We start from the raw sequence: 54,304 nt of genomic DNA, 5'->3' as shown, positions 1-54,304 counted from the left end.
TGCCTTTTTATTTGAAGGGAATACTCCAAATATTGGTACACAAACTATTTTACTTCATCTGATTGGTGGTCATTTACCCGTCAAGTGCGTCAAAATGTTCTCTATTAGCGACCTTGGTTCTTTCCACGACGGGTAAGTGGGAACTGTAGACATTTAGGGCATTCCGCCCCTCTATTGGGGAGATAAGTCATTTTCCAATGACGGAAAAGCCTTATATTGTAAATCAGGTGATGAGTCATTTGGTCGATCAAAAAATAACATCCGATTTAATCCGGGGCATACCGACAAGGGTTTAAGGCGAATCTTCAGAACGTCAAGATTATTATTTAGTAGGATCGCCTATTTAGAGGCAAACTAGTACGGAAAAGTGAAAGTGAGGAAAAGCATGATATGTCTGCACAAAATAAAAACAAAAACTTAGGCATCGTCATCGCCGGATTACTGCTTGGCATTTTGATGGCTTCCATGGATAATACAATCGTATCCACAGCAATGGGAACCATCGTCGGCGAACTAGGCGGCCTCGACAAATTCGTTTGGGTCACATCCGCCTACATGGTGGCCGAAATGGCCGGGATGCCGATCTTCGGCAAGTTGTCCGATATGTATGGACGTAAACGGTTTTTCATTTTCGGCATTATCCTTTTTATGCTGGGCTCCATTCTCTGCGGAACTGCGAATTCCATCATCCAGCTCAGCATTTACAGGGCCGTGCAAGGAATCGGCGGCGGCGCTCTAGTCCCTATCGCGTTTACCATCATGTTCGATGCCGTCCCGCTGGAGACTCGCGGCAAACTTGGCGGATTGTTCGGCGCCGTCTTTGGGATGTCGAGCATTTTCGGCCCGCTGCTGGGCGCCTACATCACGGATTACGTGAATTGGCATTGGGTGTTCTACATCAATCTCCCGCTGGGCATTATTGCTTTTATTTTCATCGCCTTCTTCTATCAGGAATCGCATGAGCACTCGAAGCAAAAGATCGATTGGTGGGGCGCGTTCTCACTCGTCGGAGCGGTCATTTGTCTCATGTTTGCCCTGGAGCTCGGCGGTAAGAAATATGCCTGGGATTCAACCGTCATTCTCGGTTTGTTCGCAGGTTTCGCCGTATTGACCGTGATTTTCTTGTTCGTAGAAACCCGGGTGGCAGAGCCGATCATATCGTTCAGCATGTTTACGAAACGACTGTATGCCACGAGCAATGCCGTCGCCATTTTCAGCGGTGCGGCTTTCATTACCGCATCGGTATATATCCCAATTTTCATTCAAGGCGTACTCGGCGGATCGGCTACGAATTCAGGGCTCGTTTTGCTCCCGATGATGCTCGGCTCCGTTGTGACGGCAACCGGCGGCGGTTTCTTGATGACCAAAGTCAGTTATCGGGCCATCATGATACCGGCTTCCGTTATCCTGGTTGGCGGCACGGCATTGCTAACCACGTTGTCAGCAGCGTCGCCGCGATGGCTCGTCACGATTTATATGGTCATCGTCGGACTTGGCATCGGAGCCTCATTCTCCGTCCTAAGCAACGCCGCCATTCATTTGTTCGATGCGAGACAGCGCGGCTCCGCCAGTTCAACGCTGAACTTCCTTCGTTCCATGGGGATGACGCTGGGCATAACCGTATTCGGGATCATCCAAAGCCATGCGTTTACCCGAAAGCTGGCAGATGCATTTACGGGGGGTGGCCCCACACCACAAGGCATGCAAACGAGCGATCCTCACAGCCTGCTGGATCCGAGCAAACGAGCAGCAATTCCTACACCGATTTTGGATAAAATTACGGGAGCCCTCTCTTCCTCCATTGTCTACACCTTCGCCTGGACGGTCGTTCCAGCCGTAATCGCACTTGTGTGCGCCATCGCGATGAGCAAGGAAAAGCTTGATCCAGCGCAGCAGGACGGTCAAGTCCCCGCTTCGCATTAAATGATGCCTTAATCAAAAACGACTGGAATCCCTCCTGAGAGATTCCAGTCGTATTCTAATTATAATACTAGCTCAGCAGCCTCTTTGAACGAAAGCACGGCTTGATTCAACTTGTTCATTCCTTCAGTGTTTTCAGGCAGCGGATGCGCAGATTGTATGGAGCGTACGACACTTTGAAGTACTTGTTCGGGCATATCCACATCGGCTGTATGTGCCGTGAGGGCTACGATCAACTTCAATTCGGGAATGACAAAAATTCGCCGTCCCCCTGATCCAGCTGCGTAGAACGTTTCATACTTCTTAGTATCGCCGTCAAAGCGTCCACGTGATAATGTTTTGAGCCACCAGTAGTAGCCATATCCACCTTGTTCACCATTCTTATATCGATGTACGATTCGCGGAGTGAGCGTCTCCTTAATCCATCGTTTAGGGATGACCTGTCTACCGTCCCACTCGCCTTCTTTCATATATAGCAGACCGATCTTCGCCATATCGCGCGCAGTCAGTGCCAACGCCCATGATCCGATGCTGTACCCTTGAGGATCATGATTCCAATTGACACGCGTAATGCCGAGCGGCGCGAACAAACGGGATTTTGCATATTCAAATAGCGATTCTCCAGTTGCTTTTTGCACTACAGCGGATAATAGATGCGCGTCTCCATTGCTGTAATTAAATTGCGTACCCGGTTTATTCGCAGCAGGTTTATCCAAAATTGTTTGAATCCAGTCTGCTGAATACATCATCTCTTGAGAGGATTGTTCGTGCTCATCAGGCCATTCCAGTCCTGAGGCCATGTATAGCAGATGCTTGATCGCGATTTCGAATTTTAAAGGCACTTTCGCTAACTCCGGAAAAAAATCCGAGAGCCTTTGGTCGATACTTTTCAGTTTTTGCTCAGCAAGCGCAATGCCCGTCAGTGCCGACGTTATGCCTTTTGTTACCGAACGCGTATCTTGAGGTGTATCGATTTGATTATTCTCGTTATAAGCTTCAGCAACTAAGTATCCGTTACGGATGATAACCATACTGTGCACTTCGCGATTTCGAAATTCGTTCATCACATCCGCCAGCTGTGAGGAGTCCATGCCCTGCTCTTCCGGCGAAGTTGTTCGCCAACCCTCCGTCGGCCAGTAAAACGCCGCTTTGCCTTTACCGGCAGCTGCAACAGACGCAACTGGTAAAGTCATTTCCGTACCTCTTCGGACATGTTTTTTCTTTTTTTTATTCACTCCACTCATATCCTTCCGAAAGTAAAATTCGTCATTGACCATATTACTCCAGAGTTATGAATGAAATATGTCCTGAACCTTAAAATAATCTAAATTCTACCTGAAAATAAGATTAAAAACCGAGGGCGAAATTACATCACCGCCCCCCGTTGCGTTAAGGAACGCATTCACGCGATGCTTTCTTTTCCCCGGGATCGATCCCGCTTGATCGCTATATTCGTCACATAGACACCCGCCACAATAAGTGCAGCACCAAGCCAATGATACAGATGAAGCGACTCCCCGGTAAAGCCAGTTGCAAAAATAGCGCTAAACAGCGGGATGAGATTCAAAAACCCGGCACATCGCTGCGGGCCTGCCAACTCGATAGCACGATTCCATGAGAGAAAAGCAATAATAGAGGCAAATAAGCCAATGTACAGTAATCCCGTAAGTACGGCCGGACTCCATGTGATGGCAGGAGCAACTATGAACATTTCCGCAGCCGATAATGGGATTAACAGAAGCATGGCCACAACAACCTGCGCTAATAAAAAAGCACTGGACGGAAAGCGGCCCGCAACCCGCTTCATACCGACCGAATAAAGCGACCAGCATAGAATCGCCAGCAGCATCAGGAGATCCCCTTTATTAAAAGAAAGGGTAAGCAAAGCCTGCAGACTCCCCCGCCCGATGATCCAAAACACACCCGCCATAGAGAGGAGAATTCCTGGCAGTGCCGACCAGGCGAAGCGCTCTTTCATCACGAGCCATGCGAGAATGACAACCATGATGGGCGTCGCCGAATTCATTAACGAGGCATTGATCGAGCCGGTGAATTGAACCGCCGCATAGGTCAATGTGTTAAATCCGGCAACTCCTGTCACAGACAGGAAGATCAACATTTTCCAGTTACGGAGAAAGTCGCCGCGCAGCTGCCAGACCTGTTTTCCGAAGAATGGTAGGAGACATAGAAAGGCTATGCCCCAACGAATAGCTGCGAGCGTAAGCGGCGGGATGTGCGTGACTAAAACTTTGCCGGCAACAAAGTTTCCTCCCCATATGCAAGTTGCAATGACGAGCAGTACATAGGGTGAACGTCTGATCATGTAGGTTCGTGCTCCTTTATTCTTAACTTCGTCCCTTCATGATAGCATATGACGGTGTTCCTAACACCGTGGAATTTCAATGATAAAGGTAAAAAGTCCTTCCCTATGCTCAAGCCTCATCCGTCCTTCGTGCAGCTCAATAATATTTTTGGCAATGGACAGCCCTAAGCCGGATCCTTGCTCTATAGTGTCATGATGCCGCGAAGGTTCTGCTTTATAGAAACGTTCGAAGAGCCTCTGCTCTTGCTCCTGCATGATTGGCGTACCACGGTTTTCGACCTCGATGCCAATATGCTGCTCTCTTACTTTAAGTCGAACCGTGATCTTGCCAGGTTTGAGGGAAAATTTAAGCGCATTCATGAATAAATTATCGATCGCGCGGACGAATTTCTCTACATCGATATGCCCCATCGGTTTCGCTTCCCACTGTTTGACAACGGTCAACTCATACTCCTGTGCGATCGGCTCGAACTCGATGATGATTTGATCCATCAGCGCGGTCAGATCAATGGATTGGAAAGAGAGCTGAACCGCTCCGCTGGTCAATCGGGTATACTCAAATAAGTCGTCGATCAGTTTTTTTAGTTGCTCCGTCTTGTTAAAGGCGTTGTTCACATACCTTTTATGTTCCTCTAAATTTTGATAGTCATCGTTTTTCATTAAATTCAAATATCCCATCATACTTGTTAATGGAGTCCGCAAGTCATGGGAAATGTTCGAAATCAGCTCCATCTTGGACGTTTCGATTTGGCGCTCTCTTTTCATCATAATCTGCAATTGTTCCGCCATATAGTTTATGTTTTTTGCTACGTTCCCAAGCTCATCCTGTCTTGTTAGCGGGACACGGCAGTCTAGATTGCCATTCGCTATGGACATAAGACCGTCAGCCATTGTTCGCATATAACGGACAATGGGCCGGGTAAACAGGAAAAAATAAAATAAGAACAAAAACAGCAGAATTAAAAAACTGATCGTAGCCCCAGTAATGCGGATGAGTAAAAAATCAAGCAAGTACGAGGTGAAAACCGCGAGGAAAAAACTGAGCAAGGCCATCCAGAACAGTCTGCCCCGTATATTTTTGTTCCAGTTTAATATCGTTAACAGGTCCCTATTCAACTTTATACCCCACTCCCCAGACCGTTTTGATATATTGAGGTTCGCGTGGATTTACTTCGATTTTCTCACGAATATTACGAATGTGGACCATGACGGTATTATCCGATAAAAACTTATCTTCTTTCCACACGCTTTGGTATATTTTTTCTATATTAAACACTTGCCCGCGATGGCTGGCCATCAGCTCAAGGATCGAAAATTCAAGCGGAGTCAGCGATACGTTCTCCCCACGCACTGAGACGGTATGACGATTAATGTCAATAATAAGATCATCGATTTCAATGATCGTTTTATCAACCGGTTTACCGTTAGGCGTCCCTGTCAATGCCAACCTTCGGAACTGTGCTTTCACTCTGGCTATAAGCTCCAAGGGGTTAAACGGTTTGACCACATAGTCGTCCGCTCCGGTTGTCAGGCCGGTTATTTTATCAATATCCTCTCCTTTGGCCGATAGCATAATGATCGGGACGTTCGTCATTTCTCTCATTTTCATGCAAGCATGAATACCATCCATAACGGGCATCATGATATCCAGTATAATGAGATCAATCTGTTGATCTCGAACCCGCTCCAATGCTTGAATGCCGTTCTCAGCTTCATAGACCTGAAAGCCTTCATTACGCAAGTAAATCCGAATGACATCCCGAATTTCCGGATCGTCATCTGTCACTAATATCCTTTGCGTCATCATGCCTTCCTCCTTATCACCAGTTACCTCCAAAGTTACCATATTTCCCGATAAGTTTCTTAGCAAATTTAGCATTGAACAGGCTCAGGTTGTTTGCGACACACATAGACGAAAGCAGGCGGAACATTCCATGGAACGAAGTGAACCTTTTCGATGTAAAGCTGTCTGCTCAGCTGTTTTCTCATTTGCTGGGAATATTGAAAAGCGATAAATAACCCGCCCGGTTTGAGTGATGTTACAATTTGATGCATCAGCCGCTCTCGTAATGTTTGGGGAAAATTAAAAAAGGGCAGTCCGCTCAATATACAATCGATCTGCCTAAGCCCCTCGCACTGAAGCGCCGTTCCTAGCTGGCAAGCGTCCGTGTAATTAGAAAAATTGGGATATTGGGTCGCTAATTTAGCCCGTAAATCATGATCTTTCTCAAACAGGAGCACCTTCGCATCGGGTTCGATCGCTTTTTGCAAATATCTAGTTATCGCCCCGGTGCCCGCTCCAAGCTCGGCAACAGACTTAACTTGTGCCCACGGAACGGGTTCAATCATTTTTTTGGCCAAAAAGACCGAACTTGGCGTTACACTACCTATCTGCCTGGGTGCTCTTGCAAATTTGTATAAGAACACAAACTTCTCTTCAATCGCTTTTAACATAACGAAATTTTCATCCTTTCCCTATTCTGACGATGTCCTCATTTTAGCCGGACATTCTTCAGAACGAGTTAAGGAATTTCTGAAGTATTTCTGAAGTTTTCTGTAATTTAAGTGGACACTTTTTCGATATGTAAGATATATTCAATTTTAGGTGATGAACGCATATGTGGAAACCAGACCGATCAAGCAAACAACCGATCTATCAACAAATTGTCGATAACATCGAGCGTCGAATTTCATTTGGTGAATTCCCGCCAGGAAGCGCACTCCCGTCAGAAAGAAAATTAGCAGACCTGCTGGGCGTTAACCGAAGTACAGTTGTACAAGCTTATGAGGAGCTGCGCGCTTCCGGCTTAGTCGAAAGCGCAAAAGGAAGCGGAACGAGGGTGAGTAAGGACAAATGGGGGATGACGCCTAAGCTGGCTCCTAACTGGAAACATTACGTGGAAGGCAACGCCTTTCTGCCGAATCTCCCGTTTATACGCCGTATCCGGGAAGAAATCCGCACTAGGGATTCGGTGATTGATTTCGCCAGCGGCGAGCTATCGCCTGACCTATTCCCTAATGAGTTGATTCGCGAACTTCTGAGTAAGCAACCGTTCGAAGAGAGTCTTGGTTACGATGACCCTCAGGGCTTCTCGCCGCTCAGGAAAAGCTTGGTCGGCTTTCTCGAGCAGCAGCTTCATATTCCGAGTACGGACTCGTCGATTCTGATTACTTCCGGATCCCAACAATCTCTTTATTTAATTACACAGTGCTTGCTGAGTCCTGGAGACGCAGTTGCTATAGAAGACCCATCTTATAGCTATTCTTTACCGATGTTCCAATCCGCAGGGTTGCGTTTATTTGGATTACCTGTAGATGAGCGCGGCATCAATCCTGAAGATATTATTACGTTATATCGCCAGCACCGGATCCGCATGATCTTTGTTAATCCCAACTTCCATAATCCGACCGGAACCGTAATGGCGCACGATCGCAGAGTAAGATTGCTCGAAATCGCCGCCGAACTGGGAATTCCCATCGTTGAGGACGATCCTTTTACATTGACAGCGTTTGAAGGAACTCCGCCTCCTACTTTGAAATCCATCGATAAGACCGGTAATGTGCTATATGTAGGCTCTCTTTCCAAACTTGCGGCTTCAGGCCTGCGCATTGGTTGGTTAATCGCCCCACAAGCGGTGATCAGCCGCTTAACGGATGCCAGGCAGCAAATGGACTTCGGTCTGAGCATCCTCCCGCAATGGGTCGCTAATCATTTCATAGTGGATGGGCATTTTGAACATCAAATCGCCCAATTGCGCCAAGCATTGTTGGAAAGAAAGAAGATATTTACCTCAGCCTTGCATGAGATTATGGGCGATGATGTCACTTTCGTTCCCCCTCAAGGCGGACTAAACATCTGGTGCAAGATCAATCGGCAAATCGACGATTTTAAATTGTTGGATGAAGCGATAAAACGTGGCGTCTTATTCGTCCCCGGAAGCGTGTACGGCTCAAATCACGGTTGTATTCGTTTAAGCTTTGCCAGACCCAGGATTGAAGAGATAATTCCGGGACTGACACATCTGCATGAAGCTTTAAAAATACATCGAAAATGAAAAAAGACCACATCTCCTCGCATGGTTATTGCGAAAGGAATGTGGTCTTCGTTGTCGGAATCATAGCAGACTCCGGATATAAGCGACTAAAGCCAGCAGCCCTAAAGCAATGGCAATCACATAAAAGGAAGTAAGCCGAATCCATTTCACGCCTGTTCGTTGAAAATAGGTTTGATCCCCTTCCCGATTCCGCCTGGAGAAACCGACCCATAACGTGCCGACCAGGCCTAACAATAAAATAATGGAGAACACTGCGTAGTATATAGAGGTATTCATGGATTGACCCACCTTTTCCGATTGTAATGAAAACTCTTTATAAGTCTAGCATACATGAAAACGATACAGGTTTCACCATCCACTTGGATGATTTCCAGACCATCCACTTCTAAAAGAAAAAGACACACTGCGCAGCAGTATGCCTCGATGAACTCTTCATTATTTGATGATTATGGAAGTTACGACTCTATTCTTCCCATTGAGCTGAATGAGATGACCTTCTTCAAATAAAGACAAGTTGCCGCTCAGGGTGACGCTTCCAGACACATTATAAATCGTCGTTTGCTCTTTGCCGTTGACGGTCTGGACGATCGAGATCGTCGCCATCTCGCCTTGTGCATTGAGGGTCGTGCCTTTCAGCTTACCTAAAATTTCGAACGGTTGATCCGCATCGATCATTTTGGTCACTTCAATGTAGATGACCTTGTTGTCGGAAGTGCGGATATCGACCTGATCGCCCACCTTTAAGTCCGTAGCTTTAGCTTTCACGCCGTTCCGGTATACGACGACATCCGGATGAAGGGCTAAGGTCGTTGTTACGCCGGACTTTGTGAGTCTCAGTTCATTGTTGCTCACCAAAGCACTAACCGTGCCACTGTTTGTAATAGGTTGAACCATCTTGGTTACTTCAATGTAAATGACTTTGTTGTCAGAGGTGCGGATATTCACTTCATCGCCAACTTTCAGTTCGGACGCATTGACTTTCAAGCCGTTGCGATAAATGACAACATCCGGATGCAAAGTCAGCTCAAAATTAACGCCGGATTTCGTAAGTTTAAGCACATTATTGCTCACTGCCGCACTCACGGTTCCGCTATTCGTGATCGCTTGCGCCGTTTGTGTAACTTCAATGAAGATGACTTTGTTCTCAGAGGTACGGACATTGACCTCATCGCCTACTCTTAATGAAGAAGCATTCACTTTGACGCCGTTGCGGTAGATGACCACATCCGGATGCAGCGTATAATTCGTCGTGATTCCCGACTTCGTTAGTTGAAGCACATTATTACTAACGGCCGCGGTGACCGTGCCGCTGCTTGAGACAGGCACTACCGATTTGGTCACTTCAATATAAATAACCTTATTATCCGAGGTTCGAATATTCACTTCATCGCCTATTTTAAGATCATAAGCTGTTACTTTAACGCCATTGCGGTAAACGACGACATCCGGATGAAGCGGCAGCGTCGAGGTCGTTCCGGCCTTTGTCAGCGTAAGCGTATTATTAGTCACTGCCGCACTCACGGTTCCACTGTAGATAATCGCCTGCACGGCCTTCGTCACTTCAATGAATACGATTTGATTATTATACAAACGGACTTTCACTTCATCACCGGCTTGAAGAGCGGAAACGTTCACTTTGGCTCCATTTCGGTAAACGAATACATCCGGGTGCAGCGCATACGTAGACGTGGTACCTGCGCTTGTAATTCTAAGTGTATTGTTGCTAGCGACTGAATTAACGGTACCCGTAATCGTATTATTTCCTTGATCCGGCAATTGACCTCCGGTACGATCCAGCAAAGCTGCAAGTTGCGCCCGTGTTACCGGTTGATTCGGTCTAAACGTATTGTCTTCAAAGCCATCGACCAAACCTTTTTCAATGGCGACCGCTACATAGCCCACAGAGCCCGCGGGAATCTGATTGGCATCTTTAAATGATAACTTCGTATTCATTTTCGCCTTCGCTTGTGCATCCAGCTTCAATGCTTTGACCAACAGCGTAGTTGCCCACAGCCGGTCTCCGGCCTTTTGCGGCTGTACCATATCGTCATTTTCCAAGAACAAATCGTTCTCCAAGGCGACGGCTACATAACCGACCGCCCATGCAGGAATTTGATTGGCGTCTTTAAAATTCAATTTAGTGCTCATTTTCGCTGCAGATTCAGCTTGTGAACGAAGTCCCATCAAGCGTACCGCCGCCGTAATCGCTTCGATTCGCGATACCGTATTATGCGGTTTAAAGGTACCGTCTTCATAGCCTTCGAATACGCGCTTGGATGCTAAGCTTGCAATGTAGCGGATCGCCCATTCCGCGCTTTGTAAATCATCGAAGGTCAGATGAATATCAACTTTGGCATCGAGATTATTACTTTGACCTTTGTTATTCCCCTGAGCCAAAGCCGCCGTACCGCCTCCCATCATCATAGCAACCACGAGACCTGTTGCAACTGCCTTTTTCACAAACAACATCCAGTTCCCTCTCCCTTATTCATAAATTTATCCATGATGACTTTTATACGATAACAATTCGATCCATTGGTTAATTTTGGGAGGGTATGACTATAATTCCCATAAAAATCGTCTCCACAAAACAAAAAAAACGGATCTATCGTTATCAACGATAAATCCGCGTCTTTTGTTTCACACAAAAAACTTTATTTAATTCGGGGCAAGCCCAATCGATTCGTAGGAATAGCAACAGTGTTAGGAAGTTTTCCAACTTTCTCCTTACCTTTGGATATCGCTAGCAATTGCTCGGAAAGCTCCATAAACCATGCCTCATCTCGCGCTGCTAATGCAAGATCAATAAGTATTCTAAGCCGCGAGTCTTCTTTTATTGATATCATGGGCGTTTTTTTAAGTCTGTTAGTAGCCACTTTTACCATAGTACCAACAATTTCTTCGTTATCGGATCTAAGCACATTGACACTAGCGAGATTCTGTATTTCGTGAATCGATTCAATGTATCCCTGGACTAGTTCCCCAGCTTCTGTTCGACCATGCACCCAATCGCCTGTTTCAAAAGTCATCTTCCTACACCACCTGTCAAAAGAAATGAAAAGCTATACTGTAATAATAATATTTACAGTTGTTTTTGTCAAATGTTCGACATTACAATTTCCTGATTTGACTGAGCGACCTCCTATTAAAGCCGTTCGTTTGGGACGAACTTGTCGTGGTTAATCCTCGATCTTAGAGTTACGACTTCAATACCCTCTCGCCACTGCAACGATGATATACATCTTTCCAGCTGTGCAATTGCTGTAAAGGATTTAAACATTCTGAACTGAAAAGAAAAGCCCTTGCTTTCGCAAGGGCGGTAAGAGGGGGATTAGACAGCTCATTCCACAATGGTAAAACTTCGCTGAAAATACGGGTGAATGAAGGAGCTTGTCCCTCAGCTGAAGGCGTTACTGTTTATTAAATCCCTTTTTCGTTACAAAATCTTTCATATGCATTCGCGTCGGCTTGGACAGCATTTTTGCCATTTGACCTGTCCACGTATCCGTTCGTTTACCATTTGTTCGTTCATGGTAGTAAGAGCTAGTTTGTTCGTTGTATTTTACTAATTGTTGTTTGAATACAGCCTCATCTTGTTGATATGTCTCCGAATGGTATACATTATCTAGCGGCAATCGAGGTTTTTTATCCGATTGATTCAATGGATATCCTACAGTTAATCCAAATAAAGGTACGACACGATTCGGCAGTTTTAATAATTGGCTTACTTCTTCTATTTCATTGCGAAGACCACCGATATAACAAATGCCAAGTCCCATTGACTCTGCGGCGATGGCAGCATTTTGGGCAGCAAGCGCGGCATCAATCAATGCGACCATAAATTTTTCAGTACTTTCAAGCGACGTTGTCAAATCCGCTTCTTCCATTTCCCCTGCTACATCATGACGGTGCAAGTCGGCGCAAAAAATAAAGAAATGTCCATTCGCCTCTACGTAGGGCTGATTCCCCGCGAGCTCAGCTAAACGGCGTTTTGTTTCTTTATTTTTCACGCCAATAATCGAGTATGCCTGGATATGGCTGGATGTAGATGCTGCTTGCGCGCATTCCACTATGTAACGAATTTGCTCATCGGTTAATGCCTTATCTTCATATTGACGAATAGAACGATGATTTAAAATGGTTTCAATAACGGTATTCATTTCAATTCTCCTTTCAAATATGTCCATCCCCTGTATCATCCGATACGTCAATCATACTTATTTATACTTGACTGAGCAAATAATTGCTTGATTTTGGAAGGGACAAGACCTGCAAAAATTCACTTCGTGGTAAGCAGCAATTGCGAAACGGCGGTTGCCGCCTTCAACCCGGCAGGGTCTTTGCTGCTGCTCATTGCCGCTAGAATACCGGCTCTCGTACCGGCATCGAGACTAGCCATGATGCTAACCGCTTCCTTGGCGTCCGTATTCATCAGTTCAGTTATTAAGGAAGCTGCGCTCGCCGCAGGCATTTGACTATATGTTTTCGCCAGCTCGTCCACCGGCTGTGGATTGCCGGGTAAGCTGTCCAGTTTCTTTTGAACATCTGCTGCATTGTCAGAACTCACAGGCTGGAAATCCTTAAGCGCCAAGGAGACAGCCGCAGCTTTTTTCGGGTCCATCTTAGCCAAAATGTTCGCGCGCTGTGGCGGCTTCATACCGAGCATATTGAAGACTTCATCTTTGAGTGTCATATTGTCGAGAATCCCCGCAGCCTGGGCTGCCGTCATTGCGGCATATTGACTTGCCGCCGCGTCGGTTTGCTGTTTTAAATCCTCCGCAGGCGCTGAAGCTGGAATACCGTTGAAAGCAGGAGCAGTTGAGCCGGGCTGAGCGCTTGCAGTATTGGTTCCACCGGGAGTTGCGGCAGTTGTTCCTGCGGCAGTTGCGTTGGCTGGACCTGCAGAGCCCGCTCCAGTACTTGTACTTCCGCTTGAGGCAGTTCCTGCCGCAGCTGGAGCTGGAGTCGCCGGCTTCTTAGTAATTACACTTTTTCCTGCCTTCAGGACACTTTCTCCCGCATGGGTGAGTAAACCCGCAAACGTCTCCCCTTTGCCATGATTAATCATATACACACCTGTGCCGACCATCAGCGTTGTAAACAATAATGGAATCAGCCCGAAATATAACAACCTGGCTGTACCGCTTAATTGCATCGACTCTTCTTTTATCTCCATATGTATCATCTCCTACAATTCTATTAATATATGTTCCCAGAAAATAGAAAACAAAAAATCCATCAACAATAAAGATGATGGATGCTTGACGTATCCAACAATTTCGGCAACTCAGCCGCCATAGAAACAAAAGTCCCTTAGGCCTGTAGCTTTGCGCCCTTATCTTTCGATAAGTTTGCCTTTTTCGTTTGTGGGCATGCTGCCTAAATAATTGTACTAATTTTGTTCCTTCTTTTTAATAGCCAACTTAATGCTAGCAGAGCAATAAAAACTGCAATACCAACAACTCCCCATAGCAGCGAACCATGACGAGCACCTGCGTAGATCCCGCTCATCGCAATGGAATATGGTAATATGCCTAAGGCTGTAGTCCAAATGAAATTCCATATTTTAACGTTTATAAGCCCCGCTGCGTAATTAACAAAGTGGTACGGGACAAAAGGAACAAACCGGATCATTAAGAGTCCCAACGTTTCATGTTTCCGCGTATATGCTTCAACTTTCTGCAAAAAAGGCTGAGCCATGTTCCCAAACAATGGCTTCGCAATCCATTTTGTAAGATACAGAGCCCCAACTGCTCCGGCAACGCCACCAATCCAGGCATAAATGCCACCCATGACAGGACCGTAGACTTCCATGAGAATGACAGAAATGAATTCCCCCGGTACAGGAATAATATTGGCAAACGATTGAACAATAATACCGATGATAATGCCAAAAGGACCTATATTTACGATGGTTTCGATTAATCTCTGTGCTTCTCCGGTATGCACAAGGTAAATGTAATAACTGATCAAAGCTGCAATTATGGCTATACTGATTATACTAATGAGCCGGGTACCAGAAAAAGATTTTGGTATTATCAAGTTCGTTGATTCACATCCAGTTTTTTGGAATTTACCTAAAGTATCCGTAGAATCGTTGGTCCTATCACACGGAAAGCGAGACAGATTGATCAATACTGTCCATAACGCTATTTGCAATGGCGGAAGCAGCTTGAGTACGCTGTAGAGTTAACATCCGCCGCTTAACTTCCTCATGAAGAGGTGGAGCGTCAAGAAGCTTTTGAACTTGAGCCGCTAGCTCTCCCACGTTATTGGCGATCGATGCAACTCCTCTTTCGGACAGGAATACGGCGTTTTCTCGCTCTTGACCTGCATACGGTTTAAAGATAAACATTGGAATGCGCATCGAGATCGCTTCGGTCAAGGTGAGCCCTCCTGCTTTCGTAACCATACAAGTTGCTTCTGACATGACTTCTTGCATATTATTTACATACCCGAGAACGTTCAGATTGGGGTACAGCGGAGTAAGGGCATCTAATTTATGCTTAACTTTCTCATTCCTGCCGCATACGACGGTAACTTGAGATTCGTTAATCGCCAATAAAGAAAGTACGATTTCTTCCATATAGCCTGAGATTCCACTGTCACCGGCCATGACTAAAATCGACCTTTTCTTCATATTCGCAGACTTGACCGAACTTATTTCATTAAATTGTTTACGAATGGGAATGCCCGTCACTTCAATGCGGTCTTTCGATAAACCTTTATGGATAAGTTGTTGTTGTAACTCCTCCGTTGCAACATAATACTTGTCGACTTTGGGGTGAAACCAGCGGGAATGCAGCGCATAGTCAGTCAGTACAGTAACGTTATGAATGCCAAAAATCTTGCACACCTCCGGGGTTGCACCAAAAGGGAACGTATTAACAACAGCATCAGGACGCTCATGTTGAATGATTTGCACTAATTTTTTTCTTCCTAAAATGTTTAAGGAACGATTAATGAACGCATCGTGTTCGGCTTCACGGGTAAAATAATAGCTCCAGCCATAATAGTCCAGACCCATTCTGGCCACTTGTGTACTTTTATTATATAAAGAAACGGTGATTGTATTTAACAGAGGATGCCCCTCTTTCATAAGATCAAGCGTAATCACTTCTTTGGCGCCTTGCTTTTCGAATTGTTCCTGCAAAGCATGTGAAGCCTGTAAGTGACCATTTCCATAACTAGCCGTTAAAATTAAAATTTTACGATTCTTGTTCATGAAAGCAACCCTCCTATTCCCTTAATCATAGGCATTAAAGATGAAAGCATTGTGAACCAATTCTTAAATATTTATTAATTCAAATATCGAAAGCCATATTTAAACATTTTTCTTCTCGCCAATTTATGACTTGACTATAGTAGCTTCTTATACTATAGTAAACCCATCGGAATTAACTTAACTGACTCGTCAGTTAATGGAAAGGGGTTTAGGATCTGGCATCATTACTCAATGAAGAACAGCAGCGAGAGCAGATTTTGATGAAAACAGCTTTAGAACTTTTTGCACGCAAAGGGTATCACAATACGAAGATTTCGGACGTGGTCAAAGGCGCAGGCGTGTCGCAAGGAACGTTTTACTGGTATTTTGAAAGTAAAGAGCAGCTCGCGGTCCGCCTGATTGAGAACGGCAAAGAGAAACTGACGCGAGTCATTGAACAAGGCTATCGCAAACATGCAGGCACTGTAGACGATATGGTTCTTTCATCTGCAAGATTGTTGACCGATTTGTTTGAATTCGCTGATCATAACCGGAATTTGATGGCCTTTTTACTTATTAAAGGTCAGGGTGCAGACCCTCCGGTCCGTGAAGCTGTTTCACAAACATGGGTGGCATTCGAGGAAGCCTTCAAGAACAATGTAAACCGGGCCATAGAGTTGGAGATGCTTCCACATTTTGCAGACGTTTCTCTTCGTGTCAATATACTCGTCTCCTTAATTTCAGGCGTCCTTACGAAATGGCTGTTCGGACCTATGCACGATGTCGATTACGCGTCCCCGTACACGCCTTCGCAAATCGCTGAAGAAACGGCCCGATTCGAATTTCGAGGATTATTAGGTTAGCACATTAAATCACATATAGGGGTGTATGAAAGATGAAAATCAAGGTTAAACCATTATTTAAAGCTGCTTCATTGCTCACAATCGTAGGTCTGGCGTTAGTCGGCTGCGGAAAAGCAACCGAAAAACCTGCTGCAAGTCCTGCTGCAGATACGAAAAGCACACCGGCCGTCTCTCCGGCTTCAGCCAACCTGCTCGAGCAGATCAAGAAAAACGGCAAAATTAGAGTAGGTTTGATGGGAACCTACGCACCCTATAACTTTTTGAATGATAAGAAAGAAGTAGACGGCTACGATGCCGACATCGCAAAGAGTGTAGCGAAGAAGCTTGGCGTACAGGCTGAATTCATTACCGGTGAATTTTCCGGCTTGATTGAAGGCTTGCAAAAAGACAAATACGATGTATTGATCAGCCAAGTAACCATTACCGATGATCGTAAGAAAACAATGGATTTCTCCATTCCATATATCAAGAACTCGGTTAATGTCATTGTAAAAGGCGACAACAACACGATCAAAGCGATTGAGGATTTCAAAGGCAAGAAAATCGGTGTCGGTCTTGGTACAAACGATGAGAAATATTTGCGTGAAGTCGCAATGCCGAAGGTCGGCAACTTTGAAATCGCAACGTACAACGATGTCATTACATCCTTGTCGGACCTGAATGTCGGAAGAATTGATGCGACGATTAACAATATCTTTGCCCTGAAGCCGCTTATGGAGAAAAACAAATTAAATATTAAAGCGGTCGGAGCGCCGATCAAGGAAGATTTCGCAGGTGTCGCTATGCGCAAAAATAATCCGGAGCTGGTGGATGCCATCAACAAAGCCTTGAACGAGATGAAAACCGATGGAACGCTTAAAGACATTCACCAAAAATGGTTTGGTGTCGATCCGAATTTTTAAGAGTCTCACATTTTCAGGAGGCCGCATGCATGGAACTCGTTTTAGATAACTTAGGCTTTCTTTTCAAAGGCGCTTATTATACCCTGCTCATTACCATCGTCTCGATGTTCTTTGGATTTATTGTCGCCCTGATCGTAGCTATCGCCCGGTTAAAAGGGAATAGGCTGGTCAGCAATTTGGCCAGAGGGTATGTTTCCATCATTCGCGGAACCCCGATCATTGTGCAAATCTTCATTATTTATTATGGATTACCGGATTACGGTATTACCTTTGGGCCGCTCACAGCGGCCTATATTTCACTTAGCATCAATATCGGCGCTTATTTATCCGAGACATTCCGGGGTGCGATCCTTTCTGTGCCTAAAGGACAGACGGAAGCCGCACTATCCCTGGGCATGTCCCCTTGGCAAACGATGCGCAAAATTGTTCTACCGCAGGCAGCCCGGGTGGCGATTCCTCCAATGGGCAATACATTTATCGGCATGTTGAAAGAAACATCGCTTGTTTCCATCGTGACTGTAACCGAACTTTTGCGATCAGCCCAACTTCTCATCGCGCAATATTATGTAGCCATGCCATTTTACATTTCCATTGCTCTCATGTATTGGATCATGAGCATGTTGTTCTCCAACATTCTTAACCGCATCGAGAAAAAATTATCAAAGGCTTATTAAGGGTGTGTGCGGATTGATTGAAATTAACAATCTTAGTAAACAATTTGATGCTTTGACCGTGCTGCAGGATATTAACCTTAAGATACATTCTAAAGAAATCGTAGTCCTCTTGGGTCCTAGCGGTTCAGGTAAAAGCACACTGCTCCGATGCCTGAACGGTCTTGAAGAGCCCAGTACGGGTTCAATTCGCGTGGGCAACGTTTTATGGGATGCTTCCATGAATGCTGCGGAGAAGAAAAAAGCCATCCGGGAAATTCGTAATTTAACCGGTATGGTTTTTCAATCCTTTCATTTATTCCCGCACTTGACTGTTCTGGAAAATGTGATCACGGCTCCGATGACCGTGAAAAATATGCCCAGGGAGCAGGCGATCCAACTTGCCGAGTCTTTATTGAAAAAAGTAGGCCTGTCAGAGAAGATTTATGAATACCCCTCCCGGCTTTCAGGCGGTCAGCAGCAGCGTGTTGCAATTGCCAGGGCACTAGCGATGCAGCCGCAGATTATGCTGTTCGACGAGCCGACATCGGCACTCGACCCGGAATTGACAGGCGAAGTGTTATCAGTTATGCGGCAGTTAGCCGGCGAGGGCATGACGATGATTGTGGTTACGCATGAAATGAAATTTGCGCAAGAAGTGGCGAATCGGGTCATCTTTATGAGCGAAAGCGTCATTCAGGAAGAAGGAGCTCCAGAGCAATTTTTTGCCCAGCCGCAAACCGAGAGGGCGCGCAAATTTTTGCGGCAGATGGCTCAGGAGCCTGTTTAACATACGGAGATAGGATAGCCTAATCCGAAGGAGCTGAGACCGATGGTTCATATCGATCAGGATCATTTATTAACCATTACAGAACGAGCCAGACAACTCATGGAGAAGGAACAGATCGACGCGCTAGTTGCCTCAAGCTGTGAAAACTTTTACTACCTTTCCGGTCACCAAAGCGCATTCATGTATACATTGCGCATGAGTGAAGTTGCCCTCGCTGTCCTTTTTCGCGATCCTAGCCGGAAGACGGTCTTGATCATGAATGATTTCGAAGCGGCAGGTGTCGCGAATGATCGATCTCAATTCGAAATACATACCTACCCCACGTGGGTGGATGTGGATGACCCACTGGGCCTGATCGGCGACAAATTTCAAGGAAAGCGACCGGTTTCGCCCCAAGCGGAGGAAATGTTCGGAGTGCTGAATCAGGTGCTCGCCGAGTACGGGGTCTCCCGCGGAAAAATTGCTGTCGAGCTGAGCTCAATGCGATACCCGTCCGTCATGGCGCTGCGGCAAACCTGCCAGGAAATCGCCGAACTGGCGGAGGCAGGCCCTATCTTTCTCGAGCTGCGTGCGATCAAAACCCCTTGGGAGATCGACCAGCTTCGCAAGGCTTGCGCTTATGCGGAAGCCGGCATCGTTTCTACCGTACGTGACATTAAGGCAGGCATGTCCGCCGCGGAAATCGTTGAAACCTTCCGCAAAGCCTTGATGAGATATCCGGGCGGTTCGACAGCCCGGTTTCATATGGTTTCCGTAGGAGCTAATTTTGCTCCTGCGCATGTATTTGACACCCGCCCAAGTGAAATGGGCGATTTGATTAAATTTGATGTAGGCGTCGAAGTGGCCGGATACGGCTCGGACATTGCCCGTACGTTTGTGCTTGGTCCTCCCTCGGATATGGTGAAGCGTATTTACAACGCACTAAGGGCAGGACACGATCGTCTTCTGCAGATCATCGGGCCAGGCGTGCCCATGAAAAATGCTTTTAGTGAGGTCATGAGCCTGATTCGCTCCTCGGGGCTGGAGAATTACAACCGCGGCCATCTCGGGCACAGTGCAGGTCTCAGCCTTGCCGCCGAAGAAGGACCTTTCATCAGTCCATCCGAAGCAGCGGTTTTTCTTCCGGGTATGGTAGTTTGTTTGGAAACGCCTTATTACGGCCACGGCTTAGGCGCTATCATGATTGAGGATATGGTTCTGGTCACAGATAACGGCTGCGAACGGCTTAACCGGATGACTACTGATCTGATTTCGCTTTAGCTGCAAAGCAGCATTTCCTCGCTTCTCACGAGTACGAATGAAAAACATCGTTAGAGACACGATTTCACTCACCCATCGCGACTCTAACGATGAAAAACAGCGTTGTCGCCTAGCCCAGTATAAAAAAGGCCTGAACATGTCTCAGCATGTTCAGGCCTCTTTATATATCTTTGATCGCCGTTGCTATTTTAGTTCAGCAATAAAGCGGTCTACTTCGCCAGTTGGCGTATTTACGACTTCATATACTTTAACGGACACGTTGTTTTGAACTTGTGTTTGAGTCAAATTGCTAAAGCTCAGCTGCTGGGTTCCGCTTACCAAGCGATTCGTTCCGGTGAGAGGGAAGGAACTTGAACCCAAAGAGCTTCCTAGAGAGTCTACTAATTCAAATTTCAATTTGGAGAAATTATTATCGACTTCAACTTCGGGATCACGCGCGATGTCCATATCCAGATTTAATTTGTACGTGTAAGAAAATCCGGAAGCTCCCATCATCGTCAGCTGAGATAACGTCCAGCTTTTCAGATTCAAATGGAATGGATATAAAGATACATTGTTATGATCGTCGGCGCTTTGAACACTCACATTGTAGGTGGCAATTGTTGATTTGTAAGTCGGAACCGTGCCCGCGGGTTGACCTTGTCCGCCGCCTGTCAGAACCTCTTGCACATTCATTTTAAACTGATCGCTTTGGTCCGTTGATGGAAGGGTATAACCGTAGCTAACCACAACCCCGGATCCGGGTGCAATTGAAGCTGTGCCTACCGTTTGCCGGATTCCCGAATAGGTATTGCCGTCTTTACTCGCCAATTCCGTATCGAAGGCAGGAACCGGGATCGGCTTATCGCCTTTATTGATGATTTTAAATTTAGCTAGACCCGTTTGATTGCCGGTTTCTTCATTTTTAGTTACATGAAGTTCGACGAGCGATACGGATAAATTGGGATTAATAAAATCATTAGACTGCTTGAATACCATTGGCGTCCCCAAAGTATAGGCACTTGCCGCTGTGTCCGAGCCAGTTCCTGCGTTCGCAGGAAGCCTAAACCCGATGCATCCCGTATAATAAGTAATCGGGGTCGTTTGGCCTTGTTTTAAAAAGCTTTCCGGCGAAAGAACGTAGAAAGCATTCAATTTGGAATCCGCATCGGTTGTAATGGCAAAATGGATATACTTTTGTTCACCGGCATTCAGGCTGATAGCTCCATCTTCAATCCGTTTACCGATGAATGATTTCCCATTTGCTTGCCCTGCCAGCGTAAAATCCGGAACGGTTTCCGTAAAGCTTCCTGGATTATCGACTTTCACCCCAACAATATAGGTTGGCGATTGCCCCGTAAATTGTGTGGACAAATCTGAAGCCGAATACTTGAGAGCAGACGTTACGCCAGGAGCTGAGAAGGTAGCTCCCCAATTGCCCAGCAGCGAAGTGTCTTGAATCACAGCATCTTTACCTCTCCAGACGATCGATTCGATCGGTGCATCGGCAAGAAGGGTCTCTTGTTTAGGATACACTTTTTCATTGACATCGACCCAGAGCAGATCCGTCAGTTTCACTTCTGATTTCAAGTTGATGTCCGCCATATAACTTAGAGTAACGTCGCTCTGAGGTAAAATGGAATGTGCATTGCTTGCACTTGGCTGTAATGTAAAGACGGTCCCATCCGCAGATTTGACACGAAGATCAAAATCCGGAATACGGACGGTAGATCCTGATGAGTTATTCAGTTTAATGACAGCCCCGATTTGCCAGCCGTCCACTGTTTTCTCCTGCAATACGCTTTTGATTTGGGCTTGAGTATCGCCGCTGATCGGGTAAGACGTCATCACTTCGGCCGGAATTGTCCCTGAGACGTTAGAATTTCCGCCTTTATTCCCATTTTCATACAACTGCTTAGCTTCATAAGAGGAAGTTACCAGCAATTGGCGAATCGCAGCGGAGGTTCCCCCGAATGTACGGTCAGCCTGATTGTCAAGCAAATGCAATTGAATGGCTAGGGCAGCATAACCTTTAGCCCAATCGGATACCGTATTGTCGCTTACACCCGCAGTTGCTTTGGCTTCCGCATCTTTGTTCAGCCCGCGGATCAGGAATGCGGCCAGCTGTTCTTTGGTAACTTCACCGGCCGGATTATACGTATCCGGACCAAAGCCATCCGTGAGATTGGCAGCTTTCAGCGCTTCGATATAAGGAAGCGCATAGCCGTTTGCCGGATCATCCGCTCGCACATCGCTGAAGCTGGAAACCGTCAATGATGGATCAATCTTCAGTCCGAAAATCAAAGCGGCGACTTTCGCAAATTGAGCCCGGTTCATTTTATCATTCAGACCAAACACGCCATCGCTGACGCCATCAAAAATACCCGCGGCAATCATCGTATCAAATTTGGCCTTCGTACCTGCATCCAGGTTGCTTAAGTCACTGAAATCCTTCGTGGATTTTGGGGCGGCGGCTCCTAGTGCTACTGAGGAAAATAAAGTTAAGGCCAATGCCGAACTCGTTAAAACAGATAAACTTTTTTTCATTTTCATACTCCTCTCAAAATGTATCTATCGATCTTGCACCGCTGGATGCAAGGTATTACTTTTCGATTTCGACGGGCGCTTTTTTCCTTTTAATAAAGAAAAGAACAAAGGGGATGCAGACAAAAGCAGGTATGGCTGATACAAAAAATGTATCCGCGATTGACCGGACCAACGCTTCTTTTTGCATGAACCCGGCTAGGTAGGCGGCTGCTGTCCCCGACGCTGTTGCCATATCGACGGACCAAGAATAAATAGCACCTGAGAGCATCGATACGGCATTGTTTGCTGTGATCGAGTCAATAGGTACGCTATCGTTTATATGCGAATAGTGAACGCTCTGGCGGTTGCTCATCAGTGCCGTAAACAAGGCGATCCCCATGGAACCTGCAACCTGACGGCAGACATTGGATAACGGCGAGGCATTGCCGACCTGCTGTGGAGTCACCGCACCCATTCCCGCTGAGGTCAGTGGCATCATACAAAGCCCGATGCCAATTCCGCGTATCGTTAGCACAACATTGAGCCAGTGGTTCGGCGTATCCGTCGTTAAATGATGAAGATCCAAAGTAGTTACGCCTAGAATCGTTAACCCTGTAATACATAAAGGAACAATGCCGAATTTATCGGCCAGTTTCCCGCTAATCGGCATCATGAGTGCCATCGCAATCGATTGGGGCATCATGACAAGTCCGGTTTGCATCGCAGTAAGCCCTTGAATATTTTGCAGATAGAGCGGGGTTAAAAACGTACCGCCCATCATCCCCATCATAACCAAGCTGCCCGCGATAACGCTAATGGTAAATTTGAGATTTTTAAAAAGCTTCAAGTCCAGAACGGGCTGCTTTACTCCAAGCTCTACCCAGATCAGCAGCAGTAAGCTAAAGAAAGAAACAAACAGAAGACTAATAATGAACAGTGAAGTCCAGCCTTGCTGCTGCCCTTTGCTCAAGGCGAGCAGCAAGCTCCCGAAGAAGATCATAGAAAGAATAGCTCCTGCTGTATCAAACTTTAAGCCTTCTTTTCGGGGTGAATCTTTCAGCAGTATCTTCCCAAGTACAACAGCAAGAAGCCCAATAGGAACATTGATGAAAAAGAGGAGCCTCCAGCTGAAATTTTGGATGAGATAGCCTCCGAACGTCGGTCCGAGCGCAGGCGCCACCATAGCGGCAACCCCCCACAAACCGATTGCCGTGCCCGTTTTCTCCCTGGGAAACGTCGTATAAATAATCGACATCCCGATCGGCATAATAAACCCGCCGGCAAATCCTTGTATGATCCGGAAGAGGATCATCGTACTGGCGCTCCATGCCATCCCGCATACGACGGAAAACAATGTAAAACCAAGTACGGAGTAGATAAATATATTTTTGCTGCCGAATCGCGCTCCCAGAAAGCCGCTCATCGGTATAACCATGGCAGAAGCCAGCGTATATCCCGTGATGACCCACTGCATTGTATTGATATCCGAACCGAATACCGCTACGAACTTATTCATGGCCACATTCATTAAGCTGCTGTTCAAAACGGCTACAAACGTACCCATCACGATAGCGATCAGCGAGAGCCACATTTTGCCGTTGCCTTCTGATGCTTGTTGATGATTCACTGCCGATGCATCGGCCATAACTGCGCCTCCTATTCGGCTTTTACTTTCGTACCTTCCGCCATATTGTCTGTTGGATTGACGATGATTTGTTGATTGGCTTTGATCTTATCGTTAGGCATCACATAAACCCAATCCTGATTCTTCTCCTCCGTTTTTACTTCAACGAGGTGCGCTGTATTATCGTCTGCCGTGAAAAGATACTCTTTTTGATCTTTTTTAATAATCGCGGTCTTTGGAACTTCCAATCGACTCTGCTGGGTTGTTTTCATATCAACTTCCGCAACCATCCCGGCAAATAACAAACCTTCTTTGTTATCGACTTTCACTTTGACAGGGAAGGTGTTGCTGTTCGGGTTAGAGACGGGACTGACAAAAGCGATCTCGCCTTGGAAGGTTTTTTCCGGCATATTCTGAATGTGTACATCAACCGGCATGCCGACCTTCACTTGCGCAATCTGGTTGTCCGCTACACTGAGCTCCACCTGGACCTGATCCATATTCACAAGGGAAAGAATTTGCACTCCTGGCTGCGCAACTTCACCAGGCGAAATGCTTTTCTTCGCAATAACCCCATCGATCGGAGCGGTAATCGTCGCGTTGCTCAAACTGCTATTCGCAAGCTCCAAACCCGCATTCAAACGGTCAACATCCGCTTGCATCGCTTTAATGGTATTATCCGTCGGTCCAACCTGGGCCAGGTTCAGTTTAGCGTCTGCTCCTTGTACTTGAGCGGCCGCCGCTTTTTGTGCACCTTGCGCTTGTTCGTAACTCGCTTTCGCTCTTTCATAATCCAGCGTACCTTTATCCAGATCCTCCTGGGATACGCCCGAATTGCTATCAAACGCATTCCGTAAACGGTTATAAGTGCTTGTCGCAAGATCTAACGCAGCGTTTGCTTGCTCCACGGCGGCAGTAGCTTGATCATAGGCGCCTTGAGCTGCATTTAATGAGCTTTGAAGTCCTTGAATCTCCTGCTTACGGGCACCTGCTTGCGTATCGACCAGCTTCGCTTGAGCGGCCGCGATGGCGGATTCAGCTTGTTTGACCTGTTGCGTCAAATCCCCAGTTTCTAGCTGAACAAGCACATCTCCTTTTTTAACTTTGCTGCCTTCCTGTACATTCACCTCGGCAACTTTCCCGGCAATCTTGGATACAATCTTAATATCCTGATCCGGAATAATTTTCCCGCTCAGACCCGCAGCTACGGGTTGTCCGAGCTTAATGACTTTGACAGGTATGCTTGTCGTATCCGTTTGTCCGGCAACTTTCGTACCGCATCCGGGAACAATACTGACTACCGCAAGCATAAGGACGGCTGGTAGGATGAATTTATTTATTTTTTTCATTGTTGACTAACTCCTCTGCTTTAGTTGCCCTTCAAATGAATTTTGATCGTTGTACTGATTCCCGGTGATAAATCAAGCCCCTGGTAGTCATCGATCGAAATTTTGATCGGAATGCGTTGGGTTACTTTGGTGAAATTGCCGCTGGTGTTCGTTGAAGGAAGCAGCGAAAATGTCGACGCGGTGGCCTTGCTAATTTCTTTCACTTTTCCCGTTAACACCTTGCCCGGGATGTTGTCCAAATTGATCTCTACTTTCTCACCTTCCCGAACTTTGTGAATCTCGGTTTCTTCTATATTTGCCGACACATATAATTTGTTCGTATCCACGACCATCGCTACGGTCTGACCGGGCGAAGAAACTTCGCCTTCTTTAACCAAGGTTTTAATCACCGTTCCCTCAATGGGTGACCGCAAAGCTGCTTGATCCAGGTTGCTTGTTGACAGATTGTTGGTATCCTGCTGACCGATAATCTGATCGGCCAGAACATGATCGCCTTCATTTACCTGTAAGGATGTAACCTTGCCGGTGATACGGGGCATGACTTTATAGATATCTCCGGTCAGCCGCGAATCATCGGTAGAGATATAATTTTGTCCTTCATACCAAAAATATCCGCCGATTCCCCCACCGACGACTACCAGAGCTGTCAAAATGACATATAACATGACTTTACGCTTCATGATTTCTCCTCTACCTTCTTTTCCGTATGTCTCTAAATCAAATCTATGGATCCCTGCAATTGCGACAATTGACTTAGGAGTTTGGCCTTGCTCAACTTAAGACTTATCCCTATCTCTCCTAAATTTTTGCTTATATGATTGACTCCCTCCCTAACAAGTTGTACTATGAAACTATATTATTGCATTATACAACTAATAAAAACATTGTCAATACTCTTTTCTATGGCTTGGCATAATTCACAAAAGATTGGGTATGTTATCATTGTTCATATGAGGTGGTTCTGACATGCAAAAACAACAATCGCTCGAAAGTCTTGGCCTTGAAATGGCCATTTTGGTTCGCCGTCTCACATCTATTGCATCCGATAAAAAGATGGGCAACCTCGACCGGTCGGCTTACCTTTTATTACACCAAATCTGCGCGTACGGTTGTTCTGGTGTAAAAGCATTAGCTGATGCCTTACATCTGGACATTTCTACCGTCAGCCGGCAAGCTGCTGCATTAGAGCACAAAGGATACGTGTACCGAATACCCGATCCGCAAGACGGACGGGCATACTCTCTTCATATCACAGACTTGGGTAAACAGGAATTAGTCCATTATAAACAAGCGCGGTCTGATAGATTAAAGGAATTATTGCAGGACTGGACGGACGAGGAGTGCCAAATGTTTGCAGAGCTTTTGAGGAAATTCAATTTAACCATCAAGCAATGAGTTTTATTTGTAAAAATGCAAAAGAGGCCTGCTGCCGCAGCAGCAAGCCTTTCCTGCATCTGTTCGAATTATCATTTGCACGTCCATTCAGCTAAGCGCTTAGTTCGCCAGAATATCATTAAGCTTTTTCTCCAGTGCAGCTAAGCCTTCCTCCGGATCGAGCCCGCCCAAAACGATACTTTGCAGGTCTTCCGAAAGGGTCGTGAAGATTGTAGCGTATTTATCGGTTTGCGGCGCAAATTTAACATGTTGCCGTGCCTCAATAAAAAGCTTGCGGTAGGGCAGTTGCTGGTATTCTGCACTTTGCACAACCGCCCGGTTTGCCGGCACATGTCCCGCTTGCCCCCAAACAACGCCGCCGATTTCCGAGAAATATTTCATAAAGATCATTGCAGCTCTTTGCTTCTCCGGAGTCACATAAGCAGGAATCACAAGCGTATGAGAACTGCCCCAATGTACGGGACTGCCGAATATCGACGGAATAGGTATGATTCCCACAGACAAAGATGGTTCACTTAGATGATGACCAGCCTCCCAGACGCCTCCGAACCACAGTGCAGCTTTGCCATTGTGAAACGAATCCCAAGGCGTTTTGTCATATAAATCAGCTAAATGACTCGCGTATAGCTGCTGATAAAACTGCAGGACTTTCAATGCCTTATCATTATGAATCGCTGACTTCGTTCCATCCTGATTGAGCAATTCACCGCCTGCTTCATAGTATAGATTCAAGAACGGTTCCTGAAAATAAGGCGTGTTTACCGCCAGTGGCTGTACGCCCGGCACCATAGTCTGGATTTGCTTCAGCATCCGGATGAATCCCTCCGGCGTTGTGTCACCTAGCTTAGGTGTGTCATCTTCATTCAGCAGCCCTGCTTTTTTCAAAATGTCTTTGTTGTAATAGAGCATTTGAAAATGGGTGTCGAGTGGAATCGCAAAAGGCTTGCCGTTATAGCTTACGCTCTGCACATTAAACTCATCAATTTCATTGAAATCAAACCCCGCATCACTCGCCAATCGTTCAAGCGGCAAAATTTGCTTGGCTTTCACAAACGGTGAAATCCGGTCAACGTGCGCAACAGCGACATCAGGTCCTTTTCCGGAAGAAAGCGCCGTACTCAGCTTCACATAGTACTCGTTGGATTCCAATCGAAGTTGTTTGACGATAACCGCTTTCTGTGAGGCATTAAAATTTTGAACGATTTGCTCTAAGAAATCTCCTTCGCCGCCGCCGAAAGAATTCCAGAACGTCAACTCGATAGGGGCCGCGTTTCCTGGTAGTGGCGTTTGACCGTCAATGGTCTGATCCTGGCTGCCCACCTTGCTTGCCGAGCACCCGGATAGGACAAGCATCATTATGACAAGCGTCGGGACTAACAGACCTATGCACTTCCTGACCATATAGTCCCCCCCTTTCTGCCATGGATTTATATAATATGGTAAGCGTTTGCATTAATGGATATTATAGCATCTAACCTTCTCCTCTTGTTCGGCTCCGGTATTCGGAAGGCGATACGCCTGTTATTTTTTTAAACACCTTGGAGAAATATTTCGGATCCGCAATCCCGACCAAATGACCGATGTCCGCCGTCTTCAGCTCACCTGTCAGTAAAGATTTGGCTTTCTCGATCCGAACGCGGGTTAGATGCTCCAGGAAACTTTCTCCCATTTCCTTCTTAAACAGATTGGCAAAATAATTTTTGCTCAAATGAACCAGGTTGCTGATCGATTGCAGCGAAATTTCTTGATCATAGAACTGTTGAATATATTGCGTCGCTTTAATAATGCTGTTGCGATCACTGTTATAAACCTGAACCATGTGCCCGACTAACTCGTCGAATGCCTTCATAAACCAAACTTTGCTTTGGTGTATCGTCTCCAATTTGGACAATTGATCAAAATATTGCTTCTTCAAATGAAGGATGTTTTGCTGATCGCTTGACACATCCGACCAGAGTGTTGTGAGCATAATTAAAAGCTCTAATGAAATGATTTGCACCATATCGTAGTCTTTACGGGAAGCTAGTTCCCCAAACAATCCTTCTAAATACGCCTGCAGCTCTTTGGATTGAAAAGCATAAACCATCGAGTGAATGTGGTTCGTGCTCAGCTTCATATTCTCGCCTCGAGTCATGTTCATAGGCATATAGTCCACGCCATAGGCAATTACCTGCCCGCTGCCAACAAACATCTTATGTTTAACGGCTTCCAAAGCCTCCACGTAAGCGCGATGCAGCTCATTCCATGCTTGAATTCCGTTACTAATGCCGATGGTGCAACGCATAGCATTGGAGTCCATCAGATGGGTAAGGAGCGATTGTGCAAATTCCCTCACTGCATTCGTTCCTTGCACGGACGGTGCATCCGGAAATAACAGAACGTTCATCTCTCCCTGTTTATCCGGAAATACTTCATAGCGGAGCTGCCACGGTGGAACCATGGACTCTAGCGCCATGCGAATATAAGCTTGACCTTCCAAGATGCCCTGCTCCAATGCGTTCTTGTTTATGTGAAGCATGTATAGAGGGAACTTGGCATTGTGTAATCCGATGCTTTCTACCGCGTTTTGAATGTTCACAGGATCTGTCAGCGATCCCTCTGTGAGATCCATCCAAAACTTTTCCTTCCACAACGGTTCAACGTCATCAGCAGGCTTCACCTTGCTTACGGGAGAAGATTCTTCAATTGCTTCCTTCACCTTCAGAAGGGCTTGCTCAAAATCACGCGGCATCATATCCGACTTAATTAAATATTCCGAGACGCCGTGGCGGATCGCTTCCTTGGCATATTGAAAGTCTTCCAAATTGCTCAGGATTATAATTTTCATGTGCGGATTGCTTTTACGAACTTCCGTTATTAAAGCAATGCCATCCATGACAGGCATCTTAATATCGGTAATCAGAATATCAGGCGGCTCCTGGCCAATCAAATCCAATGCTTCCTGCCCGTTGGACGCTTCACCTATCACCGTCAATCCAACCTTTTCCCAATCAATCATCGACCGAATTCCGTATCTAACGATATATTCATCTTCAACAATAATTACACGAAACATAGGTGCCTCCTATTCCATGAAAGGAAGCCGGATACCGATTCGCGTACCGGCCCCTGGCTCACTCTGAATGTCTATCCCATATGGCTTTCCGCAAATCAGTTTGATGCGCTCATCCACATTCGCCAGTCCGATGCCGCCCATTTTCTCGCCCGATTGCGCATGATGGTCATTGAGATTGCGAACGACGTCCGGTTCCATCCCCCGTCCATTATCCGCCACTTCAAACTGAATGCCGCCCTCGGGATGCAGAGTGCAAGTAATGCGAATCTCCCCTACCGCATCACCGTCTGTGAAAGCATGAAGAATCGCATTCTCCACAATGGGTTGGAGGATCAGTTTCGGAGTCTTTAATGCACGAACATCCTCGTCGATATGCACAAACGTTTCGATGTTGAAATTAAACCTGAATTTTTGAATCCCCAGGTAGCACTGCACATGCTCGATTTCTTCCTCCACTGTAACCGTTTCTTCGCCCTTGCCCAGACTGATCCGGAGCAGACGCGACAGTAAACTGACCATCTCCGCTGCGTTGTTCGCTCTCTGCAGAAGAGCTGTCCATTTAATGATATCCAATGTGTTGTAAAGAAAATGGGGATTGATCTGCGCTTGCAATGCCTTAAGCTCAGCTACGCGCTTATGATTTTGCTCCTCATACACCGTTTTGAGCAATTCATCGATTCTCGCCACCATGTAGTTGAAATTTTCGCCTAAAATATCAAATTCATCATGGCGGCGCTTCGCCCTGAATCGGACGCTCAGATCGCCTGACATTACCTGCCGCATCAGGCGAATCATTTTCAGAATTGGATTCGATATGGAATTCGCCAGCAACATGGCGGTCAAGATGGAAAAAACAATGCAAATGACCGCAATGATCATAATAATTTGCAGCAGTCGGTTGGAGTCTTTATACAGCGCCATTTCCGAGATGACATTGACTACAATCCAATCGTTCGTATGCAGTTTTTTATAATTCACGATCAGTCGATGACCGTCATGTTCGAGCGGAAACCCGAGCTCTTCCGACGAGGATTGAAAGATTTGATTGTAACCGTTTTCTCCTAAGACCTGTTTGACACTCTTCCCAAGGAATTGATTATCCGGATAGGAAATAATTTGTCCGTTGCCGTCGATGACAAAGCTTTGGATATCCAAATTGCTTTTGGTCGTGTTCATGCCGATTTCTTTCAGCACATCCTCACGAATGTCAAGCACGGCGACTAAGCCAACAGGACTGTCGTCCGATGTCTTGTAAATCTGCTTAGCCAGGGAAAACACAGGGACATTTTGCGTATTCACGCTATCTACATAAGTACCCAGACGTGTTGAAAACCAACGGAAATTGCTCCCGTCATCCAGCGTTCGGAGGAATGGGCTTACTTTATCGCTGGAGCGATCGCTCCAGCGGTAGATCCCTTTGATATAATGCTTTTGCGATAGAAACGAGATTGACTGGAAGTCCTGATTAATCGCAATAATCGTTGAAAGCTTCGTGGTTAGCGATAAACTGTCCAAATCGTATTGCGATTCATCCGTTCGATCCAGCGCGCGCAGCATAGAGACGATTTCATTATTATTGACGACCTGCATCATCATATCTTTATAGATCCCTAATCGCGTGTCAATATTATCCGCCGTTTGCTTCAGTAACTGCTCGGAATATTCCGTTACCTTATTGTTGATCGTCGATTTCGAGATCGAAAATGAAATAAACCCCAAGGCGAGCAAAGGAGTTAAGGAAAATAGAAATAAAAGCAGCATCCATTTGTAGCGTATGCTGCTCGTCCATATGTTCAACCATGGGGTGATTCGTTTCCTCATTGATCTGCTGTTCATTCCTGGTGTGTGGGTCATCGTAAGAACCCTTTCTATATCGAATGATCGTAAGGTTAGCCTTTAATTCCTGACATCGCAACGCCCTGAACGATATGACGCTGCAGCACGGCGAACACCACAATTGTTGGAATGGCCGCGATCGCGCTAGCCGCCATAATGAGATTCAAGGACATTGTATTATTCGACAAAAATGTCGGTAGTCCTGCCGATAAAATCATATTCTCTTGCGAAGTAATCGACAAATACGGCCACAGGAAGTTATTCCACGAGAGGATAAAATAAAAAATACCAACGGAAACCATGGCCGATCTCGTTAACGGCAAACAGATGCGCCACCAAAGGGTGAAGTTTCTGCTACCATCGATTTGCGCAGCCTCTATGTAATCTTTAGGCACTCCATCCATGAATTGCTTTAAGAGCAAAATGCCGATCGGATTCGTCAAACCCGGCAAAATGATCGCCCAGATATTATCAATCAACTTCAGATGCAGTGTGGTTTCATACAGCGGAATGAGAATCGCTTCCGTAGGAATCAACAACCCCGAAACAATGAGCAGATAAAAGAAGCCTCTGGATTTAAAAGCCAATTTTGAGAAAGAAAATGCAGCCAATGAACTGAAAATGATCGAAAATACAGTTGTGAGCACTCCGATGATCACACTATTCCAGGTCCATCTTAAAATTTGCGAATCTTTGATCACTTTCACGTAATTATTTACATTCAGATCGGTAAATTTCAACCAGTCACTGAGTGTGTAAACATAGACGCCGTCAGGCTTAAGCGAAACGAGCAGCATCCAGATGAGCGGGAAAATAAAAACTAGTGCGAGAATCACGGCGATGACGTTAAGCGTGACTTGTTTCATGTTCAACCTCCGTTAGTCTTTACTGTTTGTTAATTTGAACTGGATGACTGCGACCAGCAGCATGATGACACAAAATACAATCGACTGTGCGGAAGCGAGACCGAACATATCTTTTTTAAAGCCTGTCACGTAAATGTAACGAATCATCGTATTCGTGGAGTCCCCTGGGCCTCCGCCGGTCATGATCTGAACTTGCCCGAACAACTTCAAACAGGAAATGATTTGATAAAACACTTGTATTTTCATGACTCTCGACAAACCCGGCAGCGTGATATGCCAAAACTGCTTCCAGGCGCCTGCGCCATCTATTTTCGCAGCTTCATAATGATCTATTGGAATTTCTTGTAAACCGGCCAAAAATAAGACCATCCCGAACCCGACTGTCCACCAATCTGTGGTTAGCGTAATGGCCCACCAGGCAAAGTGCTTGTCAGTAAGCCAGTGAATATCACCCGGAAAACCTAGCAGCTTTATCAAAGCGTTAATCGGACCGTACTTGGAATCGAACAACCGCAGCCAAATAAAACTGATAACGGAAACCGACAAGACATAAGGCAGAAAAAAAGCCGATCGTATCGCTGTACGAAAACGGATCTTTTGATTAATGATAAGGGCCAGAATGAGTCCAAGCACAATAACCGTAGGCGCACAAATGATAACAAAATAAAAGGAGTGCCATACATACAAATAAAAGTCTTGATCGGTGAAAATCTTCTTATAATTGGCGAGACCGACATACTTCTGCATTCCCTGAATGCCCCATACGTGTAAACTCATCCAGGCTCCGCGCCATACCGGCCATAGATAGAAGATGGCAAAGGGGATAAGGAACGGCACAAGGTAGATAATCGCCTTCAATTCTGTTGCAATGCGTAATGGGTATGGTTTGCGGAGGACCAATGTCCTGTCGCTCTCTCTCACTTTAGTCTCCATTGGTTATTCTCCTTAGGGCTGATTCTTTCTGAAAAGAACGGGTGAGGCTGCCGTGTTCCTATGCCCAGCAGCTTCACCCTTTCCCGTACTACTGCGTTAGTTAGACAAAATATCGTTAATTTGTTTTTCCATGTTTTTCAAGCCTTCCTCAGGCGTCTGCTTGTTGAAAATAATGTTTTGCAGCGATTCGGAAACAGTCGTAATAATCGTCGTGTATTTATCTGTCTTAGGAGCGAATTTCACTGTTTTCTGTGCCTCAATAAAGAAATTGCGGTATGGCAGCTTCTTGTATTCATCACTTGTCGTTACAGCGCTATTCGCCGGTACGTGACCCGCTTGTCCCCATGTTTTGCCGCCGATTTCCGAGAAGTACTTCATAAATTTCGCAGCCGCTTCTTGTTTCTCAGGCGTCACATAAGACGGAACGACGAGCAAATGCGAACTGGCCCAATGCGTTTGGCTGCCGAAAATGGCGGGAAGCGGCATAGCGCCGATGTTGAGCGACTTATCGTTCAGCAAAAGTCCGGCTTCCCATACACCGCCGAACCAAAGCGCCGCTTTGCCGCTATGGAACGAATCCCAAGGTGTTTTATCGTTCAGGTCACTGTATTTGTTGTTGTATAAATCCTGATAAAATTTCAATACGCTAAGCGCTTTGTCGTTGTTGATCGCCGCTTTGCTTAAATCCGAACTTAACAAGTCGCCGCCTGCCTCGTAATAGAGGTTCAAGAATGGCTCCTGGAAATACGGTGTGTTTACTGCGAGCGCTTGCACATCCGGCACTTTGGCGTGAATTTGGGCGAGTGTCTTTTTGAATCCATCCGGCGTGAGTTCACCCAGTTTAGGTGTACCGTCTTCGTTCAACAGATCCGCTTTTTTGAGCAAGTCTTTATTGTAGTAGAACATATGGAAGTGCGTATCCAAAGGAACTGCGTATGGCTTGCCGTCATAAGTAACACTTTGCAAATTGGAATCCGAAATCTGCTTCAGATCAAAACCAACTTTATTCGCGAGTTGATCGATAGGTAGAATCTGCTTCGCTTTCACAAACGGAGAAATGCGATCAACGTGCGCAACGGCCACATCCGGCCCTTTCGAAGAAGATAAGGCGGTACCGAGCTTCGCATAATACTCGTTAGACTCCAATCGAAGCTGCTTAACCGTAACTTCCTTCTGAGAATCGTTAAACCCTTTAACGATTTGATCGACAAAATCGCCTTCGCCGCCGCCAAACATATTCCAGAACGTAATTTCAACCGGGCTGGTCGCTTTCGTTTCTGCTGACTTTGGCGCTTCCGTGGAAGACGGGTTAGCGGCTTTGGTACCGCTTTCTTTTGTGCTTGAACAACCTGATGCAACCAGGGCAAGCGCAACACTTGCGGACAGTATACCTGTAAACTTCTTTTTCATTCTTCTAACAACCCTCTCTCTTGCTGATTTGTAGTTTACGAAAGCCTTTCCAATCATGATGTAAGGGCTTCCTTGGTTATTACTTTACAGCGTTTGCAGCTGTCTCTGAACCGATAAAAGCCACAACTTAGGTGAACAAATTTAAGGTGTATTCAACGCATGCCGGGAGCAAAAGTAGACAATGTTACGATCAGGGGTGAATACTAAGATCGGTTTGTCGTCCGGGCGGCTTCCTAGTTCTTTTTTCCAGGCCTTATGGACACTATCCCCTTCACTCAGAAAATTCCAATCGAGATGCCGACTGTTAAGACCCGCCAAAAAAAATTAAAGTGCCGAGAAGTCCTCAGGACTTTCTCGGCACTCTATACAGAGCTCGAAGGCTCCGCTCTACGTAAAACAATTAATTCAGTGTGATATTATCAAAGCTTACGCTATTGTTGAATCCCCCACGAACGCCAATCGTACCGTTCGTATAGGTTGTATCGGTATAACTGATTTTCGGAGTCGTCATGTCGCCGACGTACACGAGGATATTCCCGTTGTTGACGACAATTCTCATATGATACCAAGTATTGGTAGCTATCGGTGTGTTGACTGAGTTCAGCAGCGTCCAGCTGTTATTGAAACGCCCCAGCCAGATCAAGCCTGTCGAATCAATCCCCGCACCATAGCCTTGAAGACCGTCCGTTCCGGTTGATGGATTGGTAACGTTGAAGATCAGACTGCCCTGCCCGGCGTTATTCAGTTTAATATCCCCTTCAAGTATATAGTTGCGGCCAGACGGGTACGGCGTCAGAATCGATTTATCCGCACTGGTCGAAGTCAGGTTATAAGTGCCGCTGCCCACATTCCAGGTTCCGCCATAATGAACCCAACCACTATCGTTTACGGAAAAATCGTTGGAATACGCGTTGGTCAGCGAACCGAAACGCACCTGAATGTTGTGCCCGCCGACGCTGCGGTTCACGGAGTCAATCACGGCAATTTCATTCGAGGCGGTCTGATAGATCGCTCCCCATAACGTATTGCCGAATGGAGACACATCGTTATTATACCAAGTGCTGCCGTAATCATTACTGATTGAAATGACATTCGAATTCGAGCTTAGCACGAGTCTACCGTCTGTCAATGAAACGATATACGGCCCGCCCTGCTGGTTGGTCGATACTTTGGTCCCAATTCCGCTAGCCCACGTTTTGCCGTCACTGTTCTTTTTATAAAAAATATTGCAGCTTTGCGTGCCGCACACTTCAAAGGTTACGATATACTGTCCATTCGTCATCTTCGTCCAGACCGGCATCCCTGGACGCGCTGCGGCATTGCTCGGATCCCATGCCACATAAATTTCGTTCCCCCAGCTCGCGCCGCCGTTGGTTGATATTTTCTCGGAAATAATTTGACTGTAGGATGGATTCTCCGTCACATGCTTCTCATTGGCGTACATCACAGCAAGAGATCCGTCGTCCAGGAATGCCATATGCGGCTCGTAGACCCCTTTGTCAGGGTTACCAAGAGATCCCGGTGTACCGTTATTCTGATCAATCATGCTCAAATAGGTCCAATTCGATCCGCCGTTCGTGCTCTTATAAACTTTCAATTGGTACGACTCTTGCCAACGAACGGATCGCATGGCAAGTAAAATGTCGCCACTCGGCAGCTGGATGAGCTGACCATTATCCAGATCGCGTCCATCCTCCCAGAGCGTGGCCGCCAAGCTCCACGTCCGGCAGTTGTCCGTGCTGCGGAATACCTGCAAACGTGTACCTCCCCATGAAACCTTGGTGTAGCCATTATTATCATAGATCGTGGCGACAGCAAGCCAATCACCATTCGCAAGCTTAATCATACGTGGATATTCGGAACCGAATGTACCGGGGCTTATGCCACGAGCATCTGGTCCCGCGTCCGTAAAGGTATTAATGTTCGTGACCGTTGATGTGGATCCCCAAGTAATCGGGCCGTTCGCGGCGAAAGCCGGAACTGCACCCATCAACAGAACAAAGCAAATCAGTGCAGCCATGGTTGCGAAGGTCTTTTTGAACATAACATGTCCCTCCAAGCGTATAAATGTTTTCAATTGAAAAAGCTCTAAGCGGCGGTCTTTACTCGTCGTCCCTCCTCCCGACCTTCATCATTCCTTACTTGCCCAACATTAAAGTCAGCGCTTACAGTAGACTAGCCATGTAAGGGCTTACATGTAATATTGTAATGATCAGCACCCAGCGACAAAACCTACAATCTGCATACATTAGGTAAACGATCTTACGGTTTTATGCGGATCTCCGAGTTTCCTCCATTTTACTGTCACGAAAAGGTAGACGTTGTTACGCTTGATGCACAATCTTAATAGAAGAGCCTGACCTGAGCATTCAGGCCAAGCTCTCTCTGAGGTATCAATAATTTCTTGTTGCAATGATACGTTTAGCGCTTTCTTGCGAAAAAACACCTTCTTCTGTAATAATGTTCACGGGAATTTCTTTTCCCGCAGCCAAATGTTGCACGGTTAAAGTCGCCGTTACCCGTTTTCACAATTTTGAAGCCAGGGTAATTTTTAATTTCATCTTCAAACCCTTTTTTACGGTCCGTTGCCGCACTTGCACCTACAGTTCCTTCCAGCTCAACAATATTCGCTTTTTTATCTTTACCAATGAGATCAGCGAGATTTTTGGCTGCATTTTGACCTTCCAGAATGAAATCGGAGCCGATGAAAGAGGTGTAAAGATCCGCATTCTTCTTATCAATGTTGCGGTCTACTAAAATGACTGGGATCTTAGCTTGCTTCGCTTCGTTCAGAACAGCTTCCCAGCCAGTTTCCACAACCGGCGCCATGGCAATAACATCGACTTTTTGAGCGATAAAGGAGCGAATGGCTTTAATCTGGTTTTCTTGTTTTTGCTGGGCATCGGAAAATTTTAACTCGATACTTGGATCGTTTTTCGCCGTATCTTGGATCGATTGTGTTTCGGCTCCGCGCCATCCGCTTTCTGCACCGATCTGAGAAAATCCTACGACGATTTTGCCGCCAGCTGCACCTTTGTCTGCCGGTGTTGCCGCCGCTTCTTTGGTTGTGCAGGAGCCTGTGTTCCCGCAGCTGGTGTTTCACTTACCGTTTTAGCTCCGCATCCGGCAATCAATGTAAGCATGACAGCAGCTGATACAAGTGACCCCAAAACTTTTCTTTTCTGATTCATGGATGAATCCTCCTCATTAATGTTGAACTACAAATTTATTGTAGTAAGAATGAGTGGGTAAAGTATTTACACCCAAAAGTGATTTTTTACACTTTTCAGCCATAATAGCGTCGCTTCAAAGATGCACCACATACCAAGTGAGTTTTAAGAAAATTTAAATGTTCGTTCCTTATAATGAAACTATCGATGAAGCTTTACATTGGAGGGATTGATATGGCAAAAATGAACAAAAAGTGGGTCTTCCTTTGTTCAACAGCCATTGGAGCGATTTATACCGCTGGATATTTCGCAACAGAAACACAGGCGACGATACAGCAACTGCAACAACAAGTACAAGTTAAATCGCAACCTAAAAGCAGCCAACCACAACAACAAGCACAAGTCAAATCGCAACCTAAAAGCAGCCAACCACAACAACAAGCACAAGTCAACACGCAAACTGAAAGCAGCCAACCAAAAAGACTTTATAAAGATGGTGTATTTAAGGGGACAGGCACTAATCGACGTGGATCGATTCAGGTAGCAGTAACAGTTAAAAGTGATAAAATAACAGATGTTGAAATCAGTCATTTTGCCATGCATTATTCAGAAGATGACGTAGTCCATTTGCCACAAGAAGCGGTACAGAAACAAAGTGCGCAAGTGCAAAATGTATCAGGTGCGACGTATAGCACACAAGCATTTAAAGATGCCATACAAGATGCGCTCTCCCAGGCCCGAAACTCATAATGCTTAGATTCCTGAAAAGCCAAAAAACGGAGCCCGCAAACATGAGCAGCTCCGTTATTGTTATTTCATCATCGGCAGGACTTATTTGGCTCTATGAACAGTGAGATTAACCTTGTTCGTTTCACACATAAAGGTAGAAAGATGCACAGGCTCGTCTTTTGCATCGAAGGCAATTTTCAAAATTCTAAATAGATTGGCTCCGATATCGCATTCCAGCAGTTTCGCGTAGTCCTTTGTCGCACCGATCACTTCGATAATCTTATCATTGCTCACGATTTCCGTATGATAATCCTCCGAAAGGGTTTTATACGTAGATTCGTTCATGGCGATTTTCTTTTCCAAATCAGGAAACCGGGTGAGCGAATAATGAGCGATATCGTAAAAAAGCGGGCGATCATTGACATACATGAGTCGTTCCAGCTCCAATACGCGGCTTCCTTCCTCAATTTGAAGATGACCGGCAACGTCCGCAGGCGCTTGTATAACCTCGCTTCTTAAAATCCGGGAGTTGGGGATCATGCCTAGTTGATGACTAAACTCTGAGAATCCGCTAACAGATAATAATTCATTATGGAACTTGTTGGATGTAACAAATGTTCCTCTACGGGGAATGCGTGTCAGAGTCCCTTCATTCACTAATTCCTCAACTGCTTTTCGGATCGTAATACGGCTTACGTTATAAATTTCACAAAGTTCCGCTTCGGTTGGGATCTGTTCATCGGGTTTATAGGTTCCGTGCTGAATATCATTTTTCAACATCTGCCGGATCTGCATGTACAGCGGCTGGGGCGTTGAAGGATTTAAATTCATAAGACATTCATCCTTATCCATCAATGTTATATAGTATGTATTATACATTGATGGACCATTCGAGTCACCATGCGCCGAAATACCCGATTGTTCGGGCTGCAGTGTCCGTACCTAGTTCCAAACATTTATCAATAGGGCGACCATCCAATAGGCCATAAATAAAACCTGCGATGAACGAATCGCCTGCTCCCATCGTATCCACTACGTTCACTTCAACTACGCTGCATGGATAAAACTGTTCTCCATCGTAGGCAAGCGATCCATTTTCACCTAAGGTAGCCACGGCAATTTTAGAACCGCGCCGCTTTACATCTCTCAAAAATTGCCGGATATATTCATCATCCTTCGTATAAGAGAAGAACGGGTAATCGACGAATGGCGATAAGCTATTTACGAGATCGTCATTCAACTGATCTGAGAAGTCAAACGAGGTGAGCAATCCCTTTTCTTTGCAAAGGGGGAAGTACGGATCCGCATGACCCCAAATCCCTGAATGGATAAGTTGATAGTTTTGAACAAAACGGAACTCATCCGCCGTTAAGGAGAATTGCGCCATGACACCTTCGTCGTAATCCCCGAATTTCCTGTCGTTCCCTACCATCTCTACATAGGTAACAGCTGTTTTCCCCTCTTTTCTCGAAATGCGGGATGTATCCACCCCCTTCTCCCGGATCGCTTGAATCATGATTTCCCCATAAGGATCGGAACCGACCCACCCCAAATAAGCGGTTTCGGCACCCAGCCCTTTTAAATAGACCGCCACATTAACAGGATTACCACCGGGATACGCTTTGCCGCTTGCTTGATAGACATCCATGCAGTTATCTCCGACTGTAACAATTTTCATTTGCCTTCGCCTCCTGATAAAGAATGAGCACTACAGTGTCGTAGTGCCCCACATCATCTTAATATTCCATTTGACGATAGTATCTTCTAAGCGTTAATGGATGATTTCTTTCGCGCTCTAGGTAGACGCTGATTCGACTCAGTAAGGACCAATTCAAGCTAACGGCAAAATGTTTTCTAAAAGTTTCGCTGATGCCTTCCATTTCGAAGTCTTTCGTATCAATGACAGTCAGCTGTTTCGTAATCTTCTCCGCAAATCTCTCAACCCGATCTACGAGAGGTCTTGTTTCATCTTCGCCTTTTAATAAAATCACACTTGTATCCTCTAAAACAAGCTCAAGCGTGCCGTGGAAAAATTCTGCCGCGTGAATCGATTTGGCATGAATCCATTGCATCTCTTCTAAAATGCACATCGCGTATGAATACGTATTTCCCCATAAATTGCCGGAACCAACCATCATGTGGTAACCGGTATCTTTATGCTTAATCGCGAATTCCTCCGCTTTTTTGTCGAAGGATTTGACCGCTTGAAGAATGGCTCGCGGAAGCAGAGAAACTTCCTTCACGAATTGCTCGTATTGCGGAAATTCATTGTTGTTATACATGAAGCGGAAGACAACCATATACAGCAGCATAAAGAACGTGTCAAACGAATGTTTCTCTGAACCGGTCGTGATGCAATGGTCTACAATTTGCGTTAACGGTGTATTGGGCTCTGCAACCAGCGCGATGGTAGTAGCTCCTCTTTCCTTACAAAATTGTGCCGCCGCAACGGTTTCTTGAGTGGTTCCGGACACGGACGTGAAAATGCAAACGGAATCTTTGCTGAAATGCCTATTATTCATCACCATGAATTCAGCGGCGATGGCTGCATGCACATCGATGGTGGAGTTGGATTTCAGTATATATTCATAAGGATACATCATGGCAATCGTACCGCCGGCGCCAATCAGAAAAATATTACTGTACCCTCTTTTGGCGATTCCATCCACCATTTCTTCGATCTGTCCTCTGAAAGCAAGACCTTCTTTTTCAACAAGCTTAAGAAATAACTCTTCATCAAAATGTAACATCTGCATTCCCTCCACATATCGGAGCGTTGTACTCCAATATCTCTTTTTATTTGTTATGTCTTGTATTATATTTTAACATTACAATTTATTCAAGACTAAGCTTCTAATTTACTGCTATGATCGCTTTTTGATCCATATTTCTTTTCCCAGTAGTAGTAAACTGGCAGACCCGTAGCAATGACAATTAAGGCTGCAACCATTCCTTGTACCGGAGCCCAAGTAAATGTTCCCCATGCGAGCCACGCCGCCCCAAGAATAGCTAAAATCGTCGTGACTTTCCACATGGGCATCCGATAAATCGGATTGTAGTCATCTCTTTTCCGACACTTATAGACCGCAGCAAAATCCAAAATATTAATAACTAATTGAATGAGGGTGAAATAGCCAAGCAACTCTGTTAAATTACTAAAGAACACTAGAAGACAGGCAAACGTAACCTGAGCGATGATGGAGAAGCTTGGCGTTTCAAATTTGGGATGGACTTTCGCAAACCGCTGGAAAAATAAGCCGTCCTTTGCCATTGCATACTCCAAGCGAGGCTGAAACATAATGCAAGAGCTCAAGGAACCCAGGATGACAATAATAGCCGTAATAGCTACAAACGATGATGCAAAGCCGGATAGTCCTGGAATATATTTGACTGCATCGGAAACAGCTGCGCTTGAGCCCATTAATTTATCGAACGGCATCAAACCTGTGATGCAAACCGCAAGCAGCGTGTACAACGCCAATACGATCATGACGGAACTGATTAGTGCCTTGGGAAGTATTTTGCCGGGGTTTTTGAATTCTCCCGCCATAAAACAAATGGCAGCCATCCCCGTATAAGCCCAGGTAGTAGCAGATACGCCGCCGATCAAGCTTGTTTTCTCAGCCCCCGGCGCAGGCGTAAACGCGAAATTGTCGAGATTCATGTACATCAGGCCAAGCACAATGACAATCAGGAAAGGAATAATTTTAATGGCCGTAATTATGATTTGAAAACGGCCGCCTTCTTTCACACTGCGGTAATGAATTGAAGTAATGATCAAAATTATTGCGATACCTAACAGTTTCCCGGCTATTCCGGAGAAGAAAGGAAAGAAACTCGCCAGATAAGAAACAATAGCAAGAGCCATAATCGAAATGGATGGTGGATCTAACGCCCAGAACGTAGCCCATCCGTATAGAAAAGCTAAAGGTCTCCATCCCGCTTTATTTAAGTATACGTAACCGCTTCCATTTTGGGGGTATGCAGTCGATAGTTCAGCCAGCACCATCACTTGCGGAATTGCAATGATTCCACCAATGATCCAGGCCAGTATTGAAATTGAGGGTATACCCGCTGCTCTTGCTACATCACCAGATGAGACAAAAATCCCGGAACCTACCGTCGTTCCAACAGCGATGGCCAGGGCCGACCAGAAGCCCAATTTTCGTGTAAGTGTGTCATTACTCATAGAGAATTCCTCCAAATTAAGATGATAAGACACCCAATTCCCTTATTTTCCCGATCGATTTCAGAAGTGCATCCTGCGGTTTTTGATAATAATTAGAGCCCATAATCTCTAGCGTACAAGTTCCCTGGTAGCTAAGGTTTTGCAAACTTCTCAGGTATTCCCTCCATTTCAGAACCCCATCATCTAATGCCAGATGCGCATCGGATTCCCCGTCTCCATCGACCAGGTGAAAATGGCACACCTCTGGAAGAATGGCAAAGTAATCTTCGGGTGTTTCTCCTGCCAAATGCATCGCTACAGTATCAATCATTCCTTTTAAGGAAGGAGATTGGATTTCCTCTAACATGCTCTTCAGCCCTTTAGAGTCGGTAATGAGATTCGATTCGAATTTGGTTAGCGGTTCTAGCGCAAGGGTCACACCTTCTCTTTCGGCCACTTTTGATAACTGAAAGATGGAGTCACTCGCATACTTCCATGATTCATCTTGAGAGATAGTGAAGTCTCCTATTCCGGAAGTAATGAGCATCGTATCGGTCTCTAGCTCCAGGGCAGCATATAGATTTTCAATAAAATAATCGATGCTTTTTTGTCTCCAATGTGGTTCTGAGGCAGCAATATTGTAAGGATATATACATTGTTCTGGCGTGTAACAAACGATCTTCATGTTTCTAGACCTAATTTGCTTTCTAATGTTTCTTAGATTACCAAGTATGTTTCGATAAACATATAAATGTGGCTCGCCAGCCCATAGTTCAATATGGTCAACCCCAATATAACTCATGGTATCCAAAAAATGCTGGAAAGGAACATATCTATACGTAATATTCATTCCTGCAACTTTCATTTGCTTCACCTCCTTTCTCTGAAAGCGTTTTTAATTGTTATGTCTTGTATTATAACTAAGAGTTACATAAATTTCAATCCATATTTTTAAAATGAAAGAATTTGCCATCTCACGGGCAAAACAGTCTTTTTGCATCTTAGATGTGACATCTGCCCACTTCAGACTACTAACGATGGAAAACATTACTCTGGACTCGATTCAGTTTTATCTTCCGTCTGCAACGATGGAAAACATCGCTATTCCACTCGATTCCATTTTCTCTTACGTCCGCAACGATGAAAAACATCAGTAAGGCATCGATCTGCGTCCCATATAGGCGAACTCGTTTAGAAAGGTGAGCCATACGTCCTTCCCTGAAACTTACACTCCCTATAAAACGAACAAAAAACCCAATTCAAGTTAAATTGGGTTTTCATAAAGATGCCGGCCATGGTATTCATGTTCATTTGTTATATACGACATATATATAACTTTGAAAACCAACGAATTGATGTCAATGAATCGGAAAATCGAATGAATACAATCCAAAACCATTAAAAAAATGTGATTTAATCAGATGTTTTGTCGAATCAATTGACATAAATGAATATATTTAATATGTTTTATATGTTAAATAAGTTATGCAAGGTGGTGATGATTAAGGAAGGCTAAAAAGCGATAGTTTCACCATATCATGATGAGATGAGGTGCTTAACCGTGATTCGTAAGTTAACAGTCAATTGTATGGTTATTTTATTTACGCTATCCTTATCGTTTAATGTATTTGCCTCCTCAGATTCAAATCAGCATTCAGGTTCTGTTACTTGGCCCAAGCATCAGGAACTTCCAACCTTTGCTAAAGCGGAGCATTTGGATGTTGCTGATGTCTATGACGCGCCCGGGGATATCAAACTGCTTCTGGCCACCCTGCAGGGAATCGTAAACCGCGAGCAACCACGAATCTATCTGCTCGAGAATAAAGAAGAGGGCAAAACGACATGGCTGGACGATTTGCAGGTCCCTTACAATGTTCAAAGCGATTACTGGGATATCGTGAAGAAATACGTCAACGAAATCAAAGGGATTATCGTTTATGATCCTAAGGTTCAGGACTCCATCAACGTGGCAACCACTCTTGCGGGGCTGAAAGACGGCGTTGTTGCAAGCCCGCAGTTGGCGGAGCAATTGAAAGCGGCTCCGTATAACCTGAAGGTGATCGAAGATCTCCAGGGAAAATTCCAGGATCGTTTGGACGCCTATACGTGGCAGTATAATCATCTTTGGAACCAAACGACGCACCGGATGTTGATTGGCTTAAGCCCGAATACGTCAGTCAAGATCCCGCCCGGCCTTCCCGCCTCTTTCCAAACGATTGCGCAAGAAACAACGCAGGAACGTAACGCGAAAAATCGGAAAATATACGACTTTGATTTATCTTCTTTTCTTGGCAAAGAATCCGTGTATCTTCGCTTCGACGATGCTTTCCCGCAAGACGGCTGGGGTCCCGCCGTTCATCAGGTGACCGTGAAAGCAGACGGACAGGTGATCGCGCAATTCATTCCGGGTACAGCCCAAGAAGAACCGTATTTATATGATAGGCAGAATTCTCAAGTATCCTCCGGAAATGGCGGACACCGGTTTGCCGACAACGACAGATACTTCGTTTATAAGTTCACCCCGCCAGCTGGCACGAAGCAAATCACTGTTTCCGTCGACATGTGGAACGAGTACAAGGTTTCCGCCGGCAATGTGCAGCCGCCTTCCTCAGAGCAGAAGGAACCGTATGGCTATCTCCGCGATTATGCCGTTGCGAATAAAGCCATGGTCTTCTGGTTGGACTCAAACATACCGGAACAAAAAGCGCTTTTCGAAAAGATCTTATCCGACGTCGAGCCCGGTTCGCCTTATCTGGGGTGGTTCAGCAATGACGTGCAGGGAGAATTTAGTTCCGTCGAAATTACATCCAGTCACAGCGTCTATGTTCTGGCGGCGGATTGGTTCAGCAACATGACCGTTTTCTCCGGCACCAGAGTGAAGCCGGCCAAAGCCAAACCACTTGCGGCTCCCAAACTGGAAAACAAAATATATGTTACTTACACCTTCAGCGAAGGCGATAACTTTCAATACAATCAACATCGGATGCGGATTCTCTGGGATGATCCGAACCGCGGTAAAGTACCGGTCAACTGGACTTCAAGTCCGCTGCTTTATGACGGTGCACCTGCCATTCTAAATTATTATCAAAAGACCGCGACGACTAACGATCTGCTAATCGCAGGGCCGTCCGGAGCCGGATACTTTTATCCGAATCCTTGGCCGGATTCCACGTTCCCGGATTACTTGAAACAAACGTATTCGTATCTCAAGAAAACCGGAATGACGATTCCTTACGTACTGAACCGGGTAGCCAATGAAAACGTCCCTCTTAGCGACTCCAAGGCTGCCGCTTATCAGAAATTCTATAAAGTTCCAGGGCTCTTCCTGAGCTGGGAAAACCATACCGGCTTGCAAATACAGAACGGTCTTCCGCAGTCCACCATTCAGGGTATCGGTTCCGTTCAAGACGGCAAGAATGTTCTTGCTGGGGCAAAAGCGAATTGGGACGGGAAATCACCACTGTTTGTCTCTCTGGGACTCTTGGCCTGGAGCATGACGCCAACGGACGTCGTCGAGATCACAAACTCCCTGGGTCCGGAATATCAAATCGTGCGAGCGGATCAATATTTCTCACTGATCCGTGAAGCTAATGGTCTCCCTTCCAAGCCAAACTTGGAAGAGGTAGAAGAAGGTCAAGACTAAAACTTTCAGCATGAGATGTAAAAAATAATTGGCCTGTGATCTGCTGATTTCATAATGAAATCAGCAGATCACAGGCCTTTTGATTGATTAGTCTGGATTATGGAATAACGACGTTATCAATATCACATTGCCGGTATTTCTGAAGGCACCTTCAATTGGGTAACATCGATCCCTTTTTCATCGCGTGCTTTTAAGTCTTTTAAAAACTCCACGAAGCCATAACGCGGTTTCCAATCAATGGTCTTTTCAGCCTCAGAAAGGTCATGTTGTTCCACTTGCTCAGGCAAATCGATTTCGTATTTCTTTAAAAGCTGCATAGCACCCGGAACATGGGTCTCACACCACTCCGGACCATATTTTTTGAAGTTTTGGATTACTTCCGTAGGCATACCGTGATTCGTATGAACAATTGTACGAAAAAGCCCCACTCTCTTCTCCAAAACTGCCTTGACAGAGGCAACTGTAGCTGCAGCTACGTCCCTTCTATCCACACCATTGCGAAGCAAGATCGCTCCGAACTCTAAGTAAGGGCGAGGTATGAACTCATGATAACGAAGCACGGCTATCGATGCACCGGTCATTTCATGATAAGATCTGCACAGATCTTCCCCGATAACTTTACTAACTCCATAGACCGATCCCCATCCGTATGCCATTGAAGACGCATATACAATAGATTGAATCCCAGATTGCTTGCATGCTTCCAGTACATGGAATGTACCATCAACATTTACAGCAAAAATCGTTTCATCGCTTACGGGTGGATTGTGTGCGCAATGCCAGGCTGCCAGGTGAACAACCGCATCCATTCCTTGTACCGCTAGACGTACATCACCAGGAGTTCTCGTGTCGCACCTAACGAATTCGATTTCTCTTAAATCGTCCGCATGGGGAGGCATAACGTCTGCCATCCTGACCGAATAACCCGCTTGAACTAATGCCCTGCATACAGCTTGACCACCATTTCCGGCAGCACCGGTAACAAGAACTCTCATGATTCATACCACCTAACTTATTATTTGGGTTATCTATTCGTCATCCTCGAATGTTAGACCTCTAAACTGTTGATGGTTTTTCGGAAATATGGGAATAGTATCAAAAAATGGAACTTTGGAGAGGAGCTTATGTTGAACAACATTAAAATATCAGTCAGTCAATTTGCCGTACTTGTCATTATTTATACGATTGGGACTACTATCTTGGTTATTCCCTTAGGGCTTGCTGCTGATGCCAAACAAGATGCTTGGATTGCTGCTGTTTTGGGAGTTGTTTTAAATTTATTAATCGTATGCTTATACAACAAGGTTGGTCAATGTTTTCCCAATATGACCATAGCCCAGTACAATGAAAAATTGTTCGGAAAATGGCCTGGGAAACTGCTCTCCCTATTTTTTATTTTCTTCTCTTTTATCGGAGCAGCTACAGTTTTGTTCTACATGGGCAATTTTGTCAATACACAAGTGATGCCCGAAACGCCTATTCAAGCTGTCAATATTATTTTTGCAATCGTTGTCGTGATGGGTGTGCGTCTTGGACTTGAAACCTTAGTTCGTGCGGCAGAGATTTTTTTTCCTTGGATCATTATTTTATTTATTATTTTGGTCGTTTGCATTTTACCGGAAGTTCGAATTGAAAAGCTGCTGCCCATGTTCACAGTTGGGGTAAAACCTTTGATTAAAGCAACCTTATCGGTGGCCGGTACAGCTTCACTTCCTTTCATATCGCTGTTTATGTTGTTTCCAGTAAGTGTCAATCATCTTCCTAAAGCAAAAAAAGCTTTTCTGACTGGTACCTTAATTGGCGGAGGTTGTATCGTAATCATCACCTTTTTATGCATATCGGTATTGGGAGCTCAAATGTCAGAAAGACATATGTATCCAAGCTATGCTTTAGCCAAAATGATAAACATCGGTAATTTCTTGGAACGTGTAGAGATTCTCATAGCGGGGATATGGTTTCTAACGGTTTATTTCAAGACAACCTTTTACTTTTATGGTTTCGTTACGGGGCTCGCTCAAGTTTTAAATATCGAAGACTACCGTCCGCTCGTTTTACCTTTAGGGATGATTTTATATGTGTATTCACTTGTGGTATATCCAAATGTCGCTTATATGACGGAATTTGATACAAAAGCTTTTATCCCCTATGCCTTCACTTTAGGGCTATTGTATCCCCTACTCATTCTAGGGGTTACCGCATTTCGAAAGTCTAGACAAAAGAAATAAGATCATTCTTAATAGGAGGCGATATCATGGGGTTCCTCAAAAAAATTATTCTGAATAACTTTAATCGCTCAAGATCAACAGACGCTCAGATCACTCAAAATGACGTATCGCTCTCAAAGGAACCTCTTGAGAAGTCACTGGAGCTAAACTTCGATAAAATTAAGAAAGCCTTTGGATATAGCCACGATATTATGACTCAACGCATCCTTCTTCATGAATCCACCTCGATTCAAATCGGAATCATTTACATAAATGGACTGATTAGTCCAACTTCAATTCAATCCCTCATAACAGAAAATCTAAAAGTAGATGCCAGTGAGTTCTCGTTAAATGCCTTAAGAAATTCAATAAGTTCACTCGGACAAGTCCGTGATATTTCCGATTTTGAGACCTTATATCAATCTGTTTTATCCGGTTTAACGGTTATTTTACTGGATGGGAACACACAGGGTTTCGCCGCTAACACACCAGGCGGAGAGCATCGTTCCGTCGAAGAACCAACTACGCAATCCGTGGTAAGGGGACCACGGGAAGGGTTTACAGAGTTAATAAGCACCAATGCTGCACTCATCAGGCGTAAAATAAAAGATCCCAACCTCTGGCTGGAATCCATGACGATCGGGCGTGTGACTAAAACGGAAGTCGCCATTATGTATTTGAATGGAATTGTGAGTGACAAACTGGTAGTTGAAGCAAGAACTCGGCTCGGGCGTATCGATGTAGATGCCATATTTGAAAGTAACAATATTGAAGAGTTGATCCAAGACGAGACCTATACCCCTTTCCCTACCGTGTATAATTCGGAGCGTCCTGATGTTATCGCGGCAGGGATCATGGAAGGGCGTATTGCTATTCTTGTTGATGGTACTCCCTTTGTCCTGATGGCTCCCGCTCTATTTACTCAATTTTATCAATCTGCTGAAGATTATTACCAACGAGCCGATTTTGCAACCCTTCTTCGTTTTCTGCGTTACATCTGTTTTTTCATTTCTTTGTTGGCTCCATCCCTATATATTGCCATAACTACCTTTCACCAGGAACTACTGCCCTCTTCTCTATTGATCAGTTTAGCCGCTCAACGAGAAGGGATCCCTTTCCCCGCTTTTATTGAAGCCGTCGTTATGGAAATAACTTTTGAGATCCTTCGTGAAGCTGGTGTGAGGTTACCGAAAACAGTCGGACAAGCAGTCTCCATTGTCGGAGCATTAGTCATTGGTCAAGCCGCTGTAGAAGCAGGCCTGGTGTCCCCTGCAATGGTTATCGTAGTGGCAATCACGGCCATATCCAATTTTGTCATTCCTTCATTCAACATGGGGATTACGATACGGATTTTGAGATTTGCTTTAATGATTGTCGCGGCTTCCTTTGGTTTGTATGGTGTTACTGTGGGGCTTATCGCTATCGTTCTTCATTTATGCAGTTTAAGGTCCTTTGGAGTTCCCTACATGTCTCCAATGGCACCTTTTATCTTAGAGGATCAGAAGGATACCATTTTTCGTTTGCCGCAATGGGCATTATTTGCAAGGCCTCGATTAATCAGTCAAAAAAATAACATTCGAGAAAACAATGCTCCTTCGAATAAACCTGAAACTCGACCCTGAATAAAGGAGTCTTCTGAATGCAAAGATTTGTCATGTTTTTCGTTGTCTTGTTCATATTGATTCTATTACTCACGGGATGTTGGAGCCGGCGCGAGCTTAATGATCTTGCGATCTCGGTTGGCATGGGTTTTGATAAAAAGGGTGATCAAGTACAAGTGACGATTCAAATTGTTAACCCCAGTGAAGTGGCTTCAAAAAGGGGCGGGACTGGCGCAACTACACCTGTAAGCACCTTTCAAGCGACATCCAAAACCATTTTTGAAGCATTAAGAAAAATTGCCACTCAAAGTCCAAGAAAAGTGTATTCTTCTCATCTTAGGATTCTTGTGATTAGTGAAGAATTGGCACGAGATGGGATTACTGCGATTCTAGATGGCATTTCAAGAAATCATGAAATGAGAACCGATTTCTATGTAGTTATAGCAAGAGGAACAACGGCCGAGAATGTCTTAAAAACGCTCACACCTATCGAAAAAATCCCTGCAAATAAATTGTATTCCAGTTTAGAGATGTCCGAAAAGATTTGGGCACCTACGGTAAAAGTAAGATTAGATAATTTAATCTCCGATCTGCAAACGGAAGGAAAAGATCCAGTATTAACTGGCATACAAATTAAGGGTGATTCAAAAAAAGGCCACCAAATGAGCAATTTGAGCAAAACAGATCCTTATTCATCCTTACAATATTCGGGCGTAGCGATCTTTAAAAACGACAAACTTGTCGGTTGGCTTAATGAACAAGAAAGCAAGGGATACAATTATATTGTAAACAATGTTAAGAGCACAATAGGAGATGTTTCATGTCCATCAGGAGGCATATTAGCACTTGAAGTCGTACGAAACAAAACGAAAATGAAAGGAAAAGTGGAGAACGGCGAACCGCAGATCTTTGTTCATGTTTTTTTAGAAGATAATGTGGGTGAAGTCCAATGCAATATCGACCTGCTCGATCCTGCAAGCATAGAGCAGTTGGAGACAACATCCCAAAAAGAGGTAAAAGCCATTATTGATTCCGCCATTCAAAAAGCGAAAAAATATAAAGTGGATATTTTCGGTTTTGGTGAAGCCATTTATCGCGCCGACCCCAAATATTGGAATAAAAACAAAGACAATTGGACGGAGCATTTCCTTGAATTACCTGTACACATAAATGTAGACGTGAAGATTCGTCGTGTGGGCACCGTAAATGATTCCCTCATACAAAAAGCAAAGGAATGAATGACATGTGGGGTATTGCCGGGATACTTTTAGCATCTGTTGCTATCGGAACGATAGAAATCCCATCGCTTGTAAAGAAAAAGAAGTATAAAGATTTTATCGTTTTTTGTTTATTACTACTCCTTGGCACAATACTGTGCATTGCTCAAAGCTTGCGAGTAAAGATACCAAACCCTTTAGACTTCATCACATTTGTTTTTCAACCAATAAGCAAATTCTTACTTCGGTTGTTAAAATAATTTCGTAATCTTGCTGTTACATTCGAGAATACGTACAAAAGCTTATTTTGGGGTTTATACTATACTAAACCCGGAAACATTGAAGTCGCCGGCATTAAAGGAGGCATACAGCATGCTTAAGAGTCTCGCGCTAAGCGCAGCTAAAGTGGATTGGAATTTCATCCAGCAATCTCTGGACGAGCACGGCTATGCCAAACTCCCTAATCTGTTAAGCAAAACGGAGTGTCAGCAAATCATCAGCACTTATGAGGACGAAAGCCACTTTCGAACGACTATTGACATGGCTCGATACCGTTTTGGGATCGGGGAATACAAATATTACAATGCTCCCCTTCCAGCTCTGCTGCAGCAGCTGCGCGAAGGATTGTATCCGGAGCTTGCCATAACAGCTAATCGTTGGCTAGAACAACTAGGCCACACCGCTGCTTATCCGGCAACACTGGCGGAATTTCTCGATCAATGTCATCAAGAGGGGCAGAACCGTCCAACTCCATTGATCTTGAAATATGAAACAGGTGGATACAATTGTTTGCATCAGGATTTGTATGGAAAAGTATTCTTCCCCTTTCAGGTCGTATTCGCACTCAATCAAAAAGAAGAAGCATTCACGGGCGGGGAATTCCTATTGGTAGAACAGCGGCCTCGCGCGCAAAGCCGCGGACATGTCATCACCTTGAATCAAGGGGAAGGTCTGATTTTCCCAACTAATCATCGTCCTGTTTTGGGAACTCGCGGCTATTATAAAACGACACTGCGGCATGGTGTAAGCACAGTTACATCAGGTACAAGATACAGTTTAGGTATTATCTTTCACGATGCGAAATAAATGAAGACGCTTTATTTTCGTTTCATGCTGCGGATCCTCTTTTTGGTTTCCTGATCCACACGGTAAGACTCCGTTATTTTTTGCAAAGCTTTGTTGAATGTGAAGTCGTCAAGTGAATTGCTCTTTAAGTATGTCATCGTAGGCATGGGAAACTTCACGTAACAGATCGATATTGCCCATGCAACCGCCATTTTGACATAATATCCTTCATGCTTGATGCCATCCAGCTGTTTTAAAACCTGAGAAGTCATGTATTCTTCTTCCATGTAATAATCGAGTAGCATGACCACGGCAAAGCGTATTTCAAATTCTTCAGCAGATACGAGATAAGGCTGCAAGAAATCCCATACTTTTTTCAGGTTCGTTTTTGTGAATTTCAGCCCAGTACAAAAGCTGTCGCATACCGACCAATTATCAATTTTGGGCACAAAATCAGCCACAACTTGCAGAATTTCATCGATATCCGTTTTTATATAACCAATGACCATGCCTTGCAGCATGATTTCTTCAAAGTACTGACTTTCAGCTTGCCTGAGGTAAGCGCGCCAATCTTCTCGGGCAATTTTTTTGGCCATCTTGCGCAGCTCGGGCAGTCGAACGCCCAAAACGTTATTGATATTCGGAATCAGAGCTGCGGAAAACTTTTGATACTCTTCATCCGCCAACTCTAGTAATTGTTCTTTGATTGTCTTCTCCATCCTTCTACTCCTTGCGTTTAAATATGTTATTTCAATTTGAATTTTTGTAATCATAATATACCTCAATAAAAACAAAAAGTAAGGATTATCGAATATAATAGCAAGATTGCGAAGTTCAAACAAAAAAAGACGTCCTCATCTAGAAGACGTCAATCTCTTAACTTCAAGCTTATTTCAGTTCGGTAATGAACCTATTCACGAACCGCTAGAGAAACTTCCTTTTTCTCCTGAGACAGGGGATCCAAAGCTAGATCTGCAGAATTATCTTGAGGTCATGCTTTCCTTTTATAAACAGGAACGAGAACTTTCGCAAATCATAAGACAAGAACTGGCAATGAATAGTACAAGATCGGACAAAATCATTGCCTTTATTAAAACCTCAACAGATAAATTAAAAAGTATTTTGGAGAATGGCCGGGAAAAAGGTATCTTTCAGTATGAGTCCATATCGAACACCGTGCGCTTCGTCCTTGGGTGCTTGAACTTGACCTCCATCGCAAAAGTCGGAGTACTCGAAGTACTCATCGGACAAACAGAAGACAACAATTACCCTATAGAAAAAGAGGTTATTACTTTTATTTATAAAGGAATTCGAAGTTAACGTTGATATCTATAGCGGGAACATACGTGACCATCTGGCATTCAGCGTTGGAAGGGATTTTAGCGCGGAAAAACCGCCTTAATGTCCCTGTTGTGCAGGGCCCGAGACTGTTAAGACGGTAAAACCGTCTTAACTGCGCGGCTGCAGGAACATTTTGCTGCGGGATGCGACTTTAACACGGAATAGCTATATAGCCCCCTAATCCACTTGGACACTTTAATCCACTTCAGATACACTAAAAACAAGT

Annotated in this window: 46 protein-coding genes and 1 riboswitch; of the genes, 14 read left to right on the top strand and 32 right to left on the bottom strand. The window is 45.0% G+C overall.

Annotation, left to right across the window (positions count from 1 at the left end; translation table 11 throughout):
* Positions 1 to 390 precede the first annotated feature (390 nt).
* Positions 391 to 1,923: an MDR family MFS transporter gene (locus ACFQZT_RS33460; protein ID WP_379307503.1), complete on the top strand. Its 1,533-nt coding sequence runs from the start codon at positions 391 to 393 to the stop codon at positions 1,921 to 1,923.
* Positions 1,924 to 1,982: 59 nt separating this feature from the next.
* On the opposite strand, the gene ACFQZT_RS33455 is transcribed toward ACFQZT_RS33460, so the two are convergent.
* The 5 genes from ACFQZT_RS33455 to ACFQZT_RS33435 all read right to left on the bottom strand — a co-directional run bounded on the left by ACFQZT_RS33455 (position 1,983) and on the right by ACFQZT_RS33435 (position 6,697).
* A complete protein-coding gene (locus ACFQZT_RS33455; RefSeq protein ID WP_379307501.1) occupies positions 1,983 to 3,113 on the bottom strand; it encodes a serine hydrolase domain-containing protein in 1,131 nt (376 codons plus the stop codon).
* A 209-nt stretch (positions 3,114 to 3,322) separates the two neighbouring features.
* Positions 3,323 to 4,243, bottom strand: coding sequence for a DMT family transporter (locus ACFQZT_RS33450; RefSeq protein ID WP_379307499.1), 921 nt, complete (start codon positions 4,241 to 4,243; stop codon positions 3,323 to 3,325).
* 60 nt (positions 4,244 to 4,303) lie between these two features.
* Entirely contained in the window at positions 4,304 to 5,359 is a 1,056-nt protein-coding gene (locus ACFQZT_RS33445) for a sensor histidine kinase (protein ID WP_379307497.1), read from the bottom strand.
* A complete protein-coding gene (locus ACFQZT_RS33440) occupies positions 5,352 to 6,047 on the bottom strand; it encodes a response regulator transcription factor (protein ID WP_379307507.1) in 696 nt (231 codons plus the stop codon). The genes ACFQZT_RS33445 and ACFQZT_RS33440 overlap by 8 nt, the downstream gene beginning before the upstream one ends.
* A 68-nt stretch (positions 6,048 to 6,115) precedes the next feature.
* Positions 6,116 to 6,697: a class I SAM-dependent methyltransferase gene (locus tag ACFQZT_RS33435; RefSeq protein ID WP_379307495.1), complete on the bottom strand. Its 582-nt coding sequence runs from the start codon at positions 6,695 to 6,697 to the stop codon at positions 6,116 to 6,118.
* 164 nt (positions 6,698 to 6,861) lie between these two features.
* On the opposite strand from ACFQZT_RS33435, the gene pdxR reads away from it, so the two are divergent.
* Positions 6,862 to 8,298, top strand: coding sequence for a MocR-like pyridoxine biosynthesis transcription factor PdxR (gene pdxR / locus ACFQZT_RS33430; RefSeq protein WP_379307493.1), 1,437 nt, complete (start codon positions 6,862 to 6,864; stop codon positions 8,296 to 8,298).
* Positions 8,299 to 8,358: 60 nt separating this feature from the next.
* Here the strand turns inward: pdxR and ACFQZT_RS33425 are convergent, their stop codons facing one another.
* The 7 genes from ACFQZT_RS33425 to ACFQZT_RS33395 all read right to left on the bottom strand — a co-directional run bounded on the left by ACFQZT_RS33425 (position 8,359) and on the right by ACFQZT_RS33395 (position 15,523).
* A complete protein-coding gene (locus tag ACFQZT_RS33425; protein WP_379307491.1) occupies positions 8,359 to 8,574 on the bottom strand; it encodes a hypothetical protein in 216 nt (71 codons plus the stop codon).
* A gap of 159 nt (positions 8,575 to 8,733) precedes the next feature.
* A complete protein-coding gene (locus tag ACFQZT_RS33420) occupies positions 8,734 to 10,767 on the bottom strand; it encodes an S-layer homology domain-containing protein (protein WP_379307489.1) in 2,034 nt (677 codons plus the stop codon).
* 185 nt (positions 10,768 to 10,952) lie between these two features.
* Positions 10,953 to 11,327, bottom strand: coding sequence for an IDEAL domain-containing protein (locus tag ACFQZT_RS33415; protein ID WP_379307487.1), 375 nt, complete (start codon positions 11,325 to 11,327; stop codon positions 10,953 to 10,955).
* Positions 11,328 to 11,708: 381 nt separating this feature from the next.
* Positions 11,709 to 12,458 (bottom strand): oxygen-insensitive NADPH nitroreductase, encoded by a 750-nt coding sequence (gene nfsA / locus ACFQZT_RS33410; RefSeq protein ID WP_379307486.1) that lies wholly within the window; start codon positions 12,456 to 12,458, stop codon positions 11,709 to 11,711.
* 119 nt (positions 12,459 to 12,577) lie between these two features.
* Entirely contained in the window at positions 12,578 to 13,474 is an 897-nt protein-coding gene (locus ACFQZT_RS33405) for a hypothetical protein (protein WP_379307484.1), read from the bottom strand.
* A gap of 102 nt (positions 13,475 to 13,576) precedes the next feature.
* A riboswitch (cyclic di-GMP riboswitch) is annotated at positions 13,577 to 13,664 on the bottom strand.
* A 13-nt stretch (positions 13,665 to 13,677) separates the two neighbouring features.
* Positions 13,678 to 14,340: a TVP38/TMEM64 family protein gene (locus ACFQZT_RS33400; RefSeq protein WP_379307482.1), complete on the bottom strand. Its 663-nt coding sequence runs from the start codon at positions 14,338 to 14,340 to the stop codon at positions 13,678 to 13,680.
* 64 nt (positions 14,341 to 14,404) lie between these two features.
* Positions 14,405 to 15,523 (bottom strand): MGDG synthase family glycosyltransferase, encoded by a 1,119-nt coding sequence (locus tag ACFQZT_RS33395; protein ID WP_379307480.1) that lies wholly within the window; start codon positions 15,521 to 15,523, stop codon positions 14,405 to 14,407.
* A 260-nt stretch (positions 15,524 to 15,783) separates the two neighbouring features.
* On the opposite strand from ACFQZT_RS33395, the gene ACFQZT_RS33390 reads away from it, so the two are divergent.
* Genes ACFQZT_RS33390 through ACFQZT_RS33370 form a run of 5 tightly spaced genes read left to right on the top strand, consistent with a single transcriptional unit; the run spans position 15,784 to position 19,967 of the window.
* Positions 15,784 to 16,365: a TetR/AcrR family transcriptional regulator gene (locus tag ACFQZT_RS33390; protein WP_379307478.1), complete on the top strand. Its 582-nt coding sequence runs from the start codon at positions 15,784 to 15,786 to the stop codon at positions 16,363 to 16,365.
* A 32-nt stretch (positions 16,366 to 16,397) separates the two neighbouring features.
* A complete protein-coding gene (locus ACFQZT_RS33385; protein WP_379307476.1) occupies positions 16,398 to 17,267 on the top strand; it encodes a transporter substrate-binding domain-containing protein in 870 nt (289 codons plus the stop codon).
* A gap of 29 nt (positions 17,268 to 17,296) precedes the next feature.
* The gene (locus ACFQZT_RS33380) at positions 17,297 to 17,941 is read left to right on the top strand and encodes an amino acid ABC transporter permease (protein ID WP_379307474.1); all 645 of its coding nucleotides are present in this window, start codon (positions 17,297 to 17,299) and stop codon (positions 17,939 to 17,941) included.
* Between the two features lie 13 nt (positions 17,942 to 17,954).
* Positions 17,955 to 18,707: an amino acid ABC transporter ATP-binding protein gene (locus ACFQZT_RS33375; RefSeq protein ID WP_379307472.1), complete on the top strand. Its 753-nt coding sequence runs from the start codon at positions 17,955 to 17,957 to the stop codon at positions 18,705 to 18,707.
* A 42-nt stretch (positions 18,708 to 18,749) separates the two neighbouring features.
* A complete protein-coding gene (locus ACFQZT_RS33370) occupies positions 18,750 to 19,967 on the top strand; it encodes a M24 family metallopeptidase (RefSeq protein WP_379307470.1) in 1,218 nt (405 codons plus the stop codon).
* Between the two features lie 183 nt (positions 19,968 to 20,150).
* On the opposite strand, the gene ACFQZT_RS33365 is transcribed toward ACFQZT_RS33370, so the two are convergent.
* Genes ACFQZT_RS33365 through ACFQZT_RS33350 form a run of 4 tightly spaced genes read right to left on the bottom strand, consistent with a single transcriptional unit; the run spans position 20,151 to position 26,125 of the window.
* A complete protein-coding gene (locus ACFQZT_RS33365; RefSeq protein WP_379307468.1) occupies positions 20,151 to 22,493 on the bottom strand; it encodes an S-layer homology domain-containing protein in 2,343 nt (780 codons plus the stop codon).
* 55 nt (positions 22,494 to 22,548) lie between these two features.
* The gene (locus ACFQZT_RS33360; RefSeq protein ID WP_379307466.1) at positions 22,549 to 24,117 is read right to left on the bottom strand and encodes a DHA2 family efflux MFS transporter permease subunit; all 1,569 of its coding nucleotides are present in this window, start codon (positions 24,115 to 24,117) and stop codon (positions 22,549 to 22,551) included.
* Positions 24,118 to 24,128: 11 nt separating this feature from the next.
* Positions 24,129 to 25,445 (bottom strand): efflux RND transporter periplasmic adaptor subunit, encoded by a 1,317-nt coding sequence (locus tag ACFQZT_RS33355; RefSeq protein WP_379307464.1) that lies wholly within the window; start codon positions 25,443 to 25,445, stop codon positions 24,129 to 24,131.
* A 20-nt stretch (positions 25,446 to 25,465) separates the two neighbouring features.
* Complete coding sequence (locus ACFQZT_RS33350; RefSeq protein WP_379307462.1) at positions 25,466 to 26,125, bottom strand: HlyD family efflux transporter periplasmic adaptor subunit; 660 nt, start codon at positions 26,123 to 26,125, stop codon at positions 25,466 to 25,468.
* Positions 26,126 to 26,411: 286 nt separating this feature from the next.
* On the opposite strand from ACFQZT_RS33350, the gene ACFQZT_RS33345 reads away from it, so the two are divergent.
* Positions 26,412 to 26,840 carry a MarR family winged helix-turn-helix transcriptional regulator gene (locus tag ACFQZT_RS33345; protein ID WP_379307460.1) on the top strand — a complete coding sequence of 143 codons (429 nt, stop codon included), beginning with the start codon at positions 26,412 to 26,414 and terminating at the stop codon, positions 26,838 to 26,840.
* 99 nt (positions 26,841 to 26,939) lie between these two features.
* On the opposite strand, the gene ACFQZT_RS33340 is transcribed toward ACFQZT_RS33345, so the two are convergent.
* The 9 genes from ACFQZT_RS33340 to ACFQZT_RS33300 form a co-directional block, all read right to left on the bottom strand.
* Positions 26,940 to 28,241 (bottom strand): ABC transporter substrate-binding protein, encoded by a 1,302-nt coding sequence (locus ACFQZT_RS33340; protein WP_379307458.1) that lies wholly within the window; start codon positions 28,239 to 28,241, stop codon positions 26,940 to 26,942.
* A 70-nt stretch (positions 28,242 to 28,311) separates the two neighbouring features.
* Entirely contained in the window at positions 28,312 to 29,895 is a 1,584-nt protein-coding gene (locus tag ACFQZT_RS33335) for a response regulator (RefSeq protein ID WP_379307456.1), read from the bottom strand.
* 9 nt (positions 29,896 to 29,904) lie between these two features.
* Complete coding sequence (locus ACFQZT_RS33330; RefSeq protein ID WP_379307454.1) at positions 29,905 to 31,716, bottom strand: sensor histidine kinase; 1,812 nt, start codon at positions 31,714 to 31,716, stop codon at positions 29,905 to 29,907.
* A gap of 68 nt (positions 31,717 to 31,784) precedes the next feature.
* The gene (locus tag ACFQZT_RS33325; protein ID WP_379307452.1) at positions 31,785 to 32,597 is read right to left on the bottom strand and encodes a carbohydrate ABC transporter permease; all 813 of its coding nucleotides are present in this window, start codon (positions 32,595 to 32,597) and stop codon (positions 31,785 to 31,787) included.
* Between the two features lie 12 nt (positions 32,598 to 32,609).
* Positions 32,610 to 33,530, bottom strand: coding sequence for a carbohydrate ABC transporter permease (locus ACFQZT_RS33320; RefSeq protein ID WP_379307450.1), 921 nt, complete (start codon positions 33,528 to 33,530; stop codon positions 32,610 to 32,612).
* A gap of 96 nt (positions 33,531 to 33,626) precedes the next feature.
* Positions 33,627 to 34,940, bottom strand: coding sequence for an ABC transporter substrate-binding protein (locus tag ACFQZT_RS33315; protein WP_379307448.1), 1,314 nt, complete (start codon positions 34,938 to 34,940; stop codon positions 33,627 to 33,629).
* Between the two features lie 400 nt (positions 34,941 to 35,340).
* Complete coding sequence (locus ACFQZT_RS33310; protein ID WP_379307447.1) at positions 35,341 to 36,984, bottom strand: 3-keto-alpha-glucoside-1,2-lyase-like domain-containing protein; 1,644 nt, start codon at positions 36,982 to 36,984, stop codon at positions 35,341 to 35,343.
* A 377-nt stretch (positions 36,985 to 37,361) separates the two neighbouring features.
* Complete coding sequence (locus ACFQZT_RS33305; RefSeq protein WP_379307505.1) at positions 37,362 to 37,934, bottom strand: substrate-binding domain-containing protein; 573 nt, start codon at positions 37,932 to 37,934, stop codon at positions 37,362 to 37,364.
* 11 nt (positions 37,935 to 37,945) lie between these two features.
* A complete protein-coding gene (locus ACFQZT_RS33300; protein ID WP_379307445.1) occupies positions 37,946 to 38,131 on the bottom strand; it encodes a hypothetical protein in 186 nt (61 codons plus the stop codon).
* A gap of 213 nt (positions 38,132 to 38,344) precedes the next feature.
* Here ACFQZT_RS33300 and ACFQZT_RS33295 point away from each other — a divergent pair, with 213 nt between their 5' ends.
* A complete protein-coding gene (locus ACFQZT_RS33295; protein WP_379307443.1) occupies positions 38,345 to 38,860 on the top strand; it encodes an FMN-binding protein in 516 nt (171 codons plus the stop codon).
* 81 nt (positions 38,861 to 38,941) lie between these two features.
* On the opposite strand, the gene ACFQZT_RS33290 is transcribed toward ACFQZT_RS33295, so the two are convergent.
* From ACFQZT_RS33290 to ACFQZT_RS33270, 5 genes are all read right to left on the bottom strand, one after another.
* Positions 38,942 to 39,670: a GntR family transcriptional regulator gene (locus tag ACFQZT_RS33290; protein ID WP_379307441.1), complete on the bottom strand. Its 729-nt coding sequence runs from the start codon at positions 39,668 to 39,670 to the stop codon at positions 38,942 to 38,944.
* Positions 39,671 to 39,734: 64 nt separating this feature from the next.
* Positions 39,735 to 40,517 (bottom strand): fructoselysine 6-kinase, encoded by a 783-nt coding sequence (gene frlD / locus ACFQZT_RS33285; protein ID WP_379307440.1) that lies wholly within the window; start codon positions 40,515 to 40,517, stop codon positions 39,735 to 39,737.
* Positions 40,518 to 40,575: 58 nt separating this feature from the next.
* Positions 40,576 to 41,589 carry an SIS domain-containing protein gene (locus ACFQZT_RS33280; protein WP_379307438.1) on the bottom strand — a complete coding sequence of 338 codons (1,014 nt, stop codon included), beginning with the start codon at positions 41,587 to 41,589 and terminating at the stop codon, positions 40,576 to 40,578.
* Positions 41,590 to 41,684: 95 nt separating this feature from the next.
* Complete coding sequence (locus ACFQZT_RS33275; protein ID WP_379307436.1) at positions 41,685 to 43,028, bottom strand: amino acid permease; 1,344 nt, start codon at positions 43,026 to 43,028, stop codon at positions 41,685 to 41,687.
* Between the two features lie 16 nt (positions 43,029 to 43,044).
* Positions 43,045 to 43,872, bottom strand: coding sequence for a TIM barrel protein (locus ACFQZT_RS33270; RefSeq protein WP_379307434.1), 828 nt, complete (start codon positions 43,870 to 43,872; stop codon positions 43,045 to 43,047).
* A 696-nt stretch (positions 43,873 to 44,568) separates the two neighbouring features.
* Between ACFQZT_RS33270 and ACFQZT_RS33265 the strand changes: the two genes are divergently transcribed.
* The gene (locus tag ACFQZT_RS33265) at positions 44,569 to 46,650 is read left to right on the top strand and encodes a GxGYxYP domain-containing protein (protein WP_379307432.1); all 2,082 of its coding nucleotides are present in this window, start codon (positions 44,569 to 44,571) and stop codon (positions 46,648 to 46,650) included.
* A gap of 122 nt (positions 46,651 to 46,772) precedes the next feature.
* On the opposite strand, the gene ACFQZT_RS33260 is transcribed toward ACFQZT_RS33265, so the two are convergent.
* The gene (locus ACFQZT_RS33260) at positions 46,773 to 47,645 is read right to left on the bottom strand and encodes an NAD-dependent epimerase/dehydratase family protein (protein ID WP_379307430.1); all 873 of its coding nucleotides are present in this window, start codon (positions 47,643 to 47,645) and stop codon (positions 46,773 to 46,775) included.
* A gap of 129 nt (positions 47,646 to 47,774) precedes the next feature.
* Here ACFQZT_RS33260 and ACFQZT_RS33255 point away from each other — a divergent pair, with 129 nt between their 5' ends.
* From ACFQZT_RS33255 to ACFQZT_RS33240, 4 genes are all read left to right on the top strand, one after another.
* Entirely contained in the window at positions 47,775 to 48,875 is a 1,101-nt protein-coding gene (locus tag ACFQZT_RS33255; RefSeq protein ID WP_379307429.1) for a GerAB/ArcD/ProY family transporter, read from the top strand.
* A 26-nt stretch (positions 48,876 to 48,901) separates the two neighbouring features.
* Complete coding sequence (locus tag ACFQZT_RS33250; RefSeq protein ID WP_379307427.1) at positions 48,902 to 50,476, top strand: spore germination protein; 1,575 nt, start codon at positions 48,902 to 48,904, stop codon at positions 50,474 to 50,476.
* 17 nt (positions 50,477 to 50,493) lie between these two features.
* Positions 50,494 to 51,693: a Ger(x)C family spore germination protein gene (locus ACFQZT_RS33245; RefSeq protein ID WP_379307425.1), complete on the top strand. Its 1,200-nt coding sequence runs from the start codon at positions 50,494 to 50,496 to the stop codon at positions 51,691 to 51,693.
* A gap of 351 nt (positions 51,694 to 52,044) precedes the next feature.
* Complete coding sequence (locus ACFQZT_RS33240; RefSeq protein ID WP_379307423.1) at positions 52,045 to 52,758, top strand: 2OG-Fe(II) oxygenase; 714 nt, start codon at positions 52,045 to 52,047, stop codon at positions 52,756 to 52,758.
* Between the two features lie 11 nt (positions 52,759 to 52,769).
* Here the strand turns inward: ACFQZT_RS33240 and ACFQZT_RS33235 are convergent, their stop codons facing one another.
* Positions 52,770 to 53,456: a DNA alkylation repair protein gene (locus tag ACFQZT_RS33235; protein ID WP_379307421.1), complete on the bottom strand. Its 687-nt coding sequence runs from the start codon at positions 53,454 to 53,456 to the stop codon at positions 52,770 to 52,772.
* Between the last annotated feature and the right edge of the window lie 848 nt (positions 53,457 to 54,304).

The sequence above is a fragment of the Paenibacillus sp. GCM10027628 genome, assembly GCF_042676385.1.
Classification (GTDB): domain Bacteria; phylum Bacillota; class Bacilli; order Paenibacillales; family NBRC-103111; genus Paenibacillus_E.
Note: the sequence above shows the minus strand (reverse complement) of the source record. Positions and strands in the feature narration are given on the sequence as shown.

Excerpts from the sequence above, each read along its gene's own strand:
- ACFQZT_RS33380 (WP_379307474.1), top strand. The coding sequence starts at position 17,297 with ATGGAACTCGTTTTAGATAACTTAGGCTTTCTTTTCAAAGGCGCTTAT.
- ACFQZT_RS33335 (WP_379307456.1), bottom strand. The coding sequence starts at position 29,895 with ATGTTTCGTGTAATTATTGTTGAAGATGAATATATCGTTAGATACGGA.
- ACFQZT_RS33275 (WP_379307436.1), bottom strand. The coding sequence starts at position 43,028 with ATGAGTAATGACACACTTACACGAAAATTGGGCTTCTGGTCGGCCCTG.
- ACFQZT_RS33395 (WP_379307480.1), bottom strand. The coding sequence starts at position 15,523 with ATGAACAAGAATCGTAAAATTTTAATTTTAACGGCTAGTTATGGAAAT.
- ACFQZT_RS33425 (WP_379307491.1), bottom strand. The coding sequence starts at position 8,574 with ATGAATACCTCTATATACTACGCAGTGTTCTCCATTATTTTATTGTTA.
- ACFQZT_RS33350 (WP_379307462.1), bottom strand. The coding sequence starts at position 26,125 with ATGAAGCGTAAAGTCATGTTATATGTCATTTTGACAGCTCTGGTAGTC.
- ACFQZT_RS33280 (WP_379307438.1), bottom strand. The coding sequence starts at position 41,589 with ATGTTACATTTTGATGAAGAGTTATTTCTTAAGCTTGTTGAAAAAGAA.
- ACFQZT_RS33235 (WP_379307421.1), bottom strand. The coding sequence starts at position 53,456 with ATGGAGAAGACAATCAAAGAACAATTACTAGAGTTGGCGGATGAAGAG.
- ACFQZT_RS33330 (WP_379307454.1), bottom strand. The coding sequence starts at position 31,716 with ATGAGGAAACGAATCACCCCATGGTTGAACATATGGACGAGCAGCATA.
- ACFQZT_RS33340 (WP_379307458.1), bottom strand. The coding sequence starts at position 28,241 with ATGGTCAGGAAGTGCATAGGTCTGTTAGTCCCGACGCTTGTCATAATG.
- ACFQZT_RS33415 (WP_379307487.1), bottom strand. The coding sequence starts at position 11,327 with ATGACTTTTGAAACAGGCGATTGGGTGCATGGTCGAACAGAAGCTGGG.
- frlD (WP_379307440.1), bottom strand. The coding sequence starts at position 40,517 with ATGAAAATTGTTACAGTCGGAGATAACTGCATGGATGTCTATCAAGCA.
- ACFQZT_RS33355 (WP_379307464.1), bottom strand. The coding sequence starts at position 25,445 with ATGAAAAAAATAAATAAATTCATCCTACCAGCCGTCCTTATGCTTGCG.
- ACFQZT_RS33310 (WP_379307447.1), bottom strand. The coding sequence starts at position 36,984 with ATGTTCAAAAAGACCTTCGCAACCATGGCTGCACTGATTTGCTTTGTT.
- ACFQZT_RS33370 (WP_379307470.1), top strand. The coding sequence starts at position 18,750 with ATGGTTCATATCGATCAGGATCATTTATTAACCATTACAGAACGAGCC.
- ACFQZT_RS33345 (WP_379307460.1), top strand. The coding sequence starts at position 26,412 with ATGCAAAAACAACAATCGCTCGAAAGTCTTGGCCTTGAAATGGCCATT.
- ACFQZT_RS33260 (WP_379307430.1), bottom strand. The coding sequence starts at position 47,645 with ATGAGAGTTCTTGTTACCGGTGCTGCCGGAAATGGTGGTCAAGCTGTA.
- pdxR (WP_379307493.1), top strand. The coding sequence starts at position 6,862 with ATGTGGAAACCAGACCGATCAAGCAAACAACCGATCTATCAACAAATT.
- ACFQZT_RS33455 (WP_379307501.1), bottom strand. The coding sequence starts at position 3,113 with ATGACTTTACCAGTTGCGTCTGTTGCAGCTGCCGGTAAAGGCAAAGCG.
- ACFQZT_RS33360 (WP_379307466.1), bottom strand. The coding sequence starts at position 24,117 with ATGGCCGATGCATCGGCAGTGAATCATCAACAAGCATCAGAAGGCAAC.
- ACFQZT_RS33245 (WP_379307425.1), top strand. The coding sequence starts at position 50,494 with ATGCAAAGATTTGTCATGTTTTTCGTTGTCTTGTTCATATTGATTCTA.
- ACFQZT_RS33435 (WP_379307495.1), bottom strand. The coding sequence starts at position 6,697 with ATGTTAAAAGCGATTGAAGAGAAGTTTGTGTTCTTATACAAATTTGCA.
- ACFQZT_RS33440 (WP_379307507.1), bottom strand. The coding sequence starts at position 6,047 with ATGACGCAAAGGATATTAGTGACAGATGACGATCCGGAAATTCGGGAT.
- ACFQZT_RS33460 (WP_379307503.1), top strand. The coding sequence starts at position 391 with ATGTCTGCACAAAATAAAAACAAAAACTTAGGCATCGTCATCGCCGGA.
- ACFQZT_RS33405 (WP_379307484.1), bottom strand. The coding sequence starts at position 13,474 with ATGGAGATAAAAGAAGAGTCGATGCAATTAAGCGGTACAGCCAGGTTG.
- ACFQZT_RS33290 (WP_379307441.1), bottom strand. The coding sequence starts at position 39,670 with ATGAATTTAAATCCTTCAACGCCCCAGCCGCTGTACATGCAGATCCGG.
- ACFQZT_RS33390 (WP_379307478.1), top strand. The coding sequence starts at position 15,784 with ATGAAAACAGCTTTAGAACTTTTTGCACGCAAAGGGTATCACAATACG.
- ACFQZT_RS33450 (WP_379307499.1), bottom strand. The coding sequence starts at position 4,243 with ATGATCAGACGTTCACCCTATGTACTGCTCGTCATTGCAACTTGCATA.
- ACFQZT_RS33270 (WP_379307434.1), bottom strand. The coding sequence starts at position 43,872 with ATGAAAGTTGCAGGAATGAATATTACGTATAGATATGTTCCTTTCCAG.
- ACFQZT_RS33385 (WP_379307476.1), top strand. The coding sequence starts at position 16,398 with ATGAAAATCAAGGTTAAACCATTATTTAAAGCTGCTTCATTGCTCACA.
- ACFQZT_RS33300 (WP_379307445.1), bottom strand. The coding sequence starts at position 38,131 with ATGAATCAGAAAAGAAAAGTTTTGGGGTCACTTGTATCAGCTGCTGTC.
- nfsA (WP_379307486.1), bottom strand. The coding sequence starts at position 12,458 with ATGAATACCGTTATTGAAACCATTTTAAATCATCGTTCTATTCGTCAA.
- ACFQZT_RS33420 (WP_379307489.1), bottom strand. The coding sequence starts at position 10,767 with ATGTTGTTTGTGAAAAAGGCAGTTGCAACAGGTCTCGTGGTTGCTATG.
- ACFQZT_RS33315 (WP_379307448.1), bottom strand. The coding sequence starts at position 34,940 with ATGAAAAAGAAGTTTACAGGTATACTGTCCGCAAGTGTTGCGCTTGCC.
- ACFQZT_RS33325 (WP_379307452.1), bottom strand. The coding sequence starts at position 32,597 with ATGAAACAAGTCACGCTTAACGTCATCGCCGTGATTCTCGCACTAGTT.
- ACFQZT_RS33250 (WP_379307427.1), top strand. The coding sequence starts at position 48,902 with ATGGGGTTCCTCAAAAAAATTATTCTGAATAACTTTAATCGCTCAAGA.
- ACFQZT_RS33365 (WP_379307468.1), bottom strand. The coding sequence starts at position 22,493 with ATGAAAAAAAGTTTATCTGTTTTAACGAGTTCGGCATTGGCCTTAACT.
- ACFQZT_RS33320 (WP_379307450.1), bottom strand. The coding sequence starts at position 33,530 with ATGGAGACTAAAGTGAGAGAGAGCGACAGGACATTGGTCCTCCGCAAA.
- ACFQZT_RS33255 (WP_379307429.1), top strand. The coding sequence starts at position 47,775 with ATGTTGAACAACATTAAAATATCAGTCAGTCAATTTGCCGTACTTGTC.
- ACFQZT_RS33240 (WP_379307423.1), top strand. The coding sequence starts at position 52,045 with ATGCTTAAGAGTCTCGCGCTAAGCGCAGCTAAAGTGGATTGGAATTTC.
- ACFQZT_RS33295 (WP_379307443.1), top strand. The coding sequence starts at position 38,345 with ATGGCAAAAATGAACAAAAAGTGGGTCTTCCTTTGTTCAACAGCCATT.